Raw genomic sequence first — 51,304 nt, 5'->3', positions numbered from 1 at the left:
ATGGAGGAGGGGGTACACCCGATCCCATTCCGAACTCGGAAGTTAAGCCCTCCATCGCCGATGATACTGCGTATTCGTGCGTGGGAAAGTAGGCCGATGTCAGCACTTTTTCTTTCCGGGAGGCGCGTCCAACCGCGCACTCCCACCGCTTCACGCAAAGGCCCCGGCAGAGCAATCGCCGGGGCCTTCGTGCGTTCAAAGGATGGGGGAGGGGGCGGGCGTTGCCTTGACGCTGCAACTCGGGCGGTGCTAGCACCGGGGCCTCATGCCGCGTTTCCGGCCCTTTTCGCGGCCCTGAATGCGACCCGGAACGCAGGAGGTCCGCATGTTGAAGCGCACCCTGTCCGAATCGTCCCTCTCCGCCCTTGTGGCGGGCTTGGTCGCGGTCATCGTCTCCTACGCCGGGCCTGCCGCGCTGATGTTCCAGGCCGCCGATGCGGCGGGCCTGTCGCAGGCCCAGCTGTCCAGCTGGATCTGGGCCATTTCCATCGGCAGCGGGCTGACCGGCATCGGCCTCAGCCTGTGGTACCGCGCGCCGGTGATCACCGCGTGGTCCACCCCCGGCGCGGCGCTGCTGGCCGCCGGGTGGACCGCCTACAGCTATCCCGAGGCCATCGGCGCGTTCATCGCCGTGGGCGTGGCCATCACCGTGTTCGGGGTCACCGGACTGTTCGCCGCGTTCATGGACCGCATTCCCAAGGCCGTGGTGTCGGCCATGCTGGCGGGCATCCTGTTCCGGTTCTGCGTGGACGTGTTCACCCGGTTGCAGGCCGCTCCGCTGCTGGTGGCCCCAATGCTGCTGGTGTGGCTGGCGGCCCGCCGCCTGGCCCCGCGCTATGCCGTGCTGCTGCCGTTGCTGGCGGGCCTTGTGGTGGCCGGGGCCGCCGGGCAGCTTTCGTTCGGCGCGGTGAGCGCCGCGCCCGCCGTGCCGGTGCTGACCATGCCCCACTTCAGCATGGGGGCGCTGCTGGGCCTTGGCGTGCCGCTGTTCGTGGTGGCCATGGCCGGGCAGAACGCCACGGGCCTCGGGGTCATGCGCGCATCCGGCTACGACACCCCCGGCAGCCCGCTGGTGACGTGGACGGGCGTGGTCTCCACCCTGCTCGCGCCGTTCGGCTCGCACGGGGTGAACCTTGCGGCCATCACCGCCGCCATCTGCACCGGGCCGGAGGCCCACGCGGACCCGGCGCGGCGCTACTGGGCGGGCATCTTCTGCGGCGGGTTCTACCTGCTGGTGGGAACCTTTGGCGCAACGCTGGTGGGGCTGTTCACGGCCCTGCCGCAGGCGCTGGTGGCCGTGGTCTCCGGCCTTGCCCTGCTGGGCGCCTTTCTGGGCGGGCTGACCCAGGCCACGGAAGATCCGGTGTACCGCGAAAGCGCCATCATCACCTTTCTCGTCACCGTGTCCGGCGTGAGCCTGCTGGGTATCGGCTCGTCGTTCTGGGGGCTGCTGGCGGGCCTGCTGGCCGGGGCGGTGCTGGTGGGGCCGCAGGCCCGTGTGGAGGCGGCCATGCGGGTGACGGCGCGCAGGTAGAAGGGGGTGGACGCGCGCGGTCAGGGGGGGAGCGCCGCCGGTCAGGCCGTGGCGTCGCCGAAAAGGGCCTGCTCCATGGCCTCGGTGTCGGCCAGCACGTGCCCCACCAGCGAGGAGAAGTCCGCCGGGGTCAGCTTCACCCGGTCCAGCGCACCGTGCGCGGGCTGGCGCAGCAGTTCGTCGCCGGGCATGTGGTTGCCCAGGGCCACGGCGATGAAGTCGCCCAGGTGCACGTACAGGCTGAGGTCGGACCATTCGCGGGCATCCGGGCCGTGGTGCTGTTCCGCCGCCTCGGCCACGGTGTCGCCCAGCCGCCAGGCGTCCAGCAGGCGGCGTCCGATGTCGCAATGGTCGTAGCCCAGCAGTTCGCGCTCGGCCGCCTGGATGGGCATGGCCCCGTCCAGGGCGCGGCGCGCGACCTGGGCGGCAAGGTCCGGAAGGTTGCCCATCAGCAGCAGGTGGCCGATGTCGTGCAGCATGCCCGCCACGAACGCCCTGCCGGGGTCGGCTCCGCCGCAGGCCACGGCCAGCGCGCGGGCCGCCGTGGCCGCGCACGCCGCGTGCCGCCAGAAGGTGCGCCGGGCCGCCACGTCGCGCGGGGTCATCAGGCGCATCAGCGAGGCGGCGGTGACCAGGCTGAGAATCTGGCGCATGCCCAGCATCATCACGGCGCGCTGCACGGTTTCCACCGGCACCAGCGGGGCGTGCAGGGGGCTGTTGGCGATCCGCAGCACGGCGGCGGTCAGGTAGGTGTCGTGCTGGATGACGCGGGCCACGTCGTCGGGGGTGGCGTCATCCGATGTGACCAGTTCGCTCAGGCGCTGGATAACCTCGGGCGGGGTGGTCAGGGCCGGGCGGCGGGCCAGCAGCGCGGTCAGCGATGGCGCTTCCAGACGGGCCGTTACGGAACGTCCGCCCGGAAGCCCGGCGGGCGCGGCAGCCGGGCGGCGGACATCCGTCCGGGGATCGCGCCGGGCGGCGGCTTCCGCGTCGCGCAGCAGGCGCGCACGGGCCCAGCGCGCAAGTTCGGCCAGCAGGGGATGGGCCAGGTCCACATGGGCGAAGCGCCGGGCCAGCGCCGCGTCAGCCCATGCCGCATGGGCGGAACCGACCTGAGCGCCACTGTCTGGACCGCCACTGTCCTGAGCGCCACCGTTCGGGCCGTGGGGCGGCCGGTTGGGCGCGGCGCCAGCCTTGGGGGCGGGGGCGGCAATGGGGGAGGCGGAGGCGCGAGGCTTTCCGCTGCGGAAGAAACCCATGGTGTGGCCGGAGGTACCGCGCGGGGCGCGGGCAGAGTGTGTCCGTCAGACTGACGGATATCGCAGAGCGCGCGGCTTGGAAAGCGGGTACTTACGGGCGCGGGGGAGCCCAAAACGCAGAACGGCTTGCGGACCGCCCGCAAGCCGATTTCTGCGTCATGCAAAGAAAGGAAGGATGTCTCTGTTACTGCATGGGGCGTGCCAACGGGTGCATGCCGGAATATTTTTCAATAACAGTGTGAAATCATGATGTTTAAGTCTTCGCGGTGCGCCCGACAGCTTGCGCATCCCGCGTGCAGGAAGTTGAACCGGCCTTTCCCGGCCCCCCGGCGCGGCCAAGAAATTTGACCGCCCGGCGCGCCCCGTGGATGCCCCGCCGGAGGGTTCGCCCGCCTATTGCTCCACGTACAGGTAGCGCTTGATCTTGTGGGTGGGCGTCTTCTCGAAGGGCTCGGTCTGCTCGATGACCTTGTGCAACCGCGCGAAGGTGGACACCTTGCTGTTCACGTCGTTGCGCAGTTCTTCCAGCAGTGCCGCCACCTTGTCGCGGGCCTTGGCGGCGGGCAGGCCGCCGAATTCCTCGTCCAGCCGCGCGTAGTCCAGGTGGATGCGCGCCGCCAGCCGTCCGTCCAGCTGGAACACCAGCGATTCCAGCACGTACGGCGACTGCTGGATGATCGCCTCCACTTCTTCGGGGTAGATGTTCTCGCCGCTGGGGCCCACGATGACGTTCTTCAACCGTCCCTTGATGTACAGGTAGCCGTCGCGGTCGAACTTGCCGAGGTCGCCGGTGCGGAACCACCCGTCCTCGGTGAAGACGGACGCAGTGATTTCCGGGGCCTTGGCGTACTCGCGCATCACGTTGGGGCCGCGCACCAGTATTTCGCCCTCGCCGGTGGCCGGGTCGGGCGCGTCGATGCGCACCTCCACCCCGGTCAGGGGCCAGCCGGTGGCGGTCAGCCGGGTGTCGGCCGGGCCGCAGCCCGCGACAAGTGGAGAGGTTTCGGTCAGGCCGTAGCCGATGGCGTAGGGAAAGCCCGCCTCGCGCAGGAAGCGCTCCACATCGGGCGCGATGGCCGCCCCGCCGATGCAGAAGATGCGCAGTTCCCCGCCGAAGGTCTGGAGCAACTTCTTGCCCGCCATGGCGTGCAGCTTGCGCCGCACGAAGGGCAGCCCGTACAGCCACCGTTTCAGCCAGGTGTCGGTGAACTTGGGCAGCACGGCGGACTTGAAGATCTTCTCGATGACCAGCGGCACCGACAGCATGGCCGTGGGCCGCACCTGGGCCAGGGCGGGCAGCAGGGCCCGCGCCGTGGGCGGCTTGTCCATGTAGTGCACGTGCGCGCCGTTGAGCACCGGCAGCACCAGGCCCAGGGTACATTCGTAGGTGTGCGACAGGGGCAGGATGGACAGCATGCGGTCGCCGGGGGCGATGCGCACGATGGACTTCACCGCGTCGGCGTCCCACACGATGTTGCGGTGGGTCAGCACCACGCCCTTGGAGTGGCCGGTGGTGCCCGAGGTGTAGATGATGGCCGCCACGTCGTCCTCGCCCGGCTCCTCGGGGGCCAGATGGGTGAGGCGCATGGCCTTGTCGCGCAGCCGCCGGAACTCGCGCATGCCGCGTTCCTTGAGCTCGCGCAGCTTGTCGCGCGTGGCGCCCTGCTGCACGGGGTGGAAATTTTCTATCTGGATGAGTTCCGGCGGGGTGTCGAACTGGCCGTCCTCCAGCTTGGGGAACAGCCGCTCGGAGACGAACACCACCTTGGCTTCCGAGTGGCGGATGATGTGGTGCACGGCGTCCGCGTGGAATTCCGGCAGGATGGGCACGGCCACGGCGCCCATGGCGGTGATGGCGAAATAGGCGATGCCCCAGTTGGGCATGCTTTCCGAAAGGATGGCCACCCGGTCGCCGCGCGCCACGCCCTGTTCCGCCAGCAGGGCGGACACCGTGGTGGCGTGTTCGAGCAGTTCGCGGAAGGTTATCGGCGTGCCGCCGATCTGCGACAGCGCGGGCTGGTCCGCGAACAGTTCGGCGCTGCGCTCCAGCACCCGCCTGAGGGTAAGCGTCTGCAACTCCATGCAAGCTCCTTCATGTGAGACTTCACGGATGTACGGCAAAGCCGGGTTTGCCGCAATCCCATGCGACGCGGCAGAGGGCGGGGAACGCGGCGTGCCGCCGTAACGTCACGGAAGGGAGCGGTGCGGCAGGGTGCGACAGGGCGTTGCAGTGGCCGGGCGTGCGCATGCCTGTACCGGGAACGCGGGTCCGGGGAAGGGCGTGCCGGGCCGTGACGGTTCGCGCTTGCGCGAAATGCGGCAACTGCCCCAGTGGACGGATATGCCCGCACCGGTTGACCACGCAGCCCGTCGTGTCGCATACCGGATGGACCATCCAAACCCCAACGCCACACGAGGTTTCCCATGCTCAAGCATATCGTCTGGTGGACCCTGAAGGACGAGGCCGAAGGCGCCTCCGCCGCCGAGAACGCCGCGACGATGAAGGCCATGCTCGACCCGCTCATGGGCAGGATTCCCAGCCTGAAGGGGCTGGAGGTGAGCACCACCTTTCTCGGCACCACCACCGAGCCGGTGCAGATCATCCTGGTGTCCACCCACGACGACGCCGAAGGGCTGAAGGCCTACGCCGAACACCCCGAGCACGTGAAGTGCGTGGACTTCATCAAGAAGATTGTGGCCAGCCGCAAGGCCATCGACTACACGGTGTAGGGGCTGTATCTAACTAGTCCTTTCGCCCGTTGGCTGCGTCAAACTTCGCCTGTCATGGCTTTGCTGTCCTCATCCGTAAGACTCGCAAGCTCGTCTAACGGCTGAGGCTCGGTCGAATACGATAAGAGCGCGTTGCGGTCCTCATCCGTAAGGTTCGCAAGCTCGCCTAACGGCTGAGGCATACTCCCCCATGGCAGGCTCGTTTTCCTTGCCAACGAACGAAAATCCTGAGTTAGAAACAGCCCCTGGCCCGCGCCAGCGCGCGGACACGCAATCAGACGGGGAGGCGCGCCAATGGGCGTGCCTCCCCGTTTCATTTCGGGAAATGTCGAGAGGGGGGGCGGGACGTTGCCGCCGCACTCCGCGCGGGCGGTTACAGCACGCTGACGTAGGAATACATGACCACGAAGTGGCAGAAGCTGCCCGCCATCACGAACAGGTGGAAGATCTCGTGGAAGCCGAAGTGCCGGAAGCGGTTGGGGCGCTTCAGCGCGTAGATCACCGCGCCCGCGGAATAGAACGCGCCGCCCGCCACCAGCCAGGCCAGCGCGCCCGCTTGCAGGTTCATGACCAGCGGGTAGATGCCCGCCAGGGCCATCCAGCCCATGCCCAGGTAGATGCCCGTGGACACCCAGCGCGGCGCGTGCAGCCAGAACACCTTGGTGAAGATGCCCGCCACGGCCACCGCCCACACGCAGCCGAACAGCGACCAGCCCCACGGCCCACGCAGCGGGATGAGGCAGATGGGCGTGTAGGTGGCCGCGATGTAGACGAAGATCATGGAATGGTCCACGCGGCGCATCAGGCGCACGCCCCGTTCCCGCAGCGGCAGCCAGTGGTACAGGGTGCTGGCCGTGTACAGCAGCACCATGGACACCCCGAAGACGGAAAAGGTCACCACGTGCCACGGCAGCAGGGGCGAGGCCGCGCGCACCACCAGCAGCACCGTGCCCAGCACGGCCAGCAGCGCGCCGATGCAGTGGGTAAGGCCGCTGACCGGGTCGCGCAGGCTGCCCACCATGCGGCGCAACAGCGAGGTCGTGGGGGAGGGATGCAGGGCTGCGGTCATGCGGGTGTCCTCCTGTCGGGGGCACTGGGGGAAGGGCGCGGCTGGCGCGGAATGCGGGCGGGAATGCACCGCCCCGTGCCGCTGGCATAGCCGGTTTCCGGCCTGCCGTCACCTGACAGCGGGCGGCCCCTGTCCGGACTGTCCGGGCTGTTAGACCTGGCCGACCTGCCCGGCGTCGGCCCGGCCTTCCTCGCGGCCCACGCCCAGCAGGGCCAGGGCGAAGTCGCCGCCGTCGAAGGGGCGCAGGTCTTCCATTTTTTCCCCAAGGCCCACGAAGGTGATGGGGATGCCGAACTGCATGGCCACCGCCACCACGATGCCGCCCTTGGCCGTGCCGTCCAGCTTGGTCAGCACGATTTCGTCCACCCCGCACGCCTCGTTGAACAGCTTGGTCTGCGACAGGGCGTTCTGGCCGGTGGTGGCGTCGATGACCAGGATGGAGCGGTGGGGCGCGCCGGGGTGCTTGCGTTCCAGCACGCGGCGGATCTTGTGCAGTTCTTCCATCAGGTTGACCTTGGTGTGCAGGCGGCCCGCCGTGTCCACGAACACGATGTCGTAGCCGCCCGCCAGGGCCACGTCCATGGCCTCGAAGGCCACGGCGGCCGGGTCGGACCCGGCGGTCTTGGCATGAAAGTCGGCCCCCACGCGCTTCGCCCACACTTCCAGCTGCTCGATGGCCGCCGCGCGGAAGGTGTCGGCCGCGGCGATGAGCACCTTCTTGCCCTGCATGCGGGCGCGGTGGGCCAGCTTGGCGATGGTGGTGGTCTTGCCCACGCCGTTGACGCCGATCATCAGCACCACCTCGGGCGGGGTCACGGCGGCGATGCGGCGCGGCGCGCGGAAGATGTCCTGCAATTCGGCGCGCAGCAGGTCGCGGAAGGCGGCCGGGTCGTCGGTGCCGGCCTTGCGGGCGCGCTCCTTCAGGCGGCCCACAAGCTGCATGGCGGGCTCGAAGCCCACGTCGGCCATGATCAGGATTTCTTCCAGCTCTTCCCAGAATTTCGCGTCGATGCGGCCGTGCGAGGCCAGCAGGGCGTCGATGCGGCCGGTGATCTGCTCGCGCGTGCGTGCGAGGCCCTCGGTCAGCTTCAGGAACAGGCGGTTGCGCTCGTCCTCCTCGTCCTCCAGGTCAAGGGCGAGGGCCAGGCGGTATTGCAGTTCGGAGCGAAAGTCGCCCACGTACCGGTAGTCCATGGCGGAGAGCCAGCGCCGGAAGTCCGCGATGAAGGCTTCGGCCTCGGCGTCCGGGGTTTCCAGCGCGGCGAACAGGAAGCGCAGCCGTTCCCACAAGGCGTCGCCCGCCTCGTCCACACCCGCCAGCACGTGGCCCAGCCACACCGAAAGGCGCGGCTCGGACTGGCGCAGGGCGCGGGCAAGCTCGGCCCGCCACGGGGCGTCCTGTGCGCCGGGCACGCCGGGGGTACCGGGCGCTTCGGGTGCGCCGGCTGCGTCGGACGCAGCCGCTTCCGGGGCCGCAGCGGCCTCGGCCTGGGCCCCGGCTTCCGGGGTTCCGGGCGGGGCCTTGGGCGCGTCCGCCTCGCGGGGCGTCCACAATTTCTTGATGGCGCTGAAGAAACCCATATGTCGTCCTCCAGATGCGGGGGAAGTGGCGGTGGGGAGCGGCGGCGCGGGCCGGAGCCGTGCCGGTCGCAGGGCCGCCACAACTTTGCCCAGAACCCCCGGCGAGTCAAGGTGACGGGCGCGGGGGCGGCGCGCACGGGCCGCGCCGCCCGCATTTCCGTCGCGCCGCGCCGCCGCCGCTCTTTCCATCGCATGGCGCATCGTGTACGTTGTCGTAAACCGGAAGCCCCACGCGCCGCGCGGTGCTTCGAGACAGGCGACGGGGACATGACGCCCGCATGAGCAACACCACCGCCAGCAAAGGACTCTCCGTCCCGGACATCATCAAGGGGCGCTCGCTGTCGCGCGACCTCACCGTGAGCCTCGTGGTGATGGTGCTGGTGGTGGTGGCGGCGCTGTTCTCGTTCGTCTACGTGCAGATTTCGCGCGACATGCTGCACGAGGTGGACCGCAAGGCCGACGAATACATCACCCGCCTGGCCGACATCCTGTCCATTCCCATGTGGAACTTCGACGCGCGCACCATGGACCAGATCGGCTCGGTATTCGCGCAGTACGAACTGATCAACGAAATCCACATCGAGGACGCCCAGGGCAACACCCTGTTCCGGGTGCGCAAGGGCACCGACCCCGACGCCACCGTGTTCCGCGAACGGGCCGTGCGCTTCGAGTCCGAGACCATCGGCCGGGTGTCCATGGTGGTCACCCTGCAGGAATACCGGCGCAGCCTGGAGCGATTGCTGAAGGCCAGCGCCCTGATCATGGGCAGCGTGCTGGTGGTGTTGCTGGCCTCCACCGGGGTGCTGCTGCGGGTGTTCCTGCGCCGCCCGCTGGAGGCGCTGCAATCGGGCATGGACCAGATCGCCCGGGGCGACTTCGCCTACGACATGGGCTCCATCGCCCATGCCGAACTGGCCCAGATCGCGGAAAACTTCTCGCGCATGTGCAGCCAGGTGGAGCAGCGCGAGAACGAACTGCACGCCATCAACACCAAGCTCCAGGACGAGATCCACAACCGCCGCCAGACCGAGCTGGCCCTGCGCGCCAGCGAGGAGCGCTACGCCCTGGTGGTCGGCGGCACCAGCGACGGCATCTGGGACTGGGACCTCGTCACCAACACCGTCTATTTCTCGCCGCGCTGGAAATCCATCGTGGGCTACGAGGACCACGAACTGCCCAACCGGGTAGAGGAGTGGAAAGAGCGGATCCACCCGGACGATGTGGACCTCGTGCTGCGCGGCCACGACGACTATCTTGCCCGGCGCGTGCCCGAGTTCCAGGTGGAATACCGCATGCGCCACAAGGACGACAGCTACCGCTGGATCCTGGGGCGCGGCGCGGCCCTGTGGGACGCCAACGGCGTGCCCGTGCGCATGGCCGGGGCCCACACCGACATCACCACCCGCAAGGAAGTGGAACAGGAACTGCGCGAGGCCAAGAACAACCTCGACAACATCCTGAACGCCATGCCCTCGATCATCGTGGGGGTGGACCAGTCCGGCAGCATCACCCTGTGGAACCGCACGGCCGAGCGGGTCACCGGCCAGCCGCGCGACGCGGTGCTGGGCAACCCCGTGGGCGAGGCCCTGCCCGACTTCGGCTTTCTGCTGGACGAAATCCGCCGCTCCATCGCCGAGGGCGGCACCATCTCGCTGGACAAGACCCCGGTGCCCGGCCCAGGGGTGACCCGGTATTTCGACATCGTCATCTACCCCGTGGTGTCGCGGGGCAGCTTCGGCGCGGTGGTGCGCCTGGACGACATCACCGGCCGCATCCGCATCGAGGAGATGATGGTGCAGACCGAGAAGATGCTGTCGGTGGGCGGCCTTGCGGCGGGTATGGCGCACGAGATTAACAACCCCCTCGGGGGCATCCTTCAGGGCGCGCAGAACATCCAGCGCAGGCTGGACCCGGAGTTTGCCCCCAACGTGGTGGCCGCGGAAGAGTCGGGCTGCTCCATGGACTCCATCCGGGGCTACCTGGACCGCCGGGGCATCCTGCGCTTTCTGGACGGCATCCGCGAGTCGGGCAACCGCGCGGCCAACATCGTCTCCAACATGCTGGAATTCAGCCGCCGTAGCGAATCGCGCTGGCAGCGGGTGTCGCTGCCGTATCTGGTGGACCGCACCCTGGAACTGGCGGCCAACGACTACGACCTGAAGAAGAAGTACGACTTCCGGCACATCGACATCGTGCGCGACTTCGCGCCCGACCTGCCCGACCTGCCGTGCATGCCAACAGAAATCGAGCAGGTGCTGCTGAACCTGTTCAAGAACGCCGCCCAGGCCATGCACCTGCGCGGCGAACGGCCCGACCCGCCGCGCATTTCCGTGACCCTGCGGCGCGAGGGCGGCATGGTGCGCATCGACGTGGCCGACAACGGCCCCGGCATGGAAGAGGACGTGCGGCGCAGGGTGTTCGAGCCGTTCTTCACCACCAAGAGCGTGGGCGAGGGCACCGGCCTTGGCCTTTCGGTGTCGTACTTCATCATCACCACCAACCACGGCGGCACCTTCACCGTGGAGTCGGAACCGGACCGGGGCACGGTGTTCACCCTGCGGTTGCCCGTGGAGCAGCGCCACGTGACCACGTAGGAGCTGTTTCTAACTAGTCCTTTCGCTCGTTGGCATCCGACCCGAAGGGCGCGAAGCGTGCCCGTTGGGCGAGCTTGCGAGCCTTACGGGCATCGTGCGCAGAGCGGTCAAACTTCGCCTGCCATAGCTCTGCTGTCCTTATCCGTAAGACTCGCGCTGTGCGCTCGCCTAACGGCTAAGGCTCGGTCGAATACTATAAGAGTACGCTCTGCGGTCGCCATCCGTAAGGTTCGCTTCGCTTACCTAACGGCTGCCGCGCTCTGCGGTCGCCATCCGTAATGCTCGTAGACTCGCATAACGGCTGAGGCACTCCCTCATGGCAGGCTCGTTTTCCTGGCCAACGAATGAAAATCCTGATTTAGAAACAGCCCCTAGGGCGCGCCACTCCGCGTGCCGCACGGCCTTCTTTCTTGCCATCAGGCACAAATGTTTCTACATGTTGCCGCTCGGCACTGCACGATGTGGACAAGGGCGGCCAGCAGCCGTCCGCCATTGGCGCGCGAGGGAACGTTGTCCGGTTTCGGGCGGCGTGCGCGCCGGGTTGTCGCACGGCCATTTCCGGCCGCATGCATATCGGAGGCAATGTGTTCCGCGTTCTTCTGGCCGCGATGCTCTGCGTCGCGGCATGGGCTCCTTTTGCCGAAGCAGCGGGCTTCGCCATGTACGAATTCAGCGCCCGGGGCAACGCGCTGGGCGGAGCCATGACGGCCCGCCGCGCCGACCCTTCGTCCATCGCCTTCAACCCCGCCCTGGTCACCCAGTTGGAGGGCACCCAGGCCCTGGCCGGGGCCACCGTGGTGGCGCCGCAGGTGTCCGTGGACGTCAACGGCCACACCACCGATGCGGAGTCCAACATGTGGACCATTCCGCACGCCTACGCCACCACCCAGATCAACGACAACCTGTTCCTGGGCGTGGGCACCTTCTCGCGCTTCGGCCTGGGCACGGAGTATCCCTCCGGCTGGGTGGGCCGCAACGACCTGCGCTCGGTGAACATCCAGTCCATGTCGGTGAACCCGGTGCTGGGCGTGCGCAACGGCAACCTGGCCCTGGGCCTGGGCGTCGAGGCCATGTGGTTCGAATACGACCAGCGGCAGGCCACCACCGTGGGCGCCACCGACATCGACGGCCGGGTCAAGGGTGATTCCACCGGCTTCGGCCTGAACGGCGGCCTGTGGTGGAAGGCCACGGACAGCGTGGCCCTGGGGGCCAGCTTCCGCACGCCCATCAAGCAGGACCTGGAAGGCCGCGCCACCTTCGACAAGAACGGCGCGCCGGTGCCGTCCACCTGGTTCAGGGATACCGGCGCCGAAGGCGCCGTGACCCTGCCCGGCGAGGTGCGCATGGGCGTGGCGTGGGAGCCGGACGACCGCTGGAGCGTGGCCGTGGACGTGACGCGCACCTTCTGGAGCAGCTACGACGAACTGCGCATCGGCTATGACGACGCACTGGCCCCCGGCGTGACGGAAAGCCTGAAGACCACCGAATGGCGCGACGTGTGGCGCCTGGGCATCGGCGTGGAATACCGCCTGACCGGCATGGTGGACCTGCGCGCGGGCTACGTCTACGACTGCGAGCCCGTGAACCCCGACCATCTCGACTTTCTGGTGCCCGCCAACGACCGCCAGTTGTACAGCCTGGGCGTGGGCCTGCACGACGGCCCGTGGAGGGTGGACGTTTCGTACACCTATTTGTGGATCAAGGGCCGCGACGGCGAGGTGGAGGGCAGGAACGGCATCTACGACGTGCGCTTCCACGACGGGGATGCGCAGTTGGTCGGGCTTTCCGCGGGCTGGCAATTCTAAAGGCGCAAGGGTCCTTTTGCCCTCTGCCCTCGTCAGAAGTCTTTTTTATTCCGGTCACGCACGGAAGAGTGCGCTCCCTGCATAAAAAAGGACTTCTTCCTTAGCAGAGAACAAAAATCCTCCTTGCGCCTTCATGCGCAGACGAGGTGAGGCCGCTTTTGCAGGCATGCAACGAGGCGAGTGCGTTGGAAATGAAAAGGGGAGGAACCTTGCGGTTCCTCCCCTTTGGTTTTGTGTGCCTCTAGATCAGTTTGTCGAAAATCAGCTTGTACGTGGAGCGGATGTGCAGGGCCAGGCGCAGGCGCAGGGCCTTGGCCTCGGCGTCGCCCAGCGAGAGCAGCGAGACCAGGTGGTGGGCCGCCTCGGAGAAGTCGGCGTCGCCCTTGTGTTCCAGCATGTCCACGTAGGCGCGCACCTTTTCCGCCAGCGCGGCCGCCTCCTTGCGGGCGGCATTGCGCGGCGGGGCCTGCTGGAAGCGTTCCAGGAACGTCTCGAAGATCACCCCGAAGTCGTCCGGAAACGATCTGCGCAGGGCCAGCCGCCACAGGGCGATGAACAGGGCCCGCAGGTCCTGCAGCGCGCGCTTGCGCCGCAGGAACTGCATGCGGCCGATGCCCATGGCGTCGATTTCCGGCGTGAAGTCGAAGGAATCGAGCAGGGCGGCGAAGTTGTCCAGCACCTCGTCGATGGTGTAGGCGGGCGATGCGCTCATGCCCGGCAGTGGACCGGCGCTCATTCGGCGTCGGCCTCCGCGTGGTGTGCCGCACCATCAGCATGGCCCTCGCCGTCCGCATGGCTTTCACCTTCGGGGGCCGTCCCGGCGGGCTTCTTGCGGCGGCGGCGTCTGCGGCGCTTGGCGGGCGTGGCCGCGTTACCGGGGGCGGCGTCCTCGGGGCCGTGCCCGTCGGGCGCGTCGTCGAACTCGTCGTCCAGACCGTCGTCAAGGTCGTCGCCGCCACCCAGCGCATCGGTCAGCACGGGCTGTACCGGGGCCGCCTTGGGGGCCGATTGGGGGGCCGCCTTGCCCTTGGCGGGGGCCTTGCCCCTGGACGGGGCCTGCGCCCTGGTCCCGGAGGGCAGCCGCTGGCCGAACACGCTGCCCACCGCCGCCGAGGAGGCGCGCACGTCGTCCAGACGGTCGTCGTCCTCGCTCAGGTAGTCTTCCAGCAGCAGGGGCATGCCGTCGTCATCGTCCTCGTCGGGGGTCTTGCCACGGGGCGCGGCCTTGCCCTTTTCGGGCTTGGCGGGCTCGACCTTGCCGCCCTTGCCCCTGCCGCGCCGCGCGCCGCGCGCGGGCTTGGCTTCGGCGTCGTCGGCGGGCTCTGCATCGGTATCGGCGGATGCGGCATCGGGGGTATCCGCGTCGGCCTTTTCGGCATCGGCCTTGGCGGCACGGCCGGTGGCCTTGCCCCGGGCCGGGCGCGCGGGTTTGGCCCTGCCGGGCTTGTCGGGGGCGGGCTTGTTAGTTCCGGGCTTGTCAGTGCCGGGTTTGTCTGTGGGGATGTCTTCCGCCCCGGCGTCGTCGGCGTCCGCTGCGGCGGGAGCGGCGGCCTTGGGCGTCCGTGGTTCGCGGGGTTGCCTGGGCGCTTCCGGAGCGTCGGCCACGGCCGTTTCCGGGGTGTCGGTCAGGCCGCTGTCCGCCCCATCGTCGTCCATGCCGTCATCAGGATATTCCGGGGCTCCAGCGTCCGGAGCGCCTTCCTGCGCGGCAAGGGCCTCGGCCTCGCGGCGGCGCTTGCGGCCACGGCCGCGCCGCGACCGGCGGCGTCCCTCGCGGGGGGCCTGCCCGTCCTCACGGGGTTCCGTGCGCTGTTCCGCGCCCTCTGCGCGGGCGGTCTCGTCCGTGGCGGCCTCGATGTCCCCGGTCACGGGCTGGGGACGGGCATCGCGCCCGTCGCGTTCATCGCGCCGTTCGTCCCGCCGTTCGTCACGCCGTTCATCGCGGCGGTCCCGGTCGCGGCGGCGTCCGTCGCGTCCGTCGCGCTCTTCGCGCCTGTCGTCCCGGCGCTCGTCCCGTCGCTCTTCCCGACGCCGTTCGGCGCGGGGCGCGGGGGCCGTGGCGGGCATGGGCGGGGCCGCGTGCAGGCTTTCCTGGTAGTACTGGTCCAGCAGCATGGCCAGCAGCGAAAGCTGCTCGTCGTCACCGGCCAGGGCGCGGGCCAGCGGCGCGAAGCGCTGCTGCCGTTCGCGTTCCAGCCCGGTGCGGGCGCGCAGGCGCGCCTCCAGCAGGGCGGTCAGCCGGTCCCCGGCGATGCGCGCCACCGACTCGTCGTCGGGCGTGGGCCGATGCTGGATGTCGATCTTGTAGTGCTTGGCGATGCGCTGCAATTCCAGCTTCTGGATGATGTCCACCAGCGAGATCACCGTGCCCGCCGAACCGGCGCGGCCGGTGCGCCCGGCGCGGTGGATGTACGATTCGCGGTCTTCCGGCGGCTCGTACAGGATCACGTGCGAAAGATCGGGAATGTCGATGCCGCGCGCGGCCACGTCGGTGGCCACAAGGAAGCGCACCCCGCCCTTGCGCAGGTTGCCCAGCACCTGCTCGCGCTTGGCCTGCGTAAGGTCGGCCGAAAGCTCGTCGGCATTGTAGCCGAAGCCCTGCAACACCGCCGTCACGTAATGCACGTTGGCCTTGGTGTTGCAGAAGATGATGGCCGCCGTGGGGTTCTCGGACTCGATGATGCGCACCAGCGCCCGGTCCTTGTCCATGGGCCTGGCTTCGCAATACAGGTGCTGCGTCTGGGCCACGTGCACCTGCTGGTGGCTCAGGCTGAGCATGCGCGGTTCGCTCAGGAATTCGCCCGCCAGGTTCAGCACGTGGGGCGGGTAGGTGGCCGAGAAGAGATAGGCGGAAATGCGGCGCTTGGGCAGGTAGCGCTGGATTTCCTTCATGTCCGGGTAGAAGCCGATGGACAGCATGCGGTCGGCCTCGTCGAACACCAGCACCCGGATGCGGTCCAGGTTCATGGTGCGGCGCAGCAGGTGGTCCAGCACGCGGCCGGGGGTGCCCACCACCAGGTGCGCGCCCTCGCGCAGGGCGTCCATCTGCTTGCCGTAGCCCACGCCCCCGTACACGGCAGCCACGTTCAGGCCCGTGCCCTCGAACAGCATGCGGGCCTCGTATTCCACCTGCAGGGCCAGTTCGCGCGTGGGCACCAGGATCAGGGCCTGCACGGCGGCCTCGTCGGGGGAAAGGCGCTCGATGAGCGGCAGCAGGAAGGCCCCGGTCTTGCCGCTGCCCGTGCGCGACTGCACCATCAGGTCGCGCTTGGCGAAGATGTACGGCAGGGCGCGGGTCTGCACCGGCATCAGGTTGGTCCACCCGGCGCGGGCGGCGGCCTCCTGCACCACGGGGGGCAGGTCGGTGAGCGCCACCGGGGGCAGCGCGTCTTCGGGCTCGTCGATGCGGGTGATCTCCGCGGCAAGGCGCAGGGCCGGGTCTTCCTCGCCAACAAAAGTGTCGGGGGGAGTGTCAGCGGAAGTATCGGGGGCGGCGTCGGCTGCGGAAATTTCGGCGGGATCGCCTTCGGTGGGGGGGGCGGCGGTTGCGGCGGCCGGGGATTCGGGGGCGACGGAAACGTCGGGGGTGCCGGGAACGTCGGTGACGGCGGGGGCGGGCACGTCGGATGCGCCGGGCGCGGACGAAGGAGCTTCGCCGGTGTCGGCAGCCGAGTGCGCGTCGCCCTCGAGGCGTGGATCGTGGGTCATGCAGATTCCTTGTTGGACCGGCTGGGCCGGCGCGGTGTGGCGTCGCTCCGGCGAGGGAGCGGAATGCCTGTCGACCAGAATAGCAAAGGGTGTGCCCGTTGCGCAAGAACGTGAGGCGCGGACCCCCGCTTGTTTTGAAGCGGTGCGCCCGAGTATGCCGGGGGATGCGGGCGTGCCGTCAATCTTTCATGCGCAGGGCCATTTCCGCCATTGCATTGACGGTGGCGGCGGCCAGGGGCGAGCCGCCCTTGCGGCCGCGCAGGGCCAGGCAGGGCAGCCCGTGCGGGCCATATTGCGTCAGGGCGGCGGCCTGTTCCAGAAACAGTTCCTTGGATTCCGCCGCATTGACGAAGCCCACCGGCATGGCCACCACCAGCGCCGGGGGCGGGCCGCCCGCCCCCAGATGGTCCAGCAGGGCCAGCAGCGCGGTGGGGGCGTTGCCCACGGCCACGATGGCCCCGCCCAGCCGGTCCCCGGCCAGTTCCATGGCCGCGCGGGCGCGGGTGGTGCCCCGTTCCCGCGCGCGTTCCGCCGTGCCGGGCAGGGCGTGCAGGCAGGCCATGGTGCAGCCCAGCGGGTCGAGACGGCGCAGGGGCATGCCCGCGCGGGCCATTTCCGTGTCGGTGTAGATGGCGCAGCCCCGGACAAGGGCGGCCACCCCGGCCTCGATGGCCGCGTCCGGCAGGTGCAGGTGGGGCAGGATGTCGAAGTCGGCGCAGGTGTGCACCAGCCGCCGCGCGATTTCCCAGGCCCGGCCCGCGAAGGGCTTGGGCTCTCCGGCCTCTTCGTCGATGATGGCGAAGGAGCGGGCCTCTATGGCGTCCGGGGTGAAGGCGGGTTGCAGGCGCGGGTCCGCGTCGGCGGAACGGGCGGCGTCCGGGTGCGTGGCGGGCGGGCGGGCGGGGTCTGGCGTCAGGGGCATGCGATGTCTCCGGGGGCGGCGCAGGCGGCCACGAAGGCGCGCGCCGCATCGGGGTTGGAGCCGAAATGCAGGTGCACGTACGAGCCGGACACGGAACCCGCGCGCAGCCCTTCCGGTCCCAGCGGCGCGCCGTTGCGGTCGCGCAGGGTCCATGCCGGAACGGCCGGAGCGGCGGGATCGTCGCCGGGCGCGCCGGGCTCCAGGTGCGAATAGTGGAATTCGTGGCCGCGCAGCGCCGTGCCCGCCGGGCCGAAGGGGGACGGGGCCAGGGTGTGCGCCTCGCGGTAGCCCAGGGAGCGCAGCCGCCCGTCCATGCGGCAACGGGCGGGCAGGCAGCCGGTCATGGCGTGGCGGACGCCCGCCGCATCGGTGATGGAACGCATCAGATACATGAACCCGCCGCATTCGCCGTGCACCGGGCGGCCCAGCGCGGCGAACGCGCGCACGGCGTCCAGCATGGGGCCGTTGGCGGCCAGGCGCGCGGCGTGCAGTTCCGGGTAGCCGCCGGGCAGCAGCAGCCCGCCGAGGCCGGGGGGCAGTTCCGCGCCGTCCAGCGGCGAGAAGAACACCGGCTCGGCCCCGGCCGCCTCCACCAGGAACAGGTTTTCCGGATACAGGAAGGAGAAGGCCGCGTCGCGGGCGATGCCGACGCGCACGCGGCGCGGTGCGCCTTCGGTCAGGTGCGTGGCGGTGACGGTGGCGGGGGGAAGGGTGGCGGGCGCGGCGGGCCGTGGGGGTTCGGGGGCCATGGCCGCGCAGCAGGCCAGCAGGCCGTCCAGGCTTTGCCCGGCTGCGGCCAGCCCGGCCTCGAACCAGTCGGCCAGCCGGGCGGTCAGGTCCGTCCAGTGGTGCTCGTGGGCCTGGGCCAGGCCCAGATGGCGCGAGGGCAGGGCCACGGCCTCGTCGCGGGCCAGCAGGCCCAGCAGGGGCGCGTCCGGGCAGTGTGCGGTCAGCGCCCCGCGCAGCAGGTCGCGGTGGCCGGGGCCGCCCACCCGGTTGCAGACCACCCCGGCAAAGCGCAGGGCCGGGTCGAACCGGGTGTAGCCCGCCACCAGCGCCGCCACCGAGCGCGACATGCCGCGCACGTCGGCCACCAGCAGCACCGGGGCGTCCAGCAGGGCGGCCGCTTCCGCCGTGGAACCCTGCCCCCCTTCGGCCGAGGCGCCGTCGAACAGGCCCATGACCCCTTCGATGACGGCGATATCGGGAATGGCGTCCGGTTCTCCGGCCCGCACCGCCCGGGCGAACGAGCGGCGCACCCCCTCCGGCCCGCACATCCAGCCGTCCAGGTTCCAGCCCGGACGGCCGGTGACGGCGGCGTACAGGCCGGGGTCGATGTAGTCCGGCCCGGCCTTCAGGGACTGCACGCGCAGGCCGCGCCGGGTCAGGGCGGCCAGCAGGGCCAGGGTGGCCGTGGTCTTGCCGCAGCCGCTGTGGGTGCCCGCCACCACAAGGACGGGCAGGCGCGCGGGCGCCGCGTGGGGCGCCGCCGGGCGGGTCATGCGATGTCGGCCTCGCCGGGCATGCGGGGTGCGAACTTGGCGGCGATGATGGCCGCGTCCCCGGCCCGGGCCGAAACCTGCAACTCCGGCGCGCCGCCGTGGCAGCGGAACGCGCCGTCCACCATGTCCACGTAACCGGCGGACAGCACGCGCGTGTAGGGCAGCTGTTCGCGCATGTCCGCGTGGTCCACCCGGTGCGGAAAGATGAACGGCACGGGGTGGCCGGAAAAGTCCTCGAAGATGATGTACTTCATGCGGGGCTCCCGATGGGTTTGCCGCATGGTACGGGCTTTGGCGGCGAAGGTCCACAGGGTGCGGGGGAACCCCGCGCCGCCGGAACGCAGGCATTGGCGCGGCGCACAACAGTGCCTGTCCGCATGGGGGCCGCGCCGCCGCAACGGGCATGCCGCATGGCGCGCGGCGAGCGCAACGCCCCCGTGGTTCGCCCCGGCCCATTCGTGCAGGCAGCCGTACATGTCGCAAGGTTGCGCTTGCCACTGCGTCAGTGGGCACTCTGCATCATCCGTGTCGTGCGTGCATCGCTGCCGGGCTTCGATATGCGGTTCGCCGCGCTGCATGCGGACGCATCCGATTGTGGTTGACCGCGAAGGAAGGATTGTCGTAGGTTCGGAACGAGTATCGTGCACGCCTCATGTTCATGAAACATCAAAGGAGCGGCAATGACGGAGAGTTATCTGAAAGAGGCTCTGGACATCGTGAAGGCTCAGGCCGGTGTCCGGACCATGACCGAAGACGAGATCACCACCATGGTCCGGCGCCTTGCGGAAGGCATCCGGACCCTGAGCGAAGGTGGTGCGCTGCCCGAAAGCGGCGATGGCGCCGGCATGGACCCCAAGAAGGCCATCAAGGAAAAGTCCATCACCTGCTGCGAGTGCGGCAAGTCGTTCAAGATCCTGACCAAGAAGCATCTGGCCACGCACGGCTTCACCCCCGAAACGTACCGCGAGAAGTGCGGCTACAAGAAGGGCACTCCCCTGGTCTGCAAGTCGCTGCAGCGCGAACGTCGCAAGAAGATGCGCGACATGAAGCTGTGGGAGCGCCGCGGGGCGTAGCCCGGCGAACGGTCAGGGACGGCGCGGGCGCTGTGTGGCGCCCGCGTTTTTCATGGCCGGTTCGATGCCCTTCTTCCCGCCCCCTCCCGCCGGGCGCGGGCGGTATTCCGGCGAGCGATGCGGATCATCGCCGGAAAATCGCGTTCCCCGGCTAAAGTCCTGCCCGGCGTTCCGCCGATAAGCATCCATGAAGAAAGGCTCTTGCAAGGAGCCCGGGGGAATTCCCGTTCCGGCTTGTTGACGGTGATTCCCGATGGCGCTACGCCCGCGTGAGGCGCGCCGTGAACACCCGGCGCGCATTGTTCCGTCATCCCTGGGAGGGGTTATGTTCCGCGATCTCAGCCTGAAGTGGAAGATCCTCATCGTGGCGCTGGCCGGCCCGGTCATCGTGGCCGCCATCATGGCCTGGCAGCGCGTGGACGACATCCGTACCGGGGCTGAAGAGGCGATCCTCCAGAAAAGCCGGGCCGTGGTGCTCATGGCCGAGGCGACCCGCAACGAGATGGGCCGCAAGCTCGACATCGGGCTGATGCGCCCGCTGGACGAACTGCCCAAGGACAGGGTCATGGATGCGGTGCCCGTGGTCACCGCCATGCGCATGGCGGCCCAGAACGCCGCGCAGGCGGGCTACGAATTCCGCGCGCCCAAGGTGCAGCCGCGCAACCCGGCCAACACGCCGACGCCGCTGGAACTTTCGGCCATGCAGGAGATGGAGCGCGCCAACCTGACGGAAAAGGTCATCCACACGCCGGACAAGATCTATTATTTCCGGCCCATCAAGCTGACCAAGGACTGCCTGTTCTGCCACGGCGACCCGGCCGGGCAGCCCGACGTGGTGGGCGGCACCAAGGAAGGCTGGAAGGTGGGCGAGACCCACGGCGCCTTCGTGGTCATCAGCTCGCTGGAAAAGGCGCACGAGCAGGTCATGCAGGCGCGCATGGCCGTGGCCGGGTGGACCATGCTGGTGCTGGCGCTGCTGTTCGCGGTGATCTGGGTGGTCCTGAACCGGGGCATCATCGGCCCGTTGCAGCGCATCCGCCAGTTTGCCGGGCAGGTGGCCGGGGGCGCGCTGGATGCCCGCGCCGAGGGCGACTACGCCTCGGAACTGGGCGAGGTGAAGGCCGCCATGGAAACCATGGTGGGCAACCTGAAGCAGAAGATGCAGGAGGCCGACCAGCGCCGCGCCGACGCCGACGCCCATGCCGCCCGCGCGGAAACGGCCCTGGCCGAGGCCCGTCAGCAGGAAGCCCGGGTCAATGACCTGCTGCAACGCATGACCTCGGTGGCCGGGGAAGCGTCGATCATCGCGCAGCAGGTGTCGCTGGCGGCCGAAGCCCTGTCCGCCCAGGTGGAGCAGGTTTCCGCCGGGGCCGAGCAGCAGTCCGCCCGCGCGGGCGAGACGGCCACGGCCATGGAGGAAATGAACGCCACGGTCCTTGAGGTGGCGCGCAGTTCCGGCAGTTCCGCCCAGAGCGCCGACGAGGCCAGGTCCAAGGCCCAGGAGGGCGAACGGGTGGTCAGCGGCGCGGTGGACGCCATCAGCCAGGTGCACGAGCAGGCCCAGGCCCTGCAAGGCGAGATGACCACCCTCGGCAAGCAGGCCGAGGACATCGGCCGGATCATGGACGTGATCAGCGACATCGCGGACCAGACCAACCTGCTGGCCCTGAACGCGGCCATCGAGGCCGCCCGCGCGGGCGACGCCGGGCGCGGCTTTGCCGTGGTGGCCGACGAGGTGCGCAAGCTGGCCGAAAAGACCATGAACGCCACCAAGGAGGTGGGCCAGGCCATCCAGTCCATCCAGGCCGGGGCGCGCAACAATATCAAGGGCATGGAGACGGCGGCCGCCGCCGTGACCGAGGCCACCCGCATGGCCCGTGAATCCGGCCAGGCGTTGCAGCGCATCGTGGCCCTTTCGGAGGAGAACTCCGATCAGGTGCGTTCCATCGCCACCGCCGCCGAGCAGCAGTCCGCCACCAGCGAGGAGATCAACCGCGCGGTGGAAGACATCAGCCGCATCGCCTCGGAAACGGCCGAGGGCATGAACCAGGCCGCCGGGGCCGTGCTGAAGCTGGCCGGGCTGGCCAAGGCCCTGGAGAAGCAGATCGATCAGTTGACCAGCGGCTCGGCCGGAGCCCGGTGAGCCCGGTGAGCCTGACGAGCCTGACGGCATGAACGCGGCCCGTACCCCCTGGAGGGTGCGGGCCGTTTGCGCGGCGGGGGTGATCGCCGGGGTGCGGCCGGTGACGGAACCGGACCCCGGCAACGGCGGGAAACCACCGTCCGGAGCGCACAAACCCGTGGCGGGGCCGGGCGAAACCGTGTAGGTGAGGAGCCATGTCGCACGTGAAGATCATCCGCGCCATCCGCCGTTTCTGCCTGGACTGCCAGGGCGGCGTCGCGCGCGAGGTGCGGCTGTGCCCGGACACGGGCTGCGGCCTGTACGCGTGGCGGCTGGCTGGCATCCTCACCGGCGGGACCGGCGGCGGCAGGCACGACCACGCCGGGGACGGCGATGCCGACACGGACCCCGTGGTCGGAGCCCCCGCCGGTTCATCAGGCGAGCCGTCTGGCGGCAACCCGTTGCCCGGCGCCCTGCCGCTCATCGTCCAGACCCTGCCCGACGAACGCCCGGTGCGGGCCGTCCGCCGCTACTGCATCGCCTGCTGCGGCGGCGAGCGGGCCGAGGTGCGCACCTGCGACGCCCGCGACCGCTGCGCCCTGTGGTCCTACCGCTTCGGCGTGCTGCCGGAAACCTACCGCAAGGTCAAGGCCCGCCTGACCGGACCCCGCACGCTGGTGCTGCCGGGCCTGCCCACCGGCACCAACGGGTAACCCCACTCCCCCCCCCACGCGCGCGTGCGGCCCCGGGCGCCAGCATCGCCCGACGCCGCGTGTCGTGAGCCCTGAACCGCCGTCAGACGTCGCGGCTTTGCTCAGCCTCGCCGGGCGTGGGCGTCCAGCAGGGCGGCCAGTTCCGCCGGGCAGTTGACCATGGGCATGTGGCCGGAATCCAGTTCGTCCACCGGCCAGCCCAGCCCCCGCGCCTTGTCGGCCATGGCCCGGATGAACGGAGCCGGGGTGTTTCGGCAGGCGATGAAGGACATCGTGGCCGGGGCGGGGGCGAAGTCGTCCTCGAACACCGTTTCGAACACGGCGGCGGGAAAGTCGCGCAGCCGCTCCGCGAACCACGCCGCCTTGCCTTCCGGCACCCCGAAGGCGGGCAGCGGCCAGGGGCGCACCCGCCAACCATCGGTCAGGTGGGCGTCCAGCATGGTGCGCAGGCCCGGCCCGGCGGTGTCCACGAAGCTGCGGCCCCGCTCCGGCATGATGGCGTCCACGTACACCGCCCGGCGCGGGGCATGGGCCGTGCCCGCCGCGCGGGCCAGCACCGCCCCGCAGGTCATGCCCGACAGGCTGTGCGCCACCAGCACCGCGTTCCGCGCGTCGTGCAGGCGCAGGTGGTCCAGCACGTCGGTGACGTGGTCGTACAGGATAACCCCCTGCCGCAGGCCATGATGCAGGTGGCCGCACCCGGTCAGCGCGGGCACGTGCACGGCATGCCCCATGGCCCGCAGCACCTCCGCCGTTTCCTCCCAGACCCAGCCGCCCTGAAACGCCCCGTGCACCAGCACGAACGTTGCCCGGTTGTCCATGTGTCGTCCTTTCGTCCCCTTCCGTGGGACGGCGCGCACGGTGCGCACGCGGCATGCGCGACCGCGCCCGCACCGCGAGGGTGTGGTGATGGGACGGAGCGCGGCAGCCAGAGTGCCTGCCCATTGCCACACTGACACGCGCGCCGCCCCGTGGTGATGCGGTGTCCGCCGCCCGTGCCCCGGCCTCAGGCCACGGACACGCCCCGGCGCAGGCGGGCGCGGATGTCGGAAAGCTGATCCTCCATGGCCGAAACGTGGGCCAGCAGGCGTGCTTCTTCGGTGGTGCGGCGCAGCACCGAACGCACGGCCCCGTGCTCGAACACCAGCCGCCGGTCGGCGGACAGGGCCAGCACCGGATCGTGCGTGGCGATGACCACGATCTTGTCGCTGCGCAGCAACAGGTCCAGCGCGCGCCGTTTGTCCACACCGGCGTTCTCGATCTCGTCGATGAGCAGCACCGGCGACCAGCTGAGCAGGGCCGCGTCGGCGATCATCAGCGCGCGCGACTGCCCGCCCGAAAGCTGGGTGAGGTGGGCGTCATCGGCAAACGGCTCGCCAGCGAGGTCGTTGGCCGCCGCCAGCACCGCGCGGGCCGTGGCGTCCGGGTCGGGCACGGCGCGGCTTTCGGCGTGCATGCGGATGAACGGCAGCGCGCGCATGTCCAGCACGAAGTTCATGTTCTGGGTCAGCTGGGCCACCAGCCGTCCTTGCAGGGCAAAGCGGCGTTCGGCGTCGGGGACGGCGTCGTCCAGCAGGATGCGCCTGCCGGAGGGGGTGTCCGCGTCGGCCAGCGATTCGATGTCGTACAAAAAGCGGCTCTTGCCGGAACCGGTGGGGCCGAGCAGGGCCGTGACCTCGCCGGGACGGAAGGTGACGTCCGCGTGTTCGGAGCGGCCCGACTTGTCGTGCCCGGCCAGCACGGTGAGGGTGCGCAGCACCGGGGCGTCACTGTCTGCCGCTGGCGCGGTGTCTGCCGGATTGGGGGCGGTGGCGCGGGTTGCGGACGTCATGGGCGCTCTCCGGATACGCCAGGCTCGCGGGGGCCGCCCGGTCCGCCAGCCGCGTAGGCCGCCTCGCCTTCCGGATCGCGCGCGGGCACGGGGGCGAACTCCGCCTTGCGCACGTTGCCCTTCTGGTAGCGCGCGCCGATGCGCGTCTCGCTCAGGCAGTACGAACACACGGCGGCGGGCATGGCGAAGCGCAGCCGCATGTCCGTCACCGTGGCGATGTCCGGCGCGCGGGACAGCACCGTGGCCAGTTCCTGGCAGCCCTGTCCGGTCAGCCCGTTGATGTGGCGGATCAGCGCGCGCCCGTTCATCTGGCGGATGCGGTGGCGGTACACCTCGCGTTCCGCCTGCGAGACCAGGTCGCCCTTGGTCACCAGCACCATGTCCGCCAGACGCAGCATGGGACCGATCTTTTCCGGCGCGTCGATGCCCATCAGGTTGTCCACCACGCACAGGGCCAGCGCCCCGCGCAGGTGGGGCGAACAGCGGTTGCACAGCCCGGCGGTTTCGATGACGCAACACTCCGCGCCCGTTCCGGCGGCCCAGTCCCAGGCCTCTTCCAGGTTGGTGGCGAAGAAGTGGTCCGGGCACAGCCCGCCGGACAGCGCGGCCACGGCGGTGATGCCCGCCGCCGCGTAGGCGTCCGCGTCGCGGGTTTGCAGGCAGTCGAACTTGATCACCGCCGTGCGCACCCCCCGCGCCGCCAGCAGCCCGCAGGCGCGGGACAGCACCGCTGTCTTGCCGCACGAGGGCGGCCCGGCCACGGTCACGAGGCGCATGCCACGTCTCCCCGGCCTTGCCCCTCGCGCGCCTTCACCAGCAGGCGGAATTCGCCGTTCAGCCGGTCGCGCAGGGCGGTGATGTCGATGGCGCGGATGTAATCCCAGCCGATCCACTTGATGGCGGCGCCCTGCGGCAGGCTTCGGGGCAGCGGCCCGGTCAGCGGCAGGAACCAGCGGGCGCTTTCCATCTGTCCGAACCCCGTGGCGAAAAAGTCGACCAGCCGGTCCAGCCGGGGCCGGGCGTTTCGTTTGGCCAGCATGTACAGGGGGCTGGCCGCCGCGCCGTCCTCCGGCCAGACGGTCAGCATGTGGTCCGGCTGGCGGGTGGTTTCCGCGAAGAAGTACGGGAGGATGTAGATGCCCCCGGCCTGCGGCGCGCCGCCGGACTTGGCCATGCGCGAGGAATGCATGAGCCCGCGCGTGTTGGCGGCAAACCGGGCAATGCCCTGCATGCCGAAGTCCTTGTGGATGGACAGCAGCACCGCGTCGGCCATGTCGTCGCCGTCGCCGCACATGTTCACCTGCCCGGCGTAGCGCGGGTCCAGCAGGTCGGCCCAGCGGCGGGGCACGGGCAGGTCGCCCAGGCGCTTGCGGTCGATGAGGAAGATGTACGGGGTCAGCCCGTAGACCAGGTAGTGCCCGTCCGGGTCCACGATGCCCGCCGCGCGGTGCATGGGGGTGACGCCCGCAGGCTGCGGCGCGGCGAACACGCCCGCGTTGACGAAACGCTCAACGAATCCGCGCCGGAAGAAGTCGCCGAAGCCGATGGAGGCGATGACCCGTGGCAGGTGGCCGGGGTCGGTTTCCCTGTGCAGGGGGTCGTACGGGTCCACCGAGGTGCAGCCCATGGGAATGTGCACGGCAAGGGAGTCGCCCGTGGCCGCGTGCGCGGCGGCCAGCGCGTCGATGGCGTCCTTCACAGCCAGCTTTACCGGGCAGGGCGCGTAGAACAGCAGGTCCGCCGGGGGCGGGGGCTGGCGGTCTTCATCGGCCATGCGGCTCACTGACTGGATGAGGTCGTCGAGGCTTTTCATGCGGAGGCTCCTGTGTCGGAAGCGACAAAAACGGCGCGTGCAACGCGGTGTGTGGCGCCATGCGACGAAAGTGTCGCGGCGCGGGGCAAGAATCGATGACAGCAAGCGGCATGCCGCAGGGCTGCATGGATACGGCGCATCAGCGCTGGGCGGCCTCGCGGCGTCGGGCAAGCACCCCCACCAGCAGGGCCAGCCCCAGCGCGGCCAGCCAGCCCAGGCGCAGGGCGTGGAATTCCAGGGCGCGCGGCGTGGGGGGGCCGGACTGTGCCGTGCCGGGCGGCTGCACGGACGCCGGAGCCCATGCGCCCAGCCAGTAGTCGGTGCCGGGCACGGCCAGGGTGTAGGCCCGGCGCGCCTCGGCGCGGCCGTCGCCGATATCGGCCGTCCATTCGGTGAAGCCGCCGCCCGCGCGGGCCGTGTCCATCATGTGTTGCACGAAGCGCACCCCGTGCATGTCGGTGGCCGCGCCGAAGTCCACGCCGCCCGCGTCGGGCAGGGTGGGGGTGTGCACGTTTACGGTGCCCTGCGAAAGGAACACGTAGTCCCAGTGGGCGGCGCCGGTACGCACCGGGTCCACCGCGCGCACCAGCAGTTCGCGCCGGGCGTTCTCGTCGGGCTGGGTGGCGGCCAGTTCGCCCAGGGCCTGGGCCAGCGCGGTGACCGTGGCGGCCAGGCGGCTGTCGCGGGCCTCGGCCAGCAGGACCTGCTCGCGGGCGGCGGTGACGGCGGACAACGGAGCCATGGTGCACTGGGTCAGGAACATGCCCGCAGCGGCGGGCAGCAGGGCCCAGAAGAAGGCCCGCCCGGACACGTGGCGCGCCAGAAAGCCGCCCAGGGCGCTGCGCGCGGACCGGAGCATCCGTCCGGAGCGGGCGGCCAGCCTGCGGGTAACTTCCATCCATTGTTCGGGAAAAGGCGGGGGAAACGACGGCGTCGGGGAAGGGGAAGGCTGGGACATGGCGGGCCTCCTGTCGGCCCGCACTGTAGCCGGGATGGGCCGCAAGGTGAAGGCTTGTCCGCGTGGCAGGGGGCAGAAGAGAAAACTGTCTCGGGGGAGGGGGGATGGCGGACAGGGAAACGCAACCGCCCCGCATCGGCCCGCCCTCTGTTGCCAGAGGGAGCCGATGCGGGGCGGGAGAATGCTGGGGAGGGCGTTTCCGGTATCCGGCGCGGCCCCGCCGATGGCGGACCGGGCGGCGCTATTCGCCCTTCTTCTTGTGCGACGAGCGGAAACGCACCCGCATGGGGGCGTGCTCGATGCGGAACATCCTGCGCAGGGCCTTTTCCACGTAGCGGGCGTAGGGCGTCTGGATGCGGTCGGCATCGTTGACGAAGAACACGAACGTGGGCGGGTTGGTCTCCGCCTGGGTCAGGTAGAAGAACTTGGGCCGCACCCGGCGCACCACCGGGGGCTGGTGGCGGGTGAGCACCTCTTCCATGGCCCGGTTGAGCTGGCCGGTGCCCACGCGCACGTGGCATTCAGCGCGGATGCGCTCGGCCATGGGCAGCACCGGGCCAAGGCCCTTGCCCGACTTGGCGGAAACATACAGCAGCGGCACGTGGGGGCAGAACTCCAGCATGCCCTTGAACGATGCTTCCAGGTCCGGCATCAGCTTGCGCGGCACGAGGTCGATCTTGTTCACCAGCACCATGAACGGCGTCTTGCGCTCGTCCAGCAGATCCACCAGCCGCTTGTCCTGCTGGGTGACCCCTTGCAGCGCGTCGAGCACCAGCAGGGTGACGTGGGCCTTGGTGGTGCTTTTGAGCGAGGCGTTGACGCTGAAGCGCTCCACCGAATCGGTGATGCGCGAGCGGCGGCGCACCCCGGCGGTGTCCACGAAGGTGATGGTGCGGTCGCCCGACTCGAAGCTGACGTCCACGCTGTCGCGGGTGGTGCCCGCCACGTCGCTGACGATCATGCGCTGCTGGCCGCTGAGGGCGTTGACCAGCGACGACTTGCCCGCGTTGGGGCGGCCCAGCATGGCCAGGCGCAGGTGGGTGGGGTCGTAGGCGGGGCCTTTGGTCTCGGCGGCGGGTGCGCCGGATTCCGCGCCCTCGTCTTCCGCGCCGTCCCCGTCCTGGGCGGGGCCGAAATCGTCGGCGTCGCCTGCTTCTCCCGCTTCGTCACCTTCCTCCGGCTCGTCCAACTCGTCAGGCCCGTCGGGCAGCATGTCGCGCATCTCGTCCGCCAGCGCGCGCACGTTGTGCCCGTGCGCGGCGGAAACGGGCAGCAGCGGAAAGCCCAGGGCGTGGAATTCGGCCAGCATTTCGTCCTCGCGCTCCACGCCGTCCACCTTGTTCACCACCACCAGCACGGGCTTGCCCGCGCGGCGCAGGTGCGCGGCGAGGTGCTCGTCGAAGGGGGTCAGCCCGTCGCGGCCGTCCACCACCAGGCAGATGCCCGCGGCCTCGGCCATGGCGGCTTCCGCCTGGCGCAGGATTTCCGCCTCGAAGCCCCGGATGCCTTCCGGCCCTTCGGCCACGGCGGCGTGGGCGTCCAGGGTGATGCCGCCGGTGTCCACGATGGCGAAGGTGCGCTTGCCGCGCGAACGCACCTGGCCTTCCATGCGGTCGCGGGTGACGCCGGGCCGGTCGTGGGTGATGGCCCGGTTGGCGCGGATGAGCCGGTTGAACAGGGTGGACTTGCCCACGTTGGGGCGGCCCACCAGCGCGATCTTGGGCAGATGCGAGGTGACGGGCGCGGTGGGGGCGGGGGGCTGGGCTATGGGCATGGCGTTCTCGGACTGTGGGGATGATATGGGGGGCGGCGGGGCCGCCGTTGGGGCACAGCGTAGCCCGGCGGGGCGCGCCGCGCAATGCGGCGCATGGGGCCGGACGGGTGCGTGCGGAAAATTCGATGTGCCGGTGGATGCGGGCCGGGCGGGGCATGTGAGGCCCGTGCGCCGCTGTCTGGCGGGCGCGTCCACGAGCGTCCGGCGAGAGCCCGGCGAGGCTCGGCGAGGCTCGGCGAGAGCCTGGAATGACGGGCGCGTAACGGGAGTGTGCCCATTACCCCAAGCCCGGCATGATGGCAAGGGCCGGATGCGTTGCACCGCTCGCCGAGTGCGGCTACATTGGCCGCCAAGGCGTCGCGGCCCCGCCCCGTCCGGGTTCCTCATGCCCGGCCATGCATGCCGCACTCCCTCCGCTCCCCGTCCGCAAGCCCGCAGGAGGCGCATCCATGAAGCAACTGCTTTCCACCCGCGAGGTGGCCAAGGTGCTCGGCGTCAACGAGAAGATGGTCTACAGCCTGATCACCGAAAAGGGCCTGCCCGCCACCAAGGTGACCGGCAAGTGGCTGTTCCCGGCGCATCTCGTGGAGCAATGGCTGGAAAACAACACCGTGAACCATCCGGAGCGCTCCGGCGGGACCATGCAGCCGGGCGGCGGCGTGCTGGTGGTGGCGGGCAGCAACGACCTGCTGCTGGACAAGGCCCTGGGCCTGTTCGCGGACCTGAACCCCGGCCACATCGCGGCCTTCGCCAACCTGGGCAGCCTGGGCGGCCTGCGGGCCATGCGCGAGGGGCTGTGCCACATGGCGGCCAGCCACCTGATGGAGGGCGGTCCCGGCCATGCGGCGGAGCCTGCCCGGCCCGAAGCGGCCCAAACAGGCGCGGTCCAGACCGGCGCGGGGGGCGGCGGAGGAAAATCCGGCCGCGACTACAATTTCGGCCACGCCCGGCGCGAACTGGACGAGGCCCCGGCGGTGATCAACTTCTGCATCCGCGAGCAGGGCTACCTGGTGGCCCCCGGCAACCCCAACGCCGTGCGCGACGCGGGCGACATCGTGCGCAAGGGGCTGCGGGTGGTCAACCGGCCGCTGGGCACGGGCACGCGGCTGCTGTTCGACACCGAGCTTTCCCGCACGGGGGCCGACCCCACGCGCATTCCCGGCTACGGGACCGAGGTGCGCCGCCATCTGGACGCGGGCATCGAGGTCTTGGCGGGCCGGGCCGACGCCGCCCCCGGCATCCGCGCCGTGGCCGGGCTGCTGGGCCTTGGCTTCGTGCCGGTGCAGCGTGAACGGTTCGACCTGCTGGTGCCCCGCGCCCGGTACTTCGACCGGGGGGTGCAGCTGTTCCTGGGCATGCTGGTGGACGCGCGCTTCCGCGCCCTGGCCGACGGCTTCGAGGGGTACGACCTGTCCCGGGCCGGGCGGGTGGTGTTCCCCGGCGACGCGCCGTAGGGCCACGCCGGACGGGGCGCGGCCTGTTCCCAAAACGCCAAGGGGCACTCCGGCCGTTGCCGGGGCGCCCCTTTAGTGGATGCACGCCGGGATTATGCGTCGCGTTCCGCATTCGCCTCAGCGTCCGGTCCGGCAGCGTCCGGGCCCTGCGCCCCGCGCGGGCCATGCGGGCCGAACCCGTCGTGCCGCCCGTGCCGTCCCCGTCCGCCGTGCCCGCCGCGCCCGCCACGGCCATGCCCGCCGCCGCCGAGCCCTTCTTCCGCGTCCGCGCGGCCTTCGGGGCCGTGCGCCGCATGGCAGCAGCCATGCCCGTGGGGACCGTGGCCATGATGTCCGCCACGCCCTTCATGGCCGTGCGGCGCGGCATCCTCTCCTCCGCAGCAGCCGTGGCCGCCCCGGCCCCGGCCATGCCCATGCCCATGTCCGCCCATGCGGCGGCAGGCTCCGTCTTCGCCGTCCCTGGCCTCCAGCGAGGCGATGAGCTTGTCCAGCAACAGGGAAAGGGCCTCCTGCTCCTCTGCGGACAATCCGGTCAAGGTGGCTTCCGCCGCGTCCTTGCGGGCCTGGCGCACCTCGTCCACCATGGCCCGGCCCTTGTCGGTCAGGAACACGGCGCTCATGCGCTGGTCTTCCTCGTGGCGGCGGCGCTCGATGCTGCCGTCGCGCGAGAGCTTGTCCAGCAGTTCGCTGAGCGAGGGGGGCTGCACGCGCAGCAGGGCGGCCAGGTCGCGCGGGCTCTGCCCGTCCTGTTCGGCCAGCAGGGCCAGGACGCGGCCCTGCCCGCGATGCGCGCCGCCGCGACCCCCATGTGGGCCGTGCGGGCCGTGGCCCCGGTGCAGCAGGTTCATGCAATAATGCAGCTGATGAAACAGCTTTTCGGTGGTGGAAATGTTCATGGATGTCTCCTTGCGTGTTTTCGTTAGGTGCCTAATGAGACGAGTATAGGCATCCGCCGTGCGCGGTCAAGGAGAATTCATTAGGTGCCGAAATATTTTTTGCAAGGGACCGGAACGATAACAGCCCCCGTCCGGTGTGGACAGGGGCTGTCGTAATCGCAAGGGCGCGCAAGAGGGATTTTTGTTTCTGCCGAGGAAGAACGCCCTTTTTTGAAGGGAGTATACTCTTGCTGTATTCGACCTGAAAAAAAGATGTTCTGACGAAGGCAGAAGCAAAAAGACCCTTGCGCGGTCAGTAGCCGAGCAGACTTTCCTTGCCCGCCACCGACGGCCGCATGTCGCGCTTGCCGGGCTTGGCCCCGCCCTCGAAGCGCACCAGGATCATGCCCGCGAACTTTTCGCCCCGGTACACTTCCACCCGGTAGATGTTGCCCGACTTGTCGATGGAAAAGCGGTTCTGGAAGTCCTTCTTGCGGATGGGCACGTCGCATTCGCTGTCGTCGCGCGCGCCGGGCCGGGCCACCTGCGCGCCGATGGCGTTGACGCGGTGCCCGTCCACGGGGTGCACGGTGAAGGTGTCGCGCACGGTGACCATGCGGCCGAAGGGCACCACCACCTTGCGGCCGTCCACGTCCAGCGAGAGCGAGCCGGGGCCGTCGGTGTACTCGCGCCATTCGGGGGTGATGCGGGTCAGCGCCCGGTTGCCGTAGAACACGCGGTAGCCGTCGTCCTCGTCCACCACGGCCAGGATGGGCTTGGAGGCGGTGAACAGGAGCTTTTCGCCCTTCTTGAGCGGGATGTACCCCAGCGAGGCGCGCACGTCGTCCAGCGGCAGGTACAGCCGCTGGTCGAAGAAGGCCACGGCCACGTCGTTCTCCAGCGCGGCCAGCACGCCGCGCGGGGTCAGGGCGAAGTCGCGCCTGAAGCCCACGCCCGCCTGGCGCAGGAACGATTCCAGCACCCGCAGGTGGTAGTACGAGCGCTGCTCGGTGGAAAAGTCCTTGCTGGCCTCTATGCCGAAGGCGGGCTTGCCGTGGCGGATGGCGAAGTAGGTCAGGGTCTTCTCCATCTCGCGGTCGCCTTCGGCGGTGCGGGTGTTCTTCAGGTGGTATTCGTGCATGGGGCTCAGCAGGCCGCCGTTGGCCTCGCGCACGGCCTTCTGGGCCATGGCGGCAAGGTCGCCGTGGCGCGCGCCGGGCAGGGTGGCCTGGTCGATGATCACGCTCTGCCCCCAGCGCATGGGGTTGCGCATGGGGCCTTCGTTCTTGGGGCGGTAGAAGCCGCTGCCGTCGTGCAGGTTCAGGATCAGGTCCACCCGCTTGTCGAGGATGATGTCCTTGATGCGGCAGACGGTGTCGTATTCCGGGTCGTCCCTGCGCAGGGCGGCGAACTTGCGGTTCATGTCGCCGTTGGGCCCGCGCGAGCGCTTGATCATGCTGGGAAAGTTCAGGTTGGGCACCACCCACACCGAGCCGTTCGTGATGGCGTAGTGGGTGACCAGCAGCGACGCGGCCGAGAACCCGCCCGGCTCGTCGCCCTGGATGCCGCCCACCACCAGCACGGTGGGTCCGCTGCCGGTGCCCAGCTTGTACAGGTTGAAGTCCAGTTCGGTGTGGCGCGGCGGGGCCTTGGTCAGGTCGGCGGCGGTGACGACGGCGGGCGCGGGGCTGGCCGAAGCCACGGCCTGCGTGATTGCCGGCCTTCCGGCCTGGGCCGGGGATGCCGCCGTGGCGGGCGCGGCGTGCAGGCAGAGCAGCGCGGCGAGACAGTACAGCCAGGGGCGGACGCCGTGGCGGAATGCGGCCGGGCGCGGTGCGGTGCGGTACGTGGTCATGCGGTGGCGACCTTGATGTGCCAGGGCTCGAAGCGGACCCCCAGCATGTTGTCCTGCGGGTAGCGCAGGGTGATGTAGCCCAGTTCTTCCAGCCGCCGGAACACCGGGGTGGCCGTGAAGGCGGAGGTGAAGTTGCGCGCGCCGTAGCCGCGCTGCCCCACGTCGAAGTCGCCTATGCCGTGGAACGAATACCCCGGCGGGGCCAGCGAGCGCGAGGCCAGCGACAGGTTGCCGCCGTATACGGCCGCCTTGGTGAGGAACAGGTGGAACTGCTTCATGATGCCGCGCACGCCCGACGTCAGCACCACCTCTTCGCCCAGCAGGCGGCGGATGGTTTCCCACGTGGCGCGCGGCTCGCCCTGGTAGACGTAGTTGCCCATGCCCGGCACCTTGTGCACCTCGCGGGCGGGAATGGTGGCCGTCAGCGAGTTCAGCGGCTTCATGCCCATGAACCCGTAGGCCGAGGCGTCGGCGTGGAACAGTTCGTCGATGAGGGCCAGTTCCTGCGGGCTGAAGGTTCCCACGGCCGGGTAGTTGCGCGCCACCCGCACCGCCTCGTCGAAGCCGAGCAGGTAGAAGAAGCCGTGCCCCACGGTGCGTTCCAGCCGTCCCAGCCTGTCGGTGGCGGCGCGCAGCACGGGGATGCGGTGCGGCGGCAGGGTGATGTCGCTGGGGTGGGGGCTGTCGAACCGGCGCATCTTGTACAGGTAGTCGCGCACGGCGTCGTCCACGCCGGGGGGGACGTCCAGGTCGTCGGGGTGGGCCGTCTGCTGGACGGCCAGGTCGTCGTCCAGCGGCGGCCGGGAATTTTTGGGGTCTGACGCGGGTTGGGCGGAAAGGGATGCGCCCGATGCGCCCGATGCGGTGGACGGGGATACACCGGGCGCGGAGGCTTCGGCGCCGGATGCGGCGGACCCCAAGGGGCCGCCGCCGCGCCGCAGGGCGGGACGCACGGCAGGCCCGGCAAGGGCGGTGCCCATGGCGGCCAGATGCAGCGCGCCAGCGCACGCGGCGATGAGAAACCGTCGTCTGTTCATGTGCCCGTTGCGTGCCCCCGAAAGTGTGGCCCCAGATGCGGTGTGTCCGGCGCGGTCAGGCGTGGCGAGCATGCTCCGGACGGAGCCTGCTCGGAAACCACACGGCCCTCGCACGAACCCTTGGACGGGGCCGCGTCCTGCCGCCGTGCGCCGGGGGAACCCTATCCGAAATCCGGGCGGAACTCAAAGGGCGGGTACGGCCTTGTATCCTGCGAAACGTGCCTGTGGGTGCCGAAAGTTGCCAAGCCATATTGCATGTCAGGAACGACTTCCAGTATTGGCAGCACGGGTGCAGGTCGGGACGGGCTGATCGCCGGTCTGTGTTGTGGGGATGCGTTTCAGCAGTTCCGTCGGCGTCACGGCGGACTATTTACCGGGTTTGCCGCGTTTCGGTCTGAAAAGGTGCAGGTCTGCGCGGTTCTCGTGTCTTGTTGCGTTGGCATGCTGCACGGGGTGGTTTGGTTTAGCGGCGGTTTTAAGCGGTCTCGGAGGGAGCGGATAGGTAGGGCAGCCCCCGGCGTCAGCTTGGCAGTTGTTGCATGTTTCTATATATGTAAACGCATGAGTTGCCGAGCGCATTGGGAGCCGGGTTGCTGCCATGCCAGGAATTTTCGCCTGATATTGCGTCAACGATGCAGTGAGGTTGGAGGATGAGCAATATTGTGGAAAGGTTGAAGTGCGATGCTTTGACGTTTCAACGTATTGCAATAATACTGCTTGTTATGGTTGATCATTTTGTTTGGTTTGGGTGCCTCCGATGAAGTTAACATTGCATATGTTATATGTATAGAGATAATGCGCATAGTTGCGATAGTATTTGCTTTGATGGCAACTGCACATGAATCCATGAATAGAATTTTGACAGCAATGATGGTGTATTGCTTTCTGATAGCTCTGATTGCGGGGTATAGTCACAGCGGGTATCATTATAGAATAACGAGATATGAAGATAGTGATTTTATGTATTTCATGAAAAATTCTGATGCAAAACCGGAAATTGTCGTGTTGTTTTTGTCGTCATGCGTGTATCTCTGCGTTGTATATTTTACACATAAACGCGGCATCGATTCTAAAAAATAAGGCAATATGCCATGGTGTATAGATGGAGCCAATATGAAGTTTGATTTTGAGGCGATACTTGTGCAGCGTGTCGTTGTGACGCTGATCGTTGTTGTTGACCATTTCGTATGGTATTTTGCAGATTTTTATAAAGATGTTAATGTTTACTATATAGTTTTCATTGAATTACTGCGGATAGCGGCTGTGCTTTTTGTTTTTTTATATAAAAGCAATGATGTTATGAGAAAAATTCTTACTGCCATGATGCTGTATTCATTTTTTCTCGCATTCGTAAATTTGTACGGAAGTAGCAATTCTTATTATGGGTTGAGCCCCCGTGTCATAACGAATGTATTCTATTTTAAAAGGTCATCGGACATAGAGTTTAAAGACTTGTGGCCGGCATTTTTCGCATGTGTTTATCTTCAATGTATATACTTTGCCCATAGATATGGAGAAAAAAGAATCGCAAAATAGTGGCGGCCACCTTCCTGTGGAAGGTGGCCGCGGCATTACTTGTCGACGAATTTGCCGGTTTCCGAATCTCTCGGATGTTTTGCCGGATCCCATTCTTTATTTTGAGATTGCACGCGCTCGTCCTTCTCTTTTTTCCGTTTTTCAGCAATTTTATCAAAGGTATAAGTAATAGGATGGGACTTGTCGATAGTCAAAAATCCCGTTGCAAACCCGCGTGCGCGGGGTCCCGCCTCCTCCTGCATTTTGGCGATGCCTTCCTTCTTCTCCTTGCTTCCGTACGGGTTATGACCACCACGGGCGCAGGTGCTCCAAGATGCCTTCTCCCTCCAGCCCCAGCGGGTCGAAGGCGCTGACCGGGTCGTCCACGCAGTAGTCGTAGAGGTCGTGGTCACCGCCGGTGTCGCCCAGCGGGTCGGGCGCGGTGAAGCGTCCGGTGCGCGGGTCGTAGTCGCGGAAGCCGAAGCGCACGAGGCCGGTGTGCCGGTCCACCAGCCCCCCGGCGAAGCCCAGCGGCAGGAAGAAATAGGGGCAGGTGTCCAGCAGCAGATTGCCGAAGCTGTCGTGCTCCAGGCGTTTCACCACCTTGCCGTCCGGGTCCATCAGGGCCTTTACCGTGCCCACCTGGTCGCGCCCGATGCGGAAGGTGACGGAGCGCGGCGGCGGGGCGGCCTCCCCGTCCTTGCGGAAGATGGACAAGTCCAGCAGGCCCCCTTCCAGGTTGTCCAGCGCCGGGCCGTGCATGGTGACGGCCTCGGGCGCGCGGTCGCCGCCGTAGTGAAAGGTGTAGTCCCAGCCGGTGCGGTGGTCGCGGAAGCGGGCCAGGCGCAGCGGGTCGAGCCATTGGTATTCCTCGCTGGGCCGTCGTTGCGCAGCACCATGAAAGGCATGCCGTGACGGCCGAAGCGGTAGCGGATGATGTCGCCGCCGGGCAGCACCACCGAATCGAGGGCCACGGGCGCAAGCTCGCCATGGGGGGCATGGGGCGAGCCCCCGGCGTCGGCGTTTCCCCCGTTTCCCCCGTATCCGTAGTAGAACCATGTGCTGGTGCGACCCTCTTCTCGGCAGCGCAATGTGCCGTCCGGGGCGTACATGTAGCGTGCCCGTCCGGCACGCACGAGGCGGCCCGCAGCGTCGTAGGCAAAGGCGCGCTCCGTCTCCATGGTCCGCAGCGCGTCGCGCGACATGCCGGGCAGCGGGGCCACCCGCGCCTCGGTGCGCTGGCCCGCCGCGTTGTAGGCGTAGCGTTACGCCACCTCGCCGTCGCGGCGCACCTCGGTCAGGTGGCCGCGCTCATCGTGGGTGTAGTCGTAGGTGGTGACGCGCCCCCCGCAGCGTTCCTGCTTTGCGCGCAGCCTGCCGTCGGGAGAGAAGGCGCACTGGCAGTCCAGCACGGGCGGCAGTTCTCCGGACGGCGCGGCGGCGGGGCTGCCTGCTCCGGGGGCGGGCAGGGAGGACGCAGGGGCCGGGGGCGCGACGGGGTTGGCCGTGGCGCGCGCGCCGGGCGTTGCGTTGCCGGGCGTCGTCGCTTGCTGTTCGGGGCGGGGCCGCTTGGCGAACACCACGTTGCGCAGAAAATCCTCGGTGGACATGGCCTCGGGAAAGCGTTGGGCCGGGGCGTGGCGGGACGCGCGCCCGCGAGAGAAGGCTGCCATGGGCATCTCCTTGTTGGAGTGTGGGGATGCCGCATGCCTACCACGCAGGTTTCGGCGCGCTTCGACCGCAAAGGGGTTGCACGCGGGCGGGAAGGCCGTCCGGAGGGGGCCGGACCATGGCGGCCGCGCCTTCCGCCGTCGCCCCGCGTTTCCGTGTGCGTCGCGTGTCAGCGGACGAGAGGGCACGAGAGGGCACGCGGCCGCATGGGGGCGTACCCCGCCCTCCTGCCCCGCCGCGTCTTGACCTTGCCGGGTGGCTTGATTAGCGTGGCACGTCTTCATCCACGCGACGCGCCGGACCCCCGGCGTGCGGCGCTCGTCATCACCGAGGCACGGCCGTGCCGCCATCGCTGGCCGCAACGTGGCCCGTCGGCGTGCCCCGCCAACGTACCCCCGAAAGACGCGGGGCATACCATTCCGAGAGGTAGGAACAATGGTCCAGAAAGCGGAAACCATCTGGTTCGACGGCAAGCAGGTGCCCTGGGACGAAGCCAACGTGCACGTGCTGACCCACACCCTGCATTACGGCGTGGGCGTGTTCGAGGGCATTCGCGCGTACAGGTGTGCCGACGGCGGTTCCGCCGTGTTCCGCCTGCGCGAGCACATGCAGCGCCTGCTCAACTCGGCCAAGATCCTGCGCATGGTCATTCCCTACACCGTGGACCAGCTCGTGGACGCCGTGGAAGAAACGCTGAAGCGCAACAAGCTGGCCGAAGGCTACGTCCGGCCGCTGTCGTTCGTGGGCGCGGGCGCCATGGGCGTGTACCCCGGCGACAACCCGGTGCAGACCATCATCGCCGCCTGGCCGTGGGGCGCGTACCTTGGCCCCGAGGCGCTGGAACACGGCATCCGCGTCAAGACCAGCTCGTTCTGCCGCCACCATGTCAACGCCATGATGACCAAGGCCAAGGCGTGCGGCAACTACGTGAACTCGGTGCTGGCCAAGATGGAGGCCAAGGCCGACGGCTACGACGAAGGGCTGATGCTGGACACCCAGGGCTTCGTGTCCGAGGCCACGGGCGAGAACATTTTCATCGTGCGCGGCAAGGTCATCAAGACCACCCCGCTCACCTCGGTGCTGGACGGCATCACCCGCAACAGCCTGATCACCCTGGCCCGCGAACTGGGCTACGAGGTGATGGAACAGCAGTTCACCCGCGACGAACTGTACATCGCCGACGAGGCGTTCTTCTGTGGCACCGCCGCCGAACTGACGCCCATCCGCGAGGTGGACCTGCGCGTCATCGGCAAGGGCAGCGCCGGTCCGGTGACCAAGCACCTGCAGGGCGAGTACTTCAAGGCCGTGAAGGGCGAAAACCCGGCCTACGCCCACTGGCTGCACCGCTATACCATCTAGGGTCCGTCCGTGTATGATCGCCGCACGCCGGGCACCCGTCCCGGCGTGCGGCGCGCGTTGCGGCCCCGGACGTCCGCCTCGCCCGTAACGCCCCCGGCTCCACTGCCGCACTGTCCCACGGCACGCATCAACCCGCGCCCCGTTCCTCCGGCCCCGCCCTCGCGGGACGGACGGAGCAGGCGGCGCAGCAGGCCCGCATCGTCATGAGCAACGCCCCCCTCACCGCCAGATACCGCCCGCAGACCTTTGCCGAGGTGGCCGGGCAGGAGACGGTAAAGGCCATCCTTTCCCGCGCCGCGGCGGAAGACCGCGTGGCCCCCGCCTACCTGTTCAGCGGCACGCGCGGGGTGGGCAAGACCACCATCGCCCGCATCCTGGCCAAGGCGCTGAACTGCGAAAAGGCCCCCACGGCCGAGCCGTGCAATACCTGCGAGCAGTGCCGCAAGGTGGTCATGGGCAACCACGTGGACGTGGTGGAGATCGACGGCGCGTCCAACCGGGGCATCGAGGACGCCCGCCGCCTGCGCGAGGCCATCGGCTACGCGCCCATGGAAGGCCGCTACAAGGTCTTCATCATCGACGAAGCCCACATGCTGACGCGCGAGGCGTTCAACGCCCTGCTGAAAACGCTGGAGGAACCCCCGCCGCGCGTCACCTTCGTGCTGGCCACCACCGAGCCGCACAAGTTTCCCGTGACCATCATCAGCCGCTGCCAGCACTTCACCTTCAAGCGGCTGCCCGAGCACGAACTGGAAGCCCACCTGACCGGCGTGCTGACCCGCGAGAGACAGGATTTCGACCCGGCGGCGGTGCGGCTCATCGCGCGGCGGGCGGCGGGCAGCGTGCGCGATTCCATGTCGCTGCTGGGGCAGGTGCTGGCGCTGGGCGGGGACCGCCTGACCGTGGAGGGCGCGCGCGGCGTGCTGGGCCTGGCCGGGCAGGAGCTGTTCTTCGAGGTCATGCGGGCTCTGGCATCGCAGGACTGCGTGGCGGTGTCCGCCGTGGTGCGCGACCTGCTGGACAAGGGCGTGGACATCGGGTTCTTTCTGCGCGAACTGGCCGCCACCTGGCGCAACCTGTTCATGCTGCGCCAGGCGGGCGAGGCCGCCCTGCCCGCGCTGGACCTGCCGGAAGAAGAGGCCCGCCAGTGGCTGGAATGGGCCCCGAAGTTCGAGATTTCGCACATCCACGCCTGCTGGCAGATGACTCTGGAAGGCCAGCGCCGCGTGCTGACCAGCCTGGAACCGGCCATGGCGCTGGAACTTCTGCTGCTGAACCTGGCCATGCTGCCGCGCCTCGTCTCGCTGGAGCAGTTGTCGCGCGGCGGGACCGGAGGTTCCGCCGGAGGGCGCGGCGTGCCCGGAGGACAGGCGGGCGGGCAAGCTGGCGGACAAGCTGGCGGTCCGGGCGGATATGGCGCCCAGGCGGTTCAGCCCGATGAGCCTGGCCAGCCGGTCCAACAGGTCCAGCCGGTCCAGCCCCCGCAGGGGCGGTATCCCGGTCCGGGGCAGGCGCGGACCCAGGCTGCGCCGTCGGCGCCGTCCATGTCCTCGGGATCGGGGGGATCGGGGGCATCGGGGGCGTCCGGCGTATCGGACGCGGGCGGCTTTCCCCGTCCGGAACGTCCCGCCCCGGCGGCGGATCCCGTGTCCCCGCGCGGCGGGTCCGGCACCTCGCTGCCATGGGACGACGTGCCGTACCCCGCGCCGTACCCCGCACCGGACGCTGGCGTTGCTCCCGGTGGTCCGGATGCGCTTGACCCGGCGTCCGGCGCATCCGCACCCGTCCCCCAGGGCAGCGGCACGTGGGACGGGTTCGTGCAGTATTGCCTGGAGCGCAACGGAGAGGGCGGCAACGGCCTGTCCGTGCTGCAACGTGTTCGGGGGCGCTGTGCCGGTGGGCGGCTGACCATCGAAACGAATTTCAGCACGCTGTACAACCAGCTCTGCTCGCCGGGCAACCAGAATGCCCTTGCGGAGCATGCCCGCGCCTATTTCGGCGACGGGACCACGGTGGAGGTGCAGCCCCCCGCCACCCGCATCAAGACCCCCTCGGAACTGCGCGTCGAGGCCGAACGGCACCCCGCCGTGGGCCTGCTGCGCGAGCAGTTCGGGGCCACCATGCTGTCCTGCCGGCCGCTGGCCGACGGGCAGCCCCAATAGAACCATCCGGAGGAATCCATGCGCGGTATGAACGACCTCCTGCGCCAGGCGCAGGTCATGCAGACCAAGATGAGCAAGCTCCAGGCCGACATGGCCGAACGCACCCTTGAAGCCACCAGCGGCGGCGGCATGGTCAAGGTCACCGTCAACGGCAAGCAGGAAGTGCTGTCCATCGCCATCGACCCCAAGGCCGTGGACCCCGGCGACGTGGAAATGCTCCAGGACCTGGTGCTCACCGCCGTCAACGAAGGGCTGCGCCAGGCCAAGGAGATGATGGAGAAGGAGATGGGGGCGCTCACCGGCGGCCTGAAAATCCCCGGCCTCTTCTAGGAGGCGTCGCCACAAGGGGACTTTTGCCCTCTGCCTGCGTCAGAACGCCGTTTTGCTCCGGTCGAGTACGAGAAGAGTACACTCCCTTCACAAAACGGCGCTCTTCCTTGGCAGAGAACAAAATCCCCTCTTGTGGCGACGCCTCCTGATTCGGAAGGGGGACCTGCGGCGACGCCTCTGCGGTGCCTGCGCCGCCGGAGAACGAAAATCCTGTCGCGCGGGGGTACCCTGCATGGGGTTCGCGACGTACCGGCGACAAGAGCAACCGATTTTCGCAATGTAACCCGGAGTGTCCGTGCAGCGACTGCCCGAACCCCTGAAGGCGCTGGTGGAGCAGCTTTCCCGGCTGCCCGGCCTTGGGCCCAAGTCGGCCCTGCGTCTTGCCATGACCCTGCTGAAGTGGCCCGCCAGCGAAACGCGCCGGTTGGGCCGGGCCGTGCACGACCTGCGCGACAACCTGCACCTGTGCGGGCGCTGCGGCGCGCTGACCGACGTGGACCCCTGCGGTATCTGCACCGACCCGGCCCGCAGCGGCGAGACGTTGTGTCTGGTGTCGGAGTGGGATTCCCTGCTCACCCTGGAGGAGGGCGGCTTCTACAAAGGCCACTACCTCATCCTGGGCGGCCTGCTGGTCCCGCTGGACAACCTGCACGCCGATTCGCTGGAACTGGACCGGCTGACCAGAAGGCTGGCCGAGGGCGCCGTGCGCGAGGTGGTCATGGCCCTCGGCACCACCGTGGAGGCGGAAAACACCGCCACCTACATCCGCAACATGATCGCCCGGCAGTACCCGCAGGTGCGCGTGACGCGCCTTGCCCAGGGCATCCCGCTGGGGTCCGAGGTCAAGTTCATGGACCGGGAGACGCTCAGGCAGTCCATGCAGTACCGCCAAGACCTGTGACGAAGCTACACACGGCGTTTTTTCGCCCTCCGGCTGCGTCAGGCTCGTCCCGTGCGAAGGTCGAGTATGAAAGAATACACTCCCTTCGCCCGGAACTCGCCTTCCTTGCCGGAGAACGAAAATCCTGCCGTGTGCACGCTTCGTCCTGATTGCCGCCCGGCAACAGTCCTGAAAAAAGAACGGGAAAGAAACCCCGCCCGCCTTCACTGCGAAGGCGGGCGGGGTTGTTCGTGGGGGGATGCCGTGCGGGGCTACGCCGCCGTGCCCTTGGCGTCGGCGTCGGGCATGGCGTTGCCCGTGGGCGGCAGGCACCGGGATTCGATGCGCTGGGCGGCGCATTGGGCCAGTTCGCCCACGGTGCACAGCAGCACGCGGCCGCGCTCGAAGTGTTCCACCGGGGCGTCGCAGGTGCGCAGTTCGCGCAGGGCGGGCAGGGCTTCGGGCGCGGACAGCACGCCAAGGGACCAGGCCGCCGTGCCGCGCGCGGGCAGGTCGCAGTCGGCAAGGCCCGCCAGCAGGGCGGGCACGGCCGTTTCGGCGAAGCCGGGCAGGCAGGGCCGTTCCTGGGCCAGCCGGCCGATGGCCCAGTACACCCCGCGCCGCAGCGGGGCGTGGTCGCAGTAGTTGTCGTCCTTGCCCGTCTCGCGCACGTACGAGACGAGGATGCGGTGGTATTCGTCGGCAAGGCGGGAATGGCAGGCCAGTATTTCGCCGAACGCCTCGGGGATGCCCCAGCCGATGTTTCCCGATTCCTCGTTCATGTGCCACATCAGGCGGCGCATGATGATGCGGGCGTCCTCCATGTTGGCGTCGGCGATGCGCGCCACCACTCGTCCCAGGGCCACCACGGCGCGCCATTTGGCCTCGCCGCCCAGCAGCAGGCACGACAGCAGCGGCCCCACGGCCCCCTTGCCGGGCAGGGCCACGATGTCGTCCAGGTGTTCTTCCCACTCGGCGGAAGCGAGCAGCGCGCGCAAGTGGGTCTTCAGCGATCTGAAGCGGGGCATGCTCTCCTCCTTTCCCGTGTCGTGCCGGGCGACGGCTTCGCCCGAGCGTGCAGCATGCACCATAACAAGGTGAGCGCATGATGCAACCCCGGCCCGTTCCGGCCCATTCCGGCCGTCATGCCCGTCAGCGCTCCGCCATGCGGCGCGGGCCGGGGCAGCCCCACGGCACGTTGCGGGCCTCGCCTCGTTGCGCGCCCCATGGCGATTGGCTATGTTCGAAACATCGTATCCTTCCGGCCCAGACGCCCCAGAGGCCCCGCACATGTCCAGCGTCGCAGACCTCTTTGCCAGCATCGTCGCGCAGCACGTGCGCGTGGCGGCCGTTTTCCTTCCCTTCCCTTTCCCCTTCGCACGCTCATGACTTCCATGACCGGCCACCTGCGCACCATCCTTGCGCACCATTGGGCGCGTTTTCCGCTGCGGCACCTGCTGCCGCGCCGGGTGCCGCCCGCGCCCGGCCTGCGCCTGCGGCTGGTGGGGTGGTGCCTCCTGGTCTGCCTGCTGCCGCTGGGCATCGTCAGCGCGGTGTTCGTGCAGGTGACCGCGGTGCAGACCGACAGCTACCTGCATGCCCAGGGGCGCACCCTGGCCGACGCGGCCTCGCTGCAACTCACCCGCCTGTCGCGCACGGCCGAGGCCCTGGCGCGGGTGGTGGCCGGGCTGCGCACCGAATACGACGGCGACATGCCGGGGCTGCGCCTGCGTCTGGCCGAACTGCACGGGCTGTGGCCCCGGGCGTGCATCGAGGTGTTCGACATGGGCGCGGAGCCCGTGGTGCGCCTGCTGCCCGCCGGAGGCGCGGGGGATGGCCCCGCCACCGGCGTGACCTCCAACGGCGTCACCCCCAACGGCGCCACCATGGACGGGGCGCTGGTGGTGCGCCAGGCGTTGCGGGGGCTGTCGCGGCGCGACGTGTTCCGGTCCGCCGACGGCCTGTCCATCAAGGCGGTGGTGCCTGTCATCGTGCCCCTGGAGCAGTTCGGTTCCCGCATCGGCGGGGAGCATCGGCGTCCGCCGCTGCCCGCGCCCATGGGGCCCGCGGCCTTGCCGGAAGCCTCGTTGGGCAACGCGCCCCAGCTGCCGCAGCTGTCCCCGATGCCCACGTACGCCCCGTTCGCCTCGGACGTGGAGGAGATCACCGGCCGGGTGGACATGGAAGGGCTGACGGCCCGGCAGCACGGACGCATCGTGGGGGCGGCGGTGGTGTCGTTTCCCATGAACCGGTCGCTGTTGCGCGGCCTGGGAGACGCGGTGCGCGCCGACGTGGCGGTGTTCGACCTTGGCGGCGAGCGGCCGCGCGGCACGCTGTTCCCCGGCGACGGCACCGCCGACGTGGCGGACTGGCCGGACCGGCCCGATCTGACTCAGGGACTGACTCAGGGGGTGGGGCAGGGCCCGTCGCCTGGAGTGCCGTCCGGCGGGGGCACCCTGCTGGGGTGGCCGGGCGAGGTGCCCGGGCCGTTCGGCCGGGCGCAGGGTTTCGGCCAGGGGCCGGACCTGCCCTTCCTGCAACGTTACGAGCAGGTGGCGGGCAGGCCCTATCTGGTCAGCTACCAGCCCTTGCCGGGGGGCAGCGGCATGCCCGTGGGCGCGCTGGCCGTGTTCGTGGACGTTGAGCCGCAACGCTCGCGCCTGCGCACCGCCGTGGAATACACCCTGCTGGCCGCGGCGGTGGCCCTGGGGCTGTCCATCTGCACGGGGCTCCTCATCGCCGACCGGATGGTGCGCCCCCTGCACGAACTGCTGCACGCCATCCGGCGCATTTCGCTCGGCAACTACAGCGAACGACTGCCCCCGGCGGGCATGGCCGAGATCGGCCAGCTGGCCCAGGCCGTGAACCACATGGCCTCCACGCTGGAGGAAAACCGCACCAGCCTGCTGGGCGCATTGCAGGAAAAGGTGGAGTCGGGCGAACGGCTGGCCCGCGCCAACCGCGAGCTGGAACTGCTGAACTGGGAGCTTACCCGCGCTCAGGCCAACTACCGGCGCATCTTCGAGGAATCGGCGCAGGGCATCTACCAGTCCACGCCGCAGGGCCGCTTCTTGCGGGTGAACCCGGCCATGGCGCGCACGTTCGGGTACTCGTCGCCGTACGAGATGGTGTCGTCGGTGACGGACATCGGCGAGCAGTTCTACGTGCGCCCCGGCGAGCGCGAGGAATTGCTGCGCCGCCTGCGCCAGGAGGGGCGGGTGTCGCTGGAGACCTGCCTGCGCCGGCGCGACGCCAGCGTGGTGCACGTGGCCCTGACCGCCCGCGCGGTGACCGGCGAGACCGGCGAACAACTGTACATCGAAGGCGCGGTGCACGACATCACCGAGCGCGTGGAACGCCACCGCGCCGAGCGCGAGCGCGAGGCCGCCGAGGCGGCCAGCCGGGCCAAGACGCAACTGCTGGCCCGCATGAGCCACGAGGTGCGCACCCCGCTCAACGCCCTGCTGGGCATGGCCGACGTGCTGGACCGCACCCCCCTGGCCCCGGAGCAGCGCGGCTATCTGGACGTGCTGCGCAGTTCCGGGCATTCGCTGCTGGCGCTGCTGAACGACGTGCTGGACTTTTCTCGCCTGGAGGCGGGGCGGGTGGTGCCGGAGCATGTGCGCTTCCGCCTGGGCGAACTCATGGAGCAGGTCTGCCGCCAGATGGAGCCCGCCGCCGGTGCGGGCAGGCGGGGCCTGCGCCTGGACTGGGCCGCGCTGCCCGGCGTGCCCGGCGCGCTGGTGGGCGATCCGTTGCGGCTGCGCCAGATTCTGGGCAACCTGGTCTCCAACGCGGTGAAGTTCACCCCCGCCGGGCGGGTGATGGTGCTGGCCCAGCCCGCCGACGGCAGCATGCCGGGTCGTGACGGCGAAGCGCCGCGCGCCCCCGCGCAGGCCGAGGATGCCTGCCGCACGCCCCAGGGGCGGCGGGTGGAGGTGCTCTTCTCCGTGGCGGACACGGGCATCGGCATCCCGCCGGAGCATCAGGAGGTGGTGTTCGAAAGCTTCATGCAGGCGGATTCGTCCATCACCCGGCAGTACGGCGGCACGGGGCTGGGGTTGTCCATCTGCCGGGCGCTGGTGGAAATGCTGGGCGGCGCCATCTGGCTGGAAAGCGCCCCCGGCCGGGGCACCACCGTGTATTTCACCCTGCCCATGCAGCCCGCCACTGATGATGCCTGCACGGCGGACCCCGCCGGGCCGGACGCCACGGGCGACGGCCCCGTCACCGGACCGGAAGCCACCCCGCCACCGGCCGGGCCGCAGACCGGCGACGACGGCCTCGGACCGCGACGGCCCCTGTCCATCCTGCTGGTGGAGGACAGCCCCAGCAACCGGCTGCTTTTTTCGCTGTACCTGCGCGGGCGGCCGTGCGCCATCACCGAGGCCCACAACGGCGAGGAGGGCGTGGCCGCCTACGCCGCCGGGCGGTTCGACCTGGTGTTCATGGACATCGAAATGCCGGTGATGGACGGCTACCGGGCCACGCGGGCCATCCGCGACCTGGAGCGCGAGCGGGGCCTGCCGTCCACGCCGGTCGTCGCCCTGACGGCGCACGTGGTGGGAGAGTTCCGCGACGACTGCGCGGCGGCGGGGTGCTCCGGCTTTCTGGCCAAGCCCTTCTCGCGCGGGGAACTCTTGCGCTGCATGGACCGGCATTGCGGAACCGGCGGCGAGGACGCGGGGGATGCTTGCGGGGGTGGGGAAGGCATGGCCGACGGGGGCGGCGCGCACGCCGACCGGACCACGTAGGGCGAGGCTTGGCGGAGCCTACCCGCTCCGTATCCGGAGGCAGCCTCTAGCGCAGCCCGGCCACGGACAATACGAGTTCCGCCGCCATGCGCCCGCCGCCCCGGCGGGGGGCCATCCATTCCTCGAAGCGGTGGCGCACCGCCTGGCGTTGCAGGGGACTGCGCAGTTGGCGCAGCAGGGCCTCGGCCAGTCCGTCGCCGTCGGCCACCTCTGTCAGCAGCCCGGCCTCGGCCAGCCCGCCGCCCACCCACGCGAAATTCTCGCGCGACGGCCCCACGCAGGGCGCCACCCCGTGCGTCAGCGGTTCCAGAAAGTTCTGGCCGCCCAGCCGGGCCAGCGATCCGCCCACGAACACGGCCGTGGCGCTGGCGTACAGCGCGGCCAGTTCGCCGAACACGTCCCAGACCAGCACCGTGCCGCCTGCGGCGGACGCACCGCCGGGAGGGGCCGTGCGCCGCGAGCGCAGTTCCCACGGCAGCCCGGCCTGTTCCAGCGCATTGACCCACGCGGGCACGCGATGCATGTGGCGGGGGGCCACGGCGATGTCCGCGTCGGGCCGTTCCCGCAGTATCCGCTGGATGACCGGCAGCAGGGCGGCTTCCTCTTCCTCGCGCACCGACCCCAGCACCACCAGCGGAGCGGATTCCCGCAGCACCGTGCCTGTCAGGCCCGGCGACGGAGGGGACGACGGCGGGGCGGGCGAATTGGGTGAACTGGGCGAACCGGGTTCGGGCAGGGCCCGGTCGAACTTGATGTTGGGCATGACCGAGGTGCGCTGGCGCCCGAACAGCAGGCCGAAGCGCTGGGCGTCGTCGGGCGAGATGGCGGCGATGCGCGCCGGGGCCAGCCCGCGCCAGAAGTCCGGGGTGAGCAGGTACCCGGCCAGGGTGCGCGGGGTCATGCGGCCGTTGACCACGGCCACGGGAATGGACCGCGCCGCGCACGCGGAAAGCAGGCCGGGCCACAGTTCCGTTTCCAGCAGGGCCACGGCGCAGGGGCGGGCCTGGTCCAGCGCGCGGCGCATCAGGCCCGGCTCGTCGAAGGGAAAGTAGCGCACCTGCACCCGCAGGCCGGGCCGGTGTCCGGCGGCCCAGTCACGGGCCTTTTCCAGCACTTCCACCCCCTGCCGGGTGCACGAGGTGAGCAGCACGGACAGCCTGCCGTCCTGAGTGGCGGATATGCCGCCGTCCAGATGGCGCAGCAGTTCCCACGCCAGGTATGCCTCGCCGCCGGAGGCCGCCTGCACCCACAGCTGGGCCGCCTCGGCCCAGCCGTCGGGCGCCAGGCGCTGGTCGTAGCCTTCGGTCAGGCGGGCGTTGCGGCGCAGCAGGGGGCGGGCCAGACGCCACACGCCGCCGTAGACGGCCAGCAGCGCCGCGTGCAGGTGGTCGGACTTCATGCGGAACCTTTCTTGCGGGGCGGAAGGAAAGAGGTGTTCGGGAGTGGCGCGGCCCGCCGGGCGGTCCGGCGGACGCGGCGGGGCATCAGCCCGCGTTGACCGCCAGTTGGCCGTCGCGCAGCCCGGCGTCGTGCAGGGGCACGCCCAGCCGTGCGGACAGGGCGCGTTCGATGTCCACGGCCTGCTCATGCGATTCACGGATGCGTTCCCGGATGCGCTCGGTGCGGCCGTACCGCTCGATGAGGTCGTCGAAGCGCTCTTCCAGCTTCACCAGCCGGTCGTGCTTCACGCGCTTGTCGGCGTAGATGATGATCAGCGGCATGAGCCATTGGGGCACGGCCACGTCCACCCGCCACGGCCAGTGCACGTGGTGCATCACCCCCTGGGCGATGCGCGGGTTGCCCGTCTCGTGCAGGGTCCACGCGCCGCCAAGCTGGGCGTGGTTGCCCCCGAAGCGGATGGTGTAGTCCTTGGCGATGTCGTGCAGCAGGGCGCAGGCCAGCACCGAGGGCAGGTGCAGGTCCGCGCCGCCCCCTCCGCCCGTTCCGTCAGCCATGGCGGCGCGGGCCAGGGCCATGGCCATGTCGGCCACCATGCTGCTGTGGGCGCGGATGTGCTCGGGCATGGCGTAGCGGTCCCACAGGGCATGGCAGGCGGCCGCGTCGGGCACGGACCAGGCGTCCGGCGGGGCCGGGGGCGCGAAGCTGATGGGCGGCAGGTCGTCCGGCGTCATGCAGCGGATGGCCGCCGCCTCGCGCGGGTTTTCCGTATCGCCGGTGAAGGGCATACCCCCGGTGACGGTCATGCGATCTCCTCTGGTGACGCGCGGGCGGGGCGGACCGCAGGATGCCGGTCCCATGCGATGCGCCGCGCGTTCGCCACATTCATAAACATAACCACTGGCCGGGCAAAAGGCAAAGCGCGGGCCAGCAGGCGACGGGCGGCGGTGGGCGGGCGGAGGAGTTCCCCGGTCCCCCGACCCCGTTGTCCCCCGGTCCTGTCACGTTGACAGCAGCCCTTGGCCCGGCGTAGCACCATCGGGACACGGTGCGGAGGGCATGGGGTTGCCCGCGCGAAACCGTGCGGGCGGCGGGCCATGCCCCGGGGGCGGTTCCGCCGTCGCGTCGCGCCTGCCCGGCCCATGGCCCGGCGGCGCATCATCGTCCGGCGGGCGGCCTGCATGGCCCGGCCCACAGCGGCCCACTCCGGTTCACCGCCGACGCACCGACAGGCAGGAAGACCAACGTGAGCGTGAATTTCTCCACGGCCTTCAAGGATCCGGACCTTTCCCGCGGCCTCGTCGAGCGGCTGCACCGCGAACTGGACCGCCCCCTGCGCTTCATGGAAGTGTGCGGCACCCACACCGTGGCCATCTTCCAGAGCGGCATGCGCCCGCTGCTGCCCGCCGGGGTGAAGCACCTTTCCGGCCCCGGCTGCCCGGTGTGCGTCACCCACGAAAGCGAGGTGGCCGCCTACCTGCAACTGGCCGAAAAGCCCGGCGTGATCATCGCCACCTTCGGCGACCTGATGCGCGTGCCCGGCCCCGGCGGGGACAACCTGAAGCTGGCCCAGGCCAAGGGCGCGCGGGTGGAAATCGTCTATTCCGCCCACGACGCGCTGAAGCTGGCCGCCGACAACCCCGGCGACACCGTGGTCTTTCTCGGCATCGGCTTCGAGACCACCGCGCCCACCGTGGCGGCCACGGTGCTCATGGCCCGGCAACAGGGGCTGACCAACTTCTGCGTGCTCTCGTTCCACAAGTTGGTGCCGCCCGCGCTGCGCGCCCTGCTGGCCGACCCGGACTGCGCCGTGGACGCCTTCCTGCTGCCGGGGCACGTGTCCACCATTCTCGGCGTGGAGCCCTACCGCTTCGTGGCCGAGGAATTCAGGACGCCCGGCGTCATCGCCGGGTTCGACCCGGTGGACATCTTGCAGGCCCTGCTGATCATGGTCGAGCAGCGCAAGACGGGCGAATTCGCCATCGTCAACTCCTACCGCCGGGCCGTGGACGACGCGGGCAACCCGCGCGCGCGGGAAATCCTGGATATGGTCTTCCAGCCTGCCGACGCCCTGTGGCGCGGCATCGGGTGCATTCCCGGCAGCGGGCTGGTGTTCCGGCCGGAATTCGAGCAATTCGACGCCATGGCCCGCCTGGGCCTGACCCTGCCCGAGGCCCGGCCCATTCCCGGCTGCAAGTGCGGTGACGTGCTCAAGGGCAAGATGCAGCCCAGCGACTGTCCGCTCTTCGCCAAAGCCTGCACGCCCGCCAAGCCCGTGGGGCCGTGCATGGTCTCCACCGAGGGCAGCTGCGCCGCCTACTTCAAGTACCACGTGGAGGCATGACCGCATGGCCGGGGATACGCTTCTTCTCGACTACGGCAGCGGCGGCAAGGCCGCGCACCGGCTCATCGGCGAGCTGTTCCTGAAACATTTCGACAACCCCGTGCTGCGCACCCTGGACGACGCCGCCCGGCTGGAACTGACCGGCCCGCTGGCCATGAGCACCGACAGCTACGTGGTGGACCCGCTGTTCTTTCCCGGCGGCGACATCGGTACGCTGGCCGTGCACGGCACCGTCAACGACGTGGCCATGCTGGGCGCGCGGCCCCGCTACCTGAGCTGCGGGTTCATCCTGGAAGAAGGGCTGGACATGGAGGTGCTGGAACGCATCGTGGCCTCCATGGGCAACGCCGCGCGCGAGGCGGGCGTGTGCATCGTCACCGGCGACACCAAGGTGGTGCCGCGCGGCATGGCCGACAAGGTGTTCATCAACACCACCGGCATCGGAGAGATCATCGCCGACCCGTCCCCCAGCGGGCATTCCGCCCGGCCGGGGGACGCGGTCATCGTCAGCGGCACCATGGGCGACCACGGGCTGACCATCCTGTCGCACCGCGAAGGGCTGAACTTCTCGGCCGACGTGCGCAGCGATTCCGCCGCGCTCAACGGGCTGACCGAACGGCTGCTGCTGGAGGTGGGCGACATCCACGTGCTGCGCGACCCCACGCGCGGCGGCCTGGCCACC

The 51,304-nt window shown here is 69.4% G+C and carries 39 protein-coding genes and 1 rRNA gene (1 of these 40 cut by a window edge); 16 read left to right on the top strand and 24 right to left on the bottom strand.

The window, feature by feature from the left end:
• Both rrf and ACR4XJ_RS14805 read left to right on the top strand, forming a co-directional pair.
• Window positions 1-105 (top strand): 5S ribosomal RNA (gene rrf / locus ACR4XJ_RS14810); the annotation flags it as partial.
• Window positions 106-325: 220 nt separating this feature from the next.
• Entirely contained in the window at window positions 326-1,534 is a 1,209-nt protein-coding gene (locus tag ACR4XJ_RS14805; protein ID WP_434755930.1) for a benzoate/H(+) symporter BenE family transporter, read from the top strand.
• A gap of 41 nt (window positions 1,535-1,575) precedes the next feature.
• Here ACR4XJ_RS14805 and ACR4XJ_RS14800 read toward each other — a convergent pair whose 3' ends face one another.
• Both ACR4XJ_RS14800 and ACR4XJ_RS14795 read right to left on the bottom strand, forming a co-directional pair.
• Window positions 1,576-2,793 carry an HDOD domain-containing protein gene (locus ACR4XJ_RS14800; RefSeq protein WP_434755929.1) on the bottom strand — a complete coding sequence of 406 codons (1,218 nt, stop codon included), beginning with the start codon at window positions 2,791-2,793 and terminating at the stop codon, window positions 1,576-1,578.
• Window positions 2,794-3,186: 393 nt separating this feature from the next.
• Window positions 3,187-4,875: a long-chain fatty acid--CoA ligase gene (locus ACR4XJ_RS14795; RefSeq protein WP_434755928.1), complete on the bottom strand. Its 1,689-nt coding sequence runs from the start codon at window positions 4,873-4,875 to the stop codon at window positions 3,187-3,189.
• A gap of 342 nt (window positions 4,876-5,217) precedes the next feature.
• Between ACR4XJ_RS14795 and ACR4XJ_RS14790 the strand changes: the two genes are divergently transcribed.
• Complete coding sequence (locus tag ACR4XJ_RS14790) at window positions 5,218-5,523, top strand: Dabb family protein (RefSeq protein ID WP_434755927.1); 306 nt, start codon at window positions 5,218-5,220, stop codon at window positions 5,521-5,523.
• A 373-nt stretch (window positions 5,524-5,896) separates the two neighbouring features.
• On the opposite strand, the gene trhA is transcribed toward ACR4XJ_RS14790, so the two are convergent.
• A complete protein-coding gene (trhA, locus tag ACR4XJ_RS14785; protein ID WP_434755935.1) occupies window positions 5,897-6,544 on the bottom strand; it encodes a PAQR family membrane homeostasis protein TrhA in 648 nt (215 codons plus the stop codon).
• Between the two features lie 198 nt (window positions 6,545-6,742).
• The gene (gene ftsY / locus ACR4XJ_RS14780; RefSeq protein WP_434755926.1) at window positions 6,743-8,173 is read right to left on the bottom strand and encodes a signal recognition particle-docking protein FtsY; all 1,431 of its coding nucleotides are present in this window, start codon (window positions 8,171-8,173) and stop codon (window positions 6,743-6,745) included.
• A gap of 278 nt (window positions 8,174-8,451) precedes the next feature.
• Here ftsY and ACR4XJ_RS14775 point away from each other — a divergent pair, with 278 nt between their 5' ends.
• Window positions 8,452-10,767 carry an ATP-binding protein gene (locus ACR4XJ_RS14775; protein WP_434755925.1) on the top strand — a complete coding sequence of 772 codons (2,316 nt, stop codon included), beginning with the start codon at window positions 8,452-8,454 and terminating at the stop codon, window positions 10,765-10,767.
• Between the two features lie 584 nt (window positions 10,768-11,351).
• Window positions 11,352-12,572 carry an OmpP1/FadL family transporter gene (locus tag ACR4XJ_RS14770; RefSeq protein WP_434755924.1) on the top strand — a complete coding sequence of 407 codons (1,221 nt, stop codon included), beginning with the start codon at window positions 11,352-11,354 and terminating at the stop codon, window positions 12,570-12,572.
• 241 nt (window positions 12,573-12,813) lie between these two features.
• On the opposite strand, the gene ACR4XJ_RS14765 is transcribed toward ACR4XJ_RS14770, so the two are convergent.
• The 5 genes from ACR4XJ_RS14765 to ACR4XJ_RS14745 form a co-directional block, all read right to left on the bottom strand.
• Window positions 12,814-13,308 (bottom strand): hypothetical protein, encoded by a 495-nt coding sequence (locus ACR4XJ_RS14765; protein WP_434755923.1) that lies wholly within the window; start codon window positions 13,306-13,308, stop codon window positions 12,814-12,816.
• Window positions 13,305-16,280 carry a DEAD/DEAH box helicase gene (locus tag ACR4XJ_RS14760; RefSeq protein ID WP_434755922.1) on the bottom strand — a complete coding sequence of 992 codons (2,976 nt, stop codon included), beginning with the start codon at window positions 16,278-16,280 and terminating at the stop codon, window positions 13,305-13,307. The genes ACR4XJ_RS14765 and ACR4XJ_RS14760 overlap by 4 nt, the downstream gene beginning before the upstream one ends.
• A 178-nt stretch (window positions 16,281-16,458) precedes the next feature.
• Window positions 16,459-17,202, bottom strand: a complete 744-nt coding sequence (locus ACR4XJ_RS14755) for a precorrin-8X methylmutase (RefSeq protein WP_434755921.1) — start codon at window positions 17,200-17,202, stop codon at window positions 16,459-16,461.
• A complete protein-coding gene (locus ACR4XJ_RS14750; RefSeq protein WP_434755920.1) occupies window positions 17,193-18,704 on the bottom strand; it encodes a cobyrinate a,c-diamide synthase in 1,512 nt (503 codons plus the stop codon). Before ACR4XJ_RS14750 ends, ACR4XJ_RS14755 begins: the two co-directional genes overlap by 10 nt.
• Complete coding sequence (locus ACR4XJ_RS14745) at window positions 18,701-18,958, bottom strand: hypothetical protein (protein WP_434755919.1); 258 nt, start codon at window positions 18,956-18,958, stop codon at window positions 18,701-18,703. The genes ACR4XJ_RS14750 and ACR4XJ_RS14745 overlap by 4 nt, the downstream gene beginning before the upstream one ends.
• A gap of 426 nt (window positions 18,959-19,384) precedes the next feature.
• Here ACR4XJ_RS14745 and ACR4XJ_RS14740 point away from each other — a divergent pair, with 426 nt between their 5' ends.
• From ACR4XJ_RS14740 to ACR4XJ_RS14730, 3 genes are all read left to right on the top strand, one after another.
• On the top strand, window positions 19,385-19,777 hold the full coding sequence (locus ACR4XJ_RS14740) for a MucR family transcriptional regulator (RefSeq protein ID WP_434755918.1): 393 nt from the start codon (window positions 19,385-19,387) through the stop codon (window positions 19,775-19,777).
• A 325-nt stretch (window positions 19,778-20,102) separates the two neighbouring features.
• Window positions 20,103-21,920, top strand: a complete 1,818-nt coding sequence (locus ACR4XJ_RS14735) for a methyl-accepting chemotaxis protein (RefSeq protein WP_434755917.1) — start codon at window positions 20,103-20,105, stop codon at window positions 21,918-21,920.
• Between the two features lie 194 nt (window positions 21,921-22,114).
• The gene (locus tag ACR4XJ_RS14730; protein ID WP_434755916.1) at window positions 22,115-22,612 is read left to right on the top strand and encodes a hypothetical protein; all 498 of its coding nucleotides are present in this window, start codon (window positions 22,115-22,117) and stop codon (window positions 22,610-22,612) included.
• Between the two features lie 101 nt (window positions 22,613-22,713).
• Here the strand turns inward: ACR4XJ_RS14730 and ACR4XJ_RS14725 are convergent, their stop codons facing one another.
• The 6 genes from ACR4XJ_RS14725 to der form a co-directional block, all read right to left on the bottom strand.
• A complete protein-coding gene (locus ACR4XJ_RS14725) occupies window positions 22,714-23,433 on the bottom strand; it encodes an alpha/beta fold hydrolase (RefSeq protein ID WP_434755915.1) in 720 nt (239 codons plus the stop codon).
• Window positions 23,434-23,618: 185 nt separating this feature from the next.
• Complete coding sequence (locus tag ACR4XJ_RS14720; RefSeq protein WP_434755914.1) at window positions 23,619-24,443, bottom strand: ATP-binding cassette domain-containing protein; 825 nt, start codon at window positions 24,441-24,443, stop codon at window positions 23,619-23,621.
• Window positions 24,440-25,219 carry a GTP-binding protein gene (locus ACR4XJ_RS14715; RefSeq protein ID WP_434755913.1) on the bottom strand — a complete coding sequence of 260 codons (780 nt, stop codon included), beginning with the start codon at window positions 25,217-25,219 and terminating at the stop codon, window positions 24,440-24,442. The genes ACR4XJ_RS14720 and ACR4XJ_RS14715 overlap by 4 nt, the downstream gene beginning before the upstream one ends.
• Window positions 25,207-26,256 carry an ABC transporter substrate-binding protein gene (locus tag ACR4XJ_RS14710; protein ID WP_434755912.1) on the bottom strand — a complete coding sequence of 350 codons (1,050 nt, stop codon included), beginning with the start codon at window positions 26,254-26,256 and terminating at the stop codon, window positions 25,207-25,209. The genes ACR4XJ_RS14715 and ACR4XJ_RS14710 overlap by 13 nt, the downstream gene beginning before the upstream one ends.
• Window positions 26,257-26,395: 139 nt before the next feature.
• On the bottom strand, window positions 26,396-27,154 hold the full coding sequence (locus tag ACR4XJ_RS14705) for a cache domain-containing protein (RefSeq protein WP_434755911.1): 759 nt from the start codon (window positions 27,152-27,154) through the stop codon (window positions 26,396-26,398).
• Window positions 27,155-27,455: 301 nt separating this feature from the next.
• Window positions 27,456-28,988 (bottom strand): ribosome biogenesis GTPase Der, encoded by a 1,533-nt coding sequence (gene der / locus ACR4XJ_RS14700; RefSeq protein ID WP_434755910.1) that lies wholly within the window; start codon window positions 28,986-28,988, stop codon window positions 27,456-27,458.
• A gap of 449 nt (window positions 28,989-29,437) precedes the next feature.
• Between der and ACR4XJ_RS14695 the strand changes: the two genes are divergently transcribed.
• A complete protein-coding gene (locus tag ACR4XJ_RS14695; RefSeq protein WP_434755909.1) occupies window positions 29,438-30,442 on the top strand; it encodes a substrate-binding domain-containing protein in 1,005 nt (334 codons plus the stop codon).
• Between the two features lie 92 nt (window positions 30,443-30,534).
• Here ACR4XJ_RS14695 and ACR4XJ_RS14690 read toward each other — a convergent pair whose 3' ends face one another.
• From ACR4XJ_RS14690 to ACR4XJ_RS14665, 6 genes are all read right to left on the bottom strand, one after another.
• Window positions 30,535-31,338 (bottom strand): MarR family winged helix-turn-helix transcriptional regulator, encoded by an 804-nt coding sequence (locus ACR4XJ_RS14690; protein ID WP_434755908.1) that lies wholly within the window; start codon window positions 31,336-31,338, stop codon window positions 30,535-30,537.
• 292 nt (window positions 31,339-31,630) lie between these two features.
• Window positions 31,631-33,172 (bottom strand): M99 family carboxypeptidase catalytic domain-containing protein, encoded by a 1,542-nt coding sequence (locus tag ACR4XJ_RS14685; RefSeq protein ID WP_434755907.1) that lies wholly within the window; start codon window positions 33,170-33,172, stop codon window positions 31,631-31,633.
• Window positions 33,169-34,209, bottom strand: a complete 1,041-nt coding sequence (locus tag ACR4XJ_RS14680; RefSeq protein WP_434755906.1) for a M15 family metallopeptidase — start codon at window positions 34,207-34,209, stop codon at window positions 33,169-33,171. Before ACR4XJ_RS14680 ends, ACR4XJ_RS14685 begins: the two co-directional genes overlap by 4 nt.
• A gap of 1,571 nt (window positions 34,210-35,780) precedes the next feature.
• On the bottom strand, window positions 35,781-35,987 hold the full coding sequence (locus ACR4XJ_RS14675) for a hypothetical protein (protein WP_434755905.1): 207 nt from the start codon (window positions 35,985-35,987) through the stop codon (window positions 35,781-35,783).
• A 40-nt stretch (window positions 35,988-36,027) separates the two neighbouring features.
• Entirely contained in the window at window positions 36,028-36,486 is a 459-nt protein-coding gene (locus ACR4XJ_RS14670; protein ID WP_434755904.1) for an RHS repeat domain-containing protein, read from the bottom strand.
• Window positions 36,487-36,989: 503 nt separating this feature from the next.
• Window positions 36,990-37,397, bottom strand: a complete 408-nt coding sequence (locus ACR4XJ_RS14665; protein WP_434755903.1) for a hypothetical protein — start codon at window positions 37,395-37,397, stop codon at window positions 36,990-36,992.
• Window positions 37,398-37,830: 433 nt separating this feature from the next.
• Between ACR4XJ_RS14665 and ACR4XJ_RS14660 the strand changes: the two genes are divergently transcribed.
• From ACR4XJ_RS14660 to recR, 4 genes are all read left to right on the top strand, one after another.
• On the top strand, window positions 37,831-38,754 hold the full coding sequence (locus tag ACR4XJ_RS14660; RefSeq protein ID WP_434755902.1) for a branched-chain amino acid transaminase: 924 nt from the start codon (window positions 37,831-37,833) through the stop codon (window positions 38,752-38,754).
• A 203-nt stretch (window positions 38,755-38,957) separates the two neighbouring features.
• Window positions 38,958-40,916 carry a DNA polymerase III subunit gamma/tau gene (gene dnaX, locus ACR4XJ_RS14655; protein WP_434755901.1) on the top strand — a complete coding sequence of 653 codons (1,959 nt, stop codon included), beginning with the start codon at window positions 38,958-38,960 and terminating at the stop codon, window positions 40,914-40,916.
• Between the two features lie 18 nt (window positions 40,917-40,934).
• On the top strand, window positions 40,935-41,246 hold the full coding sequence (locus ACR4XJ_RS14650) for a YbaB/EbfC family nucleoid-associated protein (protein WP_434755900.1): 312 nt from the start codon (window positions 40,935-40,937) through the stop codon (window positions 41,244-41,246).
• A gap of 295 nt (window positions 41,247-41,541) precedes the next feature.
• Entirely contained in the window at window positions 41,542-42,147 is a 606-nt protein-coding gene (recR, locus tag ACR4XJ_RS14645) for a recombination mediator RecR (RefSeq protein ID WP_434755899.1), read from the top strand.
• Window positions 42,148-42,398: 251 nt separating this feature from the next.
• On the opposite strand, the gene ACR4XJ_RS14640 is transcribed toward recR, so the two are convergent.
• Window positions 42,399-43,154 carry a DVU0298 family protein gene (locus ACR4XJ_RS14640; protein WP_434755898.1) on the bottom strand — a complete coding sequence of 252 codons (756 nt, stop codon included), beginning with the start codon at window positions 43,152-43,154 and terminating at the stop codon, window positions 42,399-42,401.
• A 357-nt stretch (window positions 43,155-43,511) separates the two neighbouring features.
• Here ACR4XJ_RS14640 and ACR4XJ_RS14635 point away from each other — a divergent pair, with 357 nt between their 5' ends.
• Window positions 43,512-46,880 carry an ATP-binding protein gene (locus tag ACR4XJ_RS14635; RefSeq protein ID WP_434755897.1) on the top strand — a complete coding sequence of 1,123 codons (3,369 nt, stop codon included), beginning with the start codon at window positions 43,512-43,514 and terminating at the stop codon, window positions 46,878-46,880.
• Between the two features lie 46 nt (window positions 46,881-46,926).
• On the opposite strand, the gene ACR4XJ_RS14630 is transcribed toward ACR4XJ_RS14635, so the two are convergent.
• Both ACR4XJ_RS14630 and ACR4XJ_RS14625 read right to left on the bottom strand, forming a co-directional pair.
• Complete coding sequence (locus ACR4XJ_RS14630; RefSeq protein WP_434755896.1) at window positions 46,927-48,279, bottom strand: 3-deoxy-D-manno-octulosonic acid transferase; 1,353 nt, start codon at window positions 48,277-48,279, stop codon at window positions 46,927-46,929.
• Window positions 48,280-48,364: 85 nt separating this feature from the next.
• Window positions 48,365-49,084, bottom strand: a complete 720-nt coding sequence (locus ACR4XJ_RS14625) for a phosphohydrolase (RefSeq protein WP_434755895.1) — start codon at window positions 49,082-49,084, stop codon at window positions 48,365-48,367.
• Window positions 49,085-49,530: 446 nt separating this feature from the next.
• Here ACR4XJ_RS14625 and hypD point away from each other — a divergent pair, with 446 nt between their 5' ends.
• Entirely contained in the window at window positions 49,531-50,622 is a 1,092-nt protein-coding gene (hypD, locus tag ACR4XJ_RS14620) for a hydrogenase formation protein HypD (protein ID WP_434755934.1), read from the top strand.
• A gap of 4 nt (window positions 50,623-50,626) precedes the next feature.
• Window positions 50,627-51,304 carry the 5' portion of a hydrogenase expression/formation protein HypE gene (gene hypE, locus ACR4XJ_RS14615; protein WP_434755894.1) on the top strand. The gene runs 348 nt beyond the window's last position, so only the first 678 of its 1,026 coding nucleotides appear in the window; it begins with the start codon at window positions 50,627-50,629; the stop codon falls past the right edge of the window.

Origin of the sequence: Nitratidesulfovibrio sp. D1 (assembly GCF_051133415.1) — a bacterium.
Taxonomy (GTDB): domain Bacteria; phylum Desulfobacterota; class Desulfovibrionia; order Desulfovibrionales; family Desulfovibrionaceae; genus Cupidesulfovibrio.
Note: the sequence above shows the minus strand (reverse complement) of the source record. Positions and strands in the feature narration are given on the sequence as shown.

Excerpts from the sequence above, each read along its gene's own strand:
- ACR4XJ_RS14760 (WP_434755922.1), bottom strand. The coding sequence starts at position 16,280 with ATGACCCACGATCCACGCCTCGAGGGCGACGCGCACTCGGCTGCCGAC.
- ACR4XJ_RS14640 (WP_434755898.1), bottom strand. The coding sequence starts at position 43,154 with ATGCCCCGCTTCAGATCGCTGAAGACCCACTTGCGCGCGCTGCTCGCT.
- ACR4XJ_RS14685 (WP_434755907.1), bottom strand. The coding sequence starts at position 33,172 with ATGACCACGTACCGCACCGCACCGCGCCCGGCCGCATTCCGCCACGGC.
- ACR4XJ_RS14775 (WP_434755925.1), top strand. The coding sequence starts at position 8,452 with ATGAGCAACACCACCGCCAGCAAAGGACTCTCCGTCCCGGACATCATC.
- ACR4XJ_RS14805 (WP_434755930.1), top strand. The coding sequence starts at position 326 with ATGTTGAAGCGCACCCTGTCCGAATCGTCCCTCTCCGCCCTTGTGGCG.
- ftsY (WP_434755926.1), bottom strand. The coding sequence starts at position 8,173 with ATGGGTTTCTTCAGCGCCATCAAGAAATTGTGGACGCCCCGCGAGGCG.
- ACR4XJ_RS14635 (WP_434755897.1), top strand. The coding sequence starts at position 43,512 with ATGACTTCCATGACCGGCCACCTGCGCACCATCCTTGCGCACCATTGG.
- ACR4XJ_RS14720 (WP_434755914.1), bottom strand. The coding sequence starts at position 24,443 with ATGACGTCCGCAACCCGCGCCACCGCCCCCAATCCGGCAGACACCGCG.
- ACR4XJ_RS14765 (WP_434755923.1), bottom strand. The coding sequence starts at position 13,308 with ATGAGCGCCGGTCCACTGCCGGGCATGAGCGCATCGCCCGCCTACACC.
- ACR4XJ_RS14800 (WP_434755929.1), bottom strand. The coding sequence starts at position 2,793 with ATGGGTTTCTTCCGCAGCGGAAAGCCTCGCGCCTCCGCCTCCCCCATT.
- ACR4XJ_RS14625 (WP_434755895.1), bottom strand. The coding sequence starts at position 49,084 with ATGACCGTCACCGGGGGTATGCCCTTCACCGGCGATACGGAAAACCCG.
- ACR4XJ_RS14680 (WP_434755906.1), bottom strand. The coding sequence starts at position 34,209 with ATGAACAGACGACGGTTTCTCATCGCCGCGTGCGCTGGCGCGCTGCAT.
- ACR4XJ_RS14630 (WP_434755896.1), bottom strand. The coding sequence starts at position 48,279 with ATGAAGTCCGACCACCTGCACGCGGCGCTGCTGGCCGTCTACGGCGGC.
- ACR4XJ_RS14675 (WP_434755905.1), bottom strand. The coding sequence starts at position 35,987 with ATGCAGGAGGAGGCGGGACCCCGCGCACGCGGGTTTGCAACGGGATTT.
- ACR4XJ_RS14735 (WP_434755917.1), top strand. The coding sequence starts at position 20,103 with ATGTTCCGCGATCTCAGCCTGAAGTGGAAGATCCTCATCGTGGCGCTG.
- trhA (WP_434755935.1), bottom strand. The coding sequence starts at position 6,544 with ATGGTGGGCAGCCTGCGCGACCCGGTCAGCGGCCTTACCCACTGCATC.
- ACR4XJ_RS14730 (WP_434755916.1), top strand. The coding sequence starts at position 22,115 with ATGTCGCACGTGAAGATCATCCGCGCCATCCGCCGTTTCTGCCTGGAC.
- ACR4XJ_RS14795 (WP_434755928.1), bottom strand. The coding sequence starts at position 4,875 with ATGGAGTTGCAGACGCTTACCCTCAGGCGGGTGCTGGAGCGCAGCGCC.
- ACR4XJ_RS14705 (WP_434755911.1), bottom strand. The coding sequence starts at position 27,154 with ATGGAAGTTACCCGCAGGCTGGCCGCCCGCTCCGGACGGATGCTCCGG.
- ACR4XJ_RS14725 (WP_434755915.1), bottom strand. The coding sequence starts at position 23,433 with ATGGACAACCGGGCAACGTTCGTGCTGGTGCACGGGGCGTTTCAGGGC.
- ACR4XJ_RS14665 (WP_434755903.1), bottom strand. The coding sequence starts at position 37,397 with ATGGCAGCCTTCTCTCGCGGGCGCGCGTCCCGCCACGCCCCGGCCCAA.
- ACR4XJ_RS14745 (WP_434755919.1), bottom strand. The coding sequence starts at position 18,958 with ATGAAGTACATCATCTTCGAGGACTTTTCCGGCCACCCCGTGCCGTTC.
- ACR4XJ_RS14740 (WP_434755918.1), top strand. The coding sequence starts at position 19,385 with ATGACGGAGAGTTATCTGAAAGAGGCTCTGGACATCGTGAAGGCTCAG.
- ACR4XJ_RS14660 (WP_434755902.1), top strand. The coding sequence starts at position 37,831 with ATGGTCCAGAAAGCGGAAACCATCTGGTTCGACGGCAAGCAGGTGCCC.
- ACR4XJ_RS14710 (WP_434755912.1), bottom strand. The coding sequence starts at position 26,256 with ATGAAAAGCCTCGACGACCTCATCCAGTCAGTGAGCCGCATGGCCGAT.
- ACR4XJ_RS14790 (WP_434755927.1), top strand. The coding sequence starts at position 5,218 with ATGCTCAAGCATATCGTCTGGTGGACCCTGAAGGACGAGGCCGAAGGC.
- ACR4XJ_RS14690 (WP_434755908.1), bottom strand. The coding sequence starts at position 31,338 with ATGAACATTTCCACCACCGAAAAGCTGTTTCATCAGCTGCATTATTGC.
- ACR4XJ_RS14670 (WP_434755904.1), bottom strand. The coding sequence starts at position 36,486 with ATGCACGGCCCGGCGCTGGACAACCTGGAAGGGGGCCTGCTGGACTTG.
- ACR4XJ_RS14750 (WP_434755920.1), bottom strand. The coding sequence starts at position 18,704 with ATGACCCGCCCGGCGGCGCCCCACGCGGCGCCCGCGCGCCTGCCCGTC.
- ACR4XJ_RS14755 (WP_434755921.1), bottom strand. The coding sequence starts at position 17,202 with ATGCCCCTGACGCCAGACCCCGCCCGCCCGCCCGCCACGCACCCGGAC.
- ACR4XJ_RS14695 (WP_434755909.1), top strand. The coding sequence starts at position 29,438 with ATGAAGCAACTGCTTTCCACCCGCGAGGTGGCCAAGGTGCTCGGCGTC.
- ACR4XJ_RS14715 (WP_434755913.1), bottom strand. The coding sequence starts at position 25,219 with ATGCGCCTCGTGACCGTGGCCGGGCCGCCCTCGTGCGGCAAGACAGCG.
- dnaX (WP_434755901.1), top strand. The coding sequence starts at position 38,958 with ATGAGCAACGCCCCCCTCACCGCCAGATACCGCCCGCAGACCTTTGCC.
- der (WP_434755910.1), bottom strand. The coding sequence starts at position 28,988 with ATGCCCATAGCCCAGCCCCCCGCCCCCACCGCGCCCGTCACCTCGCAT.
- ACR4XJ_RS14650 (WP_434755900.1), top strand. The coding sequence starts at position 40,935 with ATGCGCGGTATGAACGACCTCCTGCGCCAGGCGCAGGTCATGCAGACC.